Here is a 54,905-nt window from a genome sequence, read left to right on the forward strand (position 1 = left end):
CCGGTCCCTGGGTGGATCACCTGCGCAAGATGGAGGACCCCGATGCGGCACCGTCGATCCGGCTGTCGAAGGGCGCGCATCTGGTCCTGAAGCGGACCGCCCCCTGGAAGGCCGCGCTCGCGACCCCCATCGACAAGTACCGCATCACCTTCGCCCTCCCGTGGGAGGACATGCTCCTGCTCGGCACGACCGACGAGGCGTACGAGGGCGATCCGGCGGACGTCGCGGTCGCCGAGAAGGACATCACCCAGATACTCGACGAGGCCGCGTTCTCCATCCGCGACCAGCAGCTCGACCGTGACCTCATCACCTACGCCTTCGCGGGTCTGCGCGTGCTGCCGGGCGGCCCCGGTGACACGGCGAAGGCCAAGCGCGAGACCGTGGTGACCGAGGGCAGGGGCGGCATGCTGTCCGTCGCGGGCGGCAAGTGGACGACTTTCCGGCACATCGGCCGTACGGTCATGAAGAAGCTGGAGGCGCTGCCGGGCCACCCGCTCGGCGACGACTTCGAGCCGATCGCCTCGCTGCCGAAGAAGCTGCCGCTGCCCGGTGTCGCCAATCCCCGTGCCGTGGCGCACCGGTTGCTGGTGGACCGGCCGGCGCCGGGTCCGCGCATGGCCGCCGACACCGCCAAGCACCTGGCCACGCACTACGGTTCGCTGGCCTTCGACATCGCCCGGCTGGCGAACGACGACGCGCAGCTGGCAGCGCGCATCCACCCGGACGCGCCGGAGATCTGGGCGCAGGTCGTCTGGGCCCGGGACAACGAGTGGGCCGAGACGACGGACGACGTGCTGCGCCGCCGTACGACGCTGACGGTCCGGGGCCTGGCGACGGACGAGGTCCGCGCCGGGGTCCAGGACGTGCTCGACCAGAAGAAGTAGGCCCGAGACCCCAGACGGAAAGGGGCGGCTCCACACCGGTGGAGCCGCCCCTTTCGGCTGCCGGGCGTCGCTGGCCAAGAGTTAACGATCCATTAGGACACGTGCGGCATGGAAGGCAAGTTCGAGCTGACACCTTCATTGTCATGAACCTGCGATCCGATGGGCGGATCGCAGTTTTTCATGGAGGTGTGGGATGCACCGTCGTCGATTCGTCACCGGCCTTGCCGCCTCGGCCCTTGCCCTGCTCACCGTCACCGCCACAGCCACCGCCGCCACCGCTGCGCCCGCCGACAAGCCCCAGGTGCTGGCCAGTTGGACCCAGACCAGCGCGTCCAGCTACAACTCCTGGGCCGCCGCCCGCGCGAACCAGTCGGCGTGGTCCGCCTACGGCTTCGACTGGTCCACCGACTACTGCTCCTCCTCGCCGGACAACCCGTTCGGCTTCCCCTTCGCCATGTCCTGCGCCCGCCACGACTTCGGCTACCGCAACTACAAGGCCGCCGGCACGTTCAGCGCCAACAAGTCCCGCCTCGACAGCGCCCTGTACGAGGACCTCAAGCGCGTGTGCAACAACTACAGCGGTGCCACGAAGACCGCCTGCGACGGCACCGCCTGGACCTACTACCAGGCCGTGAAGGCGTTCGGCTGACGCATCGTCATATTAGCCCGGGCCGGGTGCGGTTCACCGCCGCACCCGGCCTCGCCGACGAGGAGTGGCTACGCCCGGCGAATACCGTGTGTTCAGAGGGAGTTGGAAGAGCCGGCCGGTCGGCAGGCGGCGCTGGTCCGAACAGGCCCTGGTGAGTACCCCCATACCTCCATAATGTGCAAAGACATCGGATGTCTGAGCCGAATGTCCGAGCGCACTGGGAGGCCCGCCATGGCAGTCACCGACGAGGCGATCGAGAAGATCAAGGACATGATCGTCTCCGGTGCACTGCACCCCGGCGACCGCCTCCCCAAGGAGAGCGAACTCGCCGCCGAACTGGGCCTGTCCCGCAACTCCCTGCGGGAGGCCGTGCGTGCCCTGTCGCTGATCCGGATCCTGGACGTACGACAGGGCGACGGCACGTATGTCACCAGTCTGGACCCGCAACTGCTGCTGGAGGCGGTGAGTTTCGTCGTCGACTTCCACCGCGACGACACCGTCCTGGAGTTCCTCGCCGTGCGCCGGATCCTGGAGCCGGCCGCGACGGCGATGGCGGCCTCCCGGATCAGCGAGCAGCAACTGGAGGCGCTGACGGCCCAGTTGGACGCGCTCGGCACCGCGCCCTCGGTGGAGGAGCTGGTGGCCTGCGATCTGGAGTTCCACCGGGGCATCGTGCACAGCTCCGGCAACTCGGTGCTGTGCTCGCTGCTCGACGGTCTGTCCGGGCCGACCACCCGGGCCCGGATCTGGCGCGGGCTGACCCAGGAGGACGCGGTCGGCCGCACCCTGCGCGAGCACCGGGCGATCCTGGCCGCGCTGCAGGACCGGGACGCGGAGGCGGCGGGGTCCTGGGCGACGGTGCACATCGCGAGCGTGGAGCAGTGGTTGCGCAGCACTCTGTGACGTGCCGCCGGGGCGGGGCGGCTGGGCTGCGGCGAAGGGTGTTCGAGGGCGGCGAACGGGGCAGTGATCCGTTCACTCCCCCGTGCAAGGGGGCTGCGGGCGCCCCCGCCGGACGCCGTAAGGTTGGGACGTACGCGAGGGCACGTCGGAAGGAGGCGCTGGGTGATCGAGCTCGAGGGGGTTCCCGAGCTGATCGACCCGGTCATGGTGGCCGCGTTCGAGGGCTGGAACGATGCCGGCGACGCCGCCTCCACCGCGGTCGCGCATCTGGAGAGGGAGTGGAAGGGCGAGGTGTTCGCGGCGCTGGACGCCGAGGACTACTACGACTTCCAGGTGAACCGCCCCACGGTGTTCATGGACGGCGGCGCGCGCAAGATCACATGGCCGACGACAAGGTTGTCGGTGGTGCGTGTCAGCGGCGAGAAGCCGCGTGACCTGGTGCTCGTGCGCGGCATCGAACCGTCCATGCGCTGGCGCTCGTTCTGCAACGAGCTGCTGGGCTTCGCGCACGAGCTGGGCGTGGAGCTGGTGGTCGTCCTGGGTGCCCTGCTCGGCGACACCCCGCACACGCGCCCGGTCCCGGTCAGCGGGGTCACGTCCGATCCGGACCTGGCCCAGCGCATGGACCTGGAGGAGACCAAGTACGAGGGGCCGACGGGCATCGTCGGCGTCCTCCAGGAGGCGTGCACGCACGCGGGCGTCCCGGCGGTGTCGCTGTGGGCCGCCGTACCGCACTATGTGTCGCAGCCACCCAACCCGAAGGCCACGCTGGCGCTGCTCAACCGTCTGGAGGACCTGCTCGACCTGCGCATTCCGCTGGGCGAGCTGCCCGAGGACGCGCGCGCCTGGCAGGTGGGCGTGGACCAGCTGGCCGCCGAGGACAGCGAGGTCGCCGAGTACGTTCAGACGCTGGAGGAGGCCCGGGACACCGCTGAGCTGCCGGAGGCGTCGGGCGAGGCGATCGCCCGCGAGTTCGAGCGCTATCTGCGACGCCGGGACGTGAACCCGCCGGGCGGACACGCCACGGCGGACGGCGGGGAGGGTCCGGGCTCGTCCCCGTCCTCCTATCTGCGGGACAACCCGAGCGGCCGCACCCGCCCCCCGAAGCCGCCCAGGCCGGGCGCTTCCGGGACGTCCGGCGACGCCGACACATCGGGGTCCGGGGACACGTCGGGGTCCGGCGACGACGAGGACACCTCCGAGGACTGAGTCAAAGGACTGAAAGGGGCGGTACGCGGGTCGCGTACCGCCCCTTCGCCGTCATGCCGGGACGGCGGTCACGGAACAGGTGGTGTCCGGCGTCGGTGTCGTCTCAACCATCCCCGCAGGTTGTACACGGCGAAGGGCCGCTCCTGCCGGGGGAGGAACGGCCCCTGCGCTGCCCGGGTGTGCTACACCGCCACGCCCAACAGAGCGTCAACCGCGCGCGATACGACGCCCGGTGCGCCGGTGTCCGTGCCGCCCTGTTCGTTCTGCAGTGCCACCCAGCGGTCCACGGCGGTCAGCGCGGCAGGTGCGTCCAAGTCGTTCGCGAGGGACTCGCGGATCTGCTCGACCAGCGCGTCGGCGGCCGGTCCGTCGGGACGGGAGACGGCGGCGCGCCAGCGGCCGAGTCGTGCGACCGCGTCCGTGAGCACCTGGTCGGTCCACTCCCAGTCGGAGCGGTAGTGGTGGGCGAGGAGGGCGAGGCGGATGGCGGCGGGGTCGATGCCGTCGCGGCGCAGCTGCGAGACGAAGACGAGGTTGCCCTTGGACTTGGACATCTTCTCGCCGTGCAGGGCGACCATGCCGGCGTGGACGTACGCCTTGGCCATGGGGAACTCGCCGGTCAGCACCTGGGCGTGCGAGGCGCCCATCTCGTGGTGCGGGAACGCCAGGTCTGAGCCGCCGCCCTGGATGTCGAAGCCCATGCCGAGGTGGTCCAGGGCGATGGCGACGCACTCGATGTGCCAGCCGGGGCGGCCGGGGCCGAGCGAGTCGCCGTCCCAGCTGGGCTCGCCCTCACGGGCGGCCAGCCACAGCATCGGGTCGAGCGGGTTCTTCTTGCCCGGACGGTCCGGGTCGCCGCCGCGCTCGGCGGACAGCAGCCGCATCGCGGCGGCGTCGAGGTGGGAGACCGAGCCGAATTGCGCGTCGGACTCGACGGAGAAGTAGACGTCGCCCTCCAGCTCGTAGGCGGCGCCCATCTCGCGCAGCCGCTCGATGAGCGGGACGATCCCGGGTATCGCCTCGACGGCGCCTATGTAGTGCTGGGGCGGGAGCATCCGGAGCGCGGTCATGTCCTCGCGGAACAGGGCCGTCTCCTTCTCGGCGAGGGCGACCCAGTCGACGCCGTCCCGCTCCGCGCGCTCGAGCAGCGGGTCGTCGACGTCGGTGACGTTCTGGACGTAGTGAACCTGCCGCTTGGTGTCGAGCCACACGCGCTGAACCAGGTCGAACGCGTTGTAGGTCGCCGCGTGACCCATGTGGGTCGCGTCGTACGGCGTGATGCCGCAGACGTAGATACGGGCGACGGGACCGGGCTGGAGGGTTACCAGACCGCCGGTCGCGGTGTCGTGGATCCTCAGGTCGCGGCCCTGACCAGGCAGGGCGGGGACCTCGGAAGCGGGCCAGGCATGCATGTACATGAGCCTAACCGGCAACAAGATGCGTATACGAACCGGACCTGGCCAGATGGCCGGATGGGCGATCTGGCCAGGTCCGGCGGCCGACGTGCTCCCCCGAAGGTCCGCTACACCGGCGGCCAGGGGATCGCCGGCCACTCCCCGCTCGGCTCCGGGTGCTTCCCGGAGATGAGCAACGCCTCGACACGCGCGCGTGTGGCCGCGAGTTCGGCGCCGGTGATGAGCCCGGCCAGCCGCGTATGCAGCGCGCCGCCGTCGCCCAGGGCGTCCTTCAGGCCCTCCAGGACGTCGAGCGCGTCGGGGGTGAGGGGCTCGCCCGCCCAGCCCCACAGCAGCGTCCTCAGCTTGTTCTCGACGTTGAAGGTGACCCCGTGATCGATGCCGTACAGGCGGCCCTCCGCGTTGGGCAGCAGATGGCCGCCCTTGCGGTCCGCGTTGTTGATCACAGCGTCGAGGACGGCGAGCCGGCGCAGCCGCTCGTCGTCGGCGTGCACCAGCAGCGCGGTCTTGCCCTCACCGACCTCGGCGAAGCCGATCGCCTTCCAGCCCGGGCCGGGCTCCTCGCCGTCGACCAGGGCGAGGAGTTCGGCGTCGGGGGCCGCGTCGATCCACAGCTGGCACATGCCCTCGCCGTACGGCCCCTCGCGCAGGACGGTGGTGGGCACCAGCCCCCAACCGGTGGCCTCGGAGACCTCGTACGTGGCGACCTCGCGCTCGGCGAGGGTGCCGTCGGGGAAGTCCCACAGCGGGCGCTCTCCGGCGATGGGCTTGTAGATGCAGGACGCCTCGAGCCCGTCCAGTGAGACCGTGCAGAACAGCGCCGCGTTGGACGCCTCACGAATGCGACCGCGTACCTTCAGCTCGCCCTTGGTGAGCAGTTCGGCAGGGCCGGTGTCGGACGTCACGCTCCCCGGCGGTATCCGTTCTGGCGCGGACATACGTGTCCTTCCGGATCGAGCGGGAGGCTGCACAGCGGGCACGGCGGCCTTCCCGCGTTGACGACGTCGAGGGCGCGCTTGGCGAAGGCCCTGGCCTGCGCGCCGGTGAGCCGGACCCGCAGCATCGGGGGGCCGTTCTCCTCGTCCTGGAGCAGCCGTTCCTCGGCCTCCGCGAGGTCCTCCTCGGAGTCGGCGTCCAGTTCCACGAGCGCCTGGGCCTCGACGATCATGCGCTGCTCCTCGCCGTCCCAGGCGAGGGCCATGGTGCCGACACGGAACTCCTCCTCGATGGGGGTGTCGAGGGGGGCGCTGTCGGAGACCTCGGTGGGGGCGACGGCGGGCACCGGCGCGCTGCCGCCGCTACGGCGTACGACCTCGTCGAGCAACTCGTCCATGCGCTCCGCGAGTGCGGCGACCTGAGTCTTCTCCAGGGCCACGCTGGTCACCCGGGGGCCGGCGGTGGCCTGGAGGAAGAACGTACGGCGTCCGGGCAGCCCGACCGTGCCGGCCACGAAGCGGTCCGGTGGGTCATAGAGGAACACCTGACGGGACACGTCCTGTCTCCATTGGAATCGAGAGTGCGTGAACTTCCATGCGTGAACGCGATGACGTGAATCGCTTCACCCTACTGCGGGCGACGATCACGGTGCGCCCGCACCGCCCCCGACCGGTGCGTCTTCCCCGGGCGGTTCCTCGCGCGGGGCAAGGGAGGCGAAATCCCCGGTGTCACCGAGACGAACGAGGAACGGCCTGAGACGTGTGTAGCGGATCGCGGTGATCGAGCACGGTTCGACGGAGATCCGCTGGAACAGGTCGAGATGAAGGCCCAGCGCGTCCGCGACCAGGGACTTGATGATGTCGCCGTGCGAGCACATGAGGTAGACGGCGTCGGCGCCGTGGTCGCGCTCCACGCGCGCGTTCCACTCGCGCACGGCCTCGGCGGCCCGCGTCTGCATCGCCCGCATGGACTCCCCGCCGGGGAAGGCGGCGGCCGACGGATGCGCCTGGACGACCTGCATCAGCGGCTCGTCCTTGAGCTCGGCGAGCTTGCGGCCGGACCAGTCGCCGTAGTGGCACTCGCCGATCCGCTCGTCGGTGTGCGCGCGCAGGCCGGGGCGGGCGTCGAGCAGCGGCTGGAGGGTCTCCTGGCAGCGTTGCAGGGGGCTGGTGACCACCTCGGAGATCGGCAGCGCGGCGAGCCGTGCGGGCAGCGCGGCGGCCTGCGCGGTGCCGCGTTCGTCCAGAGCGACGCCCGGGGTCCAGCCGGCGAGCAGTCCCGCGGTGTTGGCGGTGGAGCGTCCGTGCCTTACGAGGATCAGCGTGGGCATGCCGCCCAGCGTAAGCGCACCTCATGGTGCGGTGCGGGGCGGGCGACGGGAGAATGCGCAGCGTGATCGTCGACTGCGCCCTTTACCGCGACGGGGAACGTGAGGAGGCTCCGCAGGACTTCTCCGACGCCCTCGCGGAGGCGCGCGCCCGGGGCGACAGTTTCCTGTGGATCGGCCTGTACGAGCCGACGGAGCGGGAGTTCGATCTGGTCACCGAGGAGTTCGGACTGCATCCGCTGGCCGTCGAGGACGCCTTGAAGGCGCATCAGCGGCCCAAGCTGGAGGTGTACGACGATTCGCTGTTCTTGGTGCTCAAGCCGGTGATCTACGAGCCGGACAGCGACACCGTGACGGCCGGTGAGCTGATGGTCTTCCTCGGCGACTCCTTCGTGGTGACCGTGCGGCACGGCGAGGGCGCGCCGCTCAGCACCGTCCGGCGCCGGATGGAGGAGCAGCACGAGATGCTGCGGCACGGTCCGACCGGGGTGCTGTACTCGATCACCGACGCGGTCGTCGACCACTACCTGGAGGTGGCCACGGAGCTGGGCACCGATCTGGAGGAGTTGGAGACGGAGGTGTTCTCGCCGACCGCAGGCGGCTCGCGGAACACGGCGTCGCGGATCTACACCTTCAAGCGGCAGGTGCTGGAGTTCCGCCGGGCGACCGTCCCGTTGGGCGTCCCGATGGCCAGGCTCGCGGGGCTGGGCCCGAACGTCGCGTCGGTGCCGTTCGTGCACGACAAGGCGCGCCCGTTCTTCCGGGACGTCACCGACCACCTCTTGCGCGTGAACGAGTCCGTGGAGGGCCTTGACCGGCTGGTGTCGGACGTCCTCGCGGCGCATCTGGCGCAGATGAGCGTGCGGCAGAACGACGACATGCGGAAGATCTCGGCGTGGGCGGCCATGGCCGCGGTCCCCACGCTGATCGCAGGGATCTACGGCATGAACTTCGACCACATGCCGGAGCTGCACTGGCTGTTCGGATATCCGGCGGTGATCGCGCTGATGGCGACGCTGGAGGTGCTGCTGTACCGCACGTTCAAACGGCGCGGCTGGCTGTAGGCGCCTGCGGGGGTCAGGCGAACTCGGGAGCCGTGGTGGCCGGCGGGCCGCCCAGGGCGTTGCGGCGCTCCGGCATCCGCAGACCGACCATCCGGTGCCAGCCCGCGAGGCGCTCGTACGCGTACAGGGCGTGGATGCCGGCCGCGAGGAGTGCGGACCTGCCCCTGGACCAGCCGAGGATGCGGCCCATGCGGGCCGTGACGGCCAGGCTGACGTTCCGGTGGATCCGGATCTCGGCCAGGGCGCACTCGCGCAGGGTCCGCTGGATGGCGCGGCCGTGGCCGGCGTGCGCGAAGCGGAGCAGTTCCTCGTGACAGTAGGCGAGGTGGTTGTCCTCGTCGTGGGAGATCATCCGCACCGCGCGACCGATGCCCGGGTCGTCGCCGAAGTACCGGCGCAGCAGCTCCATCTGCTCGGAGGCCCGCTGTTCGGTGACCCGGCTGTGGGCGAGGTAGATGACGATGTCCTGGACGGTGAGCGGCTCGTCGGCCTTGAGTTTCTCGTGGGCCAGGCCGATGCCTTGCCGCTCCAGGAGCATCGTGTAGTCGGTGTCGGGCGGTACGGGGACGGGCTGGAGGCCGCGTTTCCTCAGCAGCGCGTGGAAGATCCGCCCGTGTTTGTCCTCGTCGGCGCCGTGCCGGGCGATCTTGGGGGCGAGTGGGCGTTCGCTCTCGGGGACCAGTGCGGCGATCCGCCTGTTCTCCCAGCCGCCCTGGGACTCCCCGCTGGCGGCGATGGAGCAGAAGAGGCGGAAGGACTCGTCGTTGTCGAGGATCTCCTGGAACAGACTCTTGGGCGACAGCATCGTGGGCACCTCTCTGCGGGACTCGCGGGTTCCGCGGGGCGTGTCTCCGCCGCTTCCGTGGGGTTCCACAAAGAACGAGTCAAATGCCGCGCGAGGGGTGTCGCAACAGGGGTGTCGGACAACTGCGCCGAAAGAAGGAGCACGGGGGTCGTGCCGGGGGCGTAACCGCGCGGGCGCGGGCGCGTTGTTCCCCGTGACGGCCGTGGCGGGGAAGACCCCCGAGCCCCCACCACGGCCGCAGAAAATCCCCTTCCGTGTGTGTGCGCCGTGTTACGCGAGCCCGGAGCGCTCCAGGGCCTCGGTGCCGGCCCGCAGAGAGGCGAGCCGCTCGTCGAGCGTGAAGCCAGCGGGAGCGAGGGTGAGGGTGGTGACTCCGGCCGCGGCGTAGGCCGTCATCCGGTCGGCGATGCGCTCCACGGAGCCGAGCAGGGTGGTCTTGTCGATCAGGTCCTGCGGTACGGCGGCCGCGGCGCCCTGCTTGTCGCCGGACAGGTACTTGTCCTGGATCTCGGCGGCTTCCTTCTCGTAACCCATGCGCTGGGCGAGCTGGTTGTAGAAGTTCTGCTTGCGGCTGCCCATGCCGCCGACGTACAGGGCGGTGTAGGGGCGGAAGGTGTCGGCGAGCCGGGCGACGTCCTGGTCCTCGCCGACGGCGAGCGGCAGTGTCGGGCAGATGTCGAACCCGTCGAGGGTCTTGCCCGCCTTCTCCCGCCCGGCGCGCAGGTATTTGATGGTGGTGTCCTCGAGGTGCTCGGCGGACGGGAAGATCAGCAGCGCGCCGTCGGCGATCTCGCCGGTCTGCTCGAGGTTCTTCGGGCCGATGGCGGCGATGTAGAGCGGGATGTGCTCGCGCTCCGGGTGCACGGTCAGTTTGATCGGCTTGCCCGGGCCGCCGGGCAGCGGCAGCGTCCAGTGCTCGCCCTCGTACGACAGGCGCTCGCGCGTCATGGCCTTGCGTACGATCTCGACGTACTCGCGGGTGCGGGCGAGTGGCTTGTCGAACTTGACGCCGTACCAGCCCTCCGAAACCTGCGGCCCGGAGACGCCGAGGCCGAGCCGGAAGCGGCCCTTGGACAGCGAGTCCAGTGTCGCCGCGGTCATCGCGGTCATGGCCGGCTGGCGGGCCGGGATCTGGAAGATGGCCGAGCCGACGTCGATGCGCTCGGTCTGCGCGGCGACCCAGGTGAGCACGGTGGCCGCGTCGGAGCCGTACGCCTCGGCGGCCCAGCACACGGCATAGCCCAACCGCTCGGCCTCCTGCGCCACGGCCAGATTGTCCGCGTCCATCCCGGCACCCCAGTATCCGAGGTTGATCCCGAGCTGCATGGCCGAATCTCCTTACCGATCAGTAACGTCGTTGTCGGGCAGACACTAGCGCGGGAGAAGGCGGAACGGGCAGCGTCTGTCGCGACAGTGTGGCGAACGCGCCATGCCCCAGGTCCGCGGCGCCGCGCGACGCGTTGCGGGGCAGGTGCCGGAAACTGTCCCCAACTCCACGGGCCACAGCGGAGATCGGTTATCCACAGGCAACCCACCGCACCAGTTCTGGCCAGTAATCTCGGCGGACATGGAGCAGAGGCATCTCGGCCGTACCGGCCTGCGCGTGTCCCGGATCGGACTCGGCACCCTCACCTGGGGCCGGGACACCGACGAGCACGACGCCGCGGACATGCTGAAGGCGTTCTGGGAGGCGGGCGGGACCCTCGTCGACACCGCGGACGTGTACGGCGACGGGGAGGCCGAGTATCTGCTCGGGCAGCTGATAGAAGGGCTGGTGCCGCGCCGGGACCTGGTCATCTCGACGAAGGCTGGCAGCGTCCCCGACCCCGACCGCCGCTTCAACGGCTCGCGCGGCCATCTGCTCGCCGCGCTTGACGCGTCCCTCGCCCGCCTCGGCACGGACTACGTCGACATCTGGCACATCCACGCGTTCGACCCGGGCACCCCGCTGGAGGAGACCCTCCAGGCCCTAGACCTCGCCGTCAGCAGCGGCCGCGCCCGCTACGCCGGCGTCTCCAACTTCTGCGGCTGGCAGCTCGCCAAGGCGGCGACCTGGCAGCTCGCGGCCCCGGGCACGCGCACCCGGCTGGCCAGCACGCAGATGGAGTACTCGCTGCTCCAGCGCGGTGTCGAACGCGAGGTGCTGCCGGCCGCCCTGGACCTGGGCGTCGGCCTGCTCCCCTCCTCGCCGCTCGGCCGGGGCGTCCTGACCGCCAAGTACCGGAGCGGTACGCCCGTGGACTCGCGCGGTGCCTCGGAACATCTCGCGCCGTTCGTCGCGCCGTACCTCGACGACACGGCGAGTCACATCGTGGACGCGGTGCGGACGGCCGCCGACGGGCTGGCGGTGACGCCGCTCCAGGTGGCCCTCGCCTGGGTCCGCGACCGGCCCGGCGTGGCCGCCCCGATCGTGGGTGCGCGCAACGCGCAGCAGCTCACGGGGGCATTGTCAGTGGAGGCCCTTAGTCTTCCTGACGAGATCTGCAGAGCCCTCGACGATGTGTCGGCGCCCCTGCACCGCTATCCCGATCACGACTGGAGCACGCTGTGAGCACGGACCCGGAGACCACGGAGGAAGCCGAGCCGGGGACCCCGGACACCCGGCCGCAGGACGCGACACCCGAGGCTGCGGCCGAGGGCGGGAGCGGCGGCGGGGCCGGTGAGGACGGTGCGGCTTCGGCCCAGCCGACCGAAGCGGAGGCCGAGCTCGCGGCCCAGCGCGTCGAGCGGGAGCGGATCGAGCGGCGCAAGGCGGAGAAACAGGGGCCCCTCGAGAGCGGCGCCAAGCTCAGCGGTACGGCGGCCGATCTGCTCGCGGCCGTGCGGGCGGTGGAGAGCGGCGAGAAGCCCGTCGCGGCCGTCTTCGGCGAGCCCGCTCCCGCCCCGCGCCGGCCGGCCGCTCCCGAGCCCGCCCGCCGGCCGCAGGCCGCCCCGGTCACGGCGCCCGCCGCCCCGGCGACGGAGACCGTCGACGCCGTACGACGCGTACTGACCGAGGGCGGTGCGCCGGACACCCTCGCCGCCCAGGTCGCGGCGGTCCTCGGCGAGGGCGCGGACACCGTGCTGCGGGAGGACCCCTGGCAGCTGCTGCGGATCGGCGGCGTACGGCCGGACCAGGCCGACGGCTTCGCGCGGGCGCTGCTCGGCGCCGCGTGCGCTCCGGACGACGAGCGCCGGGGCCGTGCCGTGACCGTGTGGCTGCTGGAGCAGGCGGCGCTGGCCGGGCACACCGCGTTGGAGATGGCCGCGCTGGAGACCGCGCTGACCCAGCGGAGTGTGCCGGATCCTGAGGCGGCCGTGCAGGGCACGATCGCGGAGGGCGAGGCCTTGGTGTTCCAGGACGCCCTGGACGAGCCGGGCGCCCCGGCCCGGCCGCGCGAGTCCGCGTCGGAGACGGAGGACGGGGAAGAAGAGGACGAGGAGGAGCGTCCGGTACGTGTCCTCGTCGGCCTGGAGCGGTACGCGCTGGCCGAGGAGAGCCTGGCCGACGGTCTGGCCCGGCTGGTCAACTCCCTGTCCAAGGAAGGCTCTCAGGCGTGGGAGGCGGCCGCCGCCACGGCGTCCGGCGGCGCGGCCGAGCTGATGCGTGCCGTCGCCGGTCACGGCCTCGTGCTGCACACCGGCGGCGAGGCGGCCCGTGCCGAACCGGCCGCCCTGCTCACTGCCGCCCGCGCGGCGGGACTGCGCGCCTACGCCGCCTGCCACACACCCGACGGACGGCGGCGCCTCGCCGCGCTGCTCGGGGCGGCCGAGCCCGAGGGCACCGATTCCGTCGTCACGGTCCCGGGCCTGCTCTCCGGCACCGAGGGTCCCGGACGGGACGCCGAGGGTGCGCTGAACCTCGATCTCCTGATCGTCCTCGACGCACCGCTGCTCGACGTGGAGAGCGCGGCAATGATCGCGGAGTCGCTGCCCGACGGGGCCCGGCTGGTGCTGAGCGGGGACCCGGCGGTGCTGTGGTCGACCGGGGCGGGGCGGGTCTTCGCCGACTTGCTCGCGGTCCGCGCGTGCCCGCAGATCGCCTCCCGCGTCCCCGACCCGGGTCCGCTCGGTGAGCTGGTGTCCGGGATCGGCATCGGTGAGCTGGGTCAGGTGGAGGTGCCCGGCAAGGAGATCGTCATCGTGCCGGTGCGGGACGCGGGTGAGGCCGTGCACCGGACCGTGCAGCTGGTCTCGGACTCCGTGCCGCGGGCCATCGGGGTCCCGGCCGAGCAGACCGTGGTGATCACTCCGGGCCACGGCGGAGCGGCGGGCACCCGCGCACTGAACGCGGCGCTCAAGGAACGTCTCAATCCCGGCCCCGGCCGCTTCGGCGGCTTCGACCCCGGCGACCGGATCGCCTACTCCCCCACGCCGGGCCGTACGCTGCCCGGCCAGGTGGTGAAGGCCGACGCCGAGGGGCTGCACCTGTCGTGCTCGGACGCGCCCGTGGTCGTACCGAAGGAGCGGGTGGAGCAGTCCGTGCGGCACGGATGGGCGCTGACCGCACACCAGGCGGCGGGCAGCCGGTGGCCCGCGGTGGTCGCGGTCCTGCCCGGTGACGCCGCGCAGGCGCTCAGCCGACCGTGGGTGTACACGGCGTTCAGCCGGGCCGAGCGCCATCTCTCCGTGGTCCACGGCGTCGAACAGGCCCTGCCGAAGGCGGTCGCAGAGACCCCGCACAAACCCCGCACCACACGCCTGTCAACGCTCCTGAGAGCCCAGATCCCGCCCACGGGCTGACCACGACGGCGGCGGTGCCGAACCGGGCCTGACCCCTCGGCACCGCCGCGCAGCCGGTGTCAGCGATGCGTGTCAGCGATCCGCGTCCAGCGGCTCCAGGTCCTCGTCGCCGTCCATGTCCAGTTCGTCCTCGAGGTCCTCTTCATCCGTCTCGTCGACGTCGTCGTCGGCCTCGTCGTCGAACACCGCGCTGACGTCGAAGCGGCACACCACCCGCTGCGGATCGACCTGCTCGAACGGTGCCTCCAGCCACTCCCCGGGTTCGGCCGGTTCGTCCGCGGCGGTCACCCAGAGCGTGGAGTCGCCCTCCTCGAGACCGAACTCCTTGTGCCGGGAGGCGATCTCGTCCGGCTCGAACTCGCCGAACAGGATCCCCAGCGCCCCGTGCACCGTGCCGGAGGTGTCCATGCCCGCGCCGTTCTCGTACTCCGCCGCCTCGACCCGCTGGGCCTGTGCCAGCAGCCGCTGGGGCTCCGCCACGGCGTAGTCGCGGCGGATCAGCACGCTGAGGGCGTTCGGTTCCTCGGGCCCCGCGTACGGCGGCAGCGAGTCTTCCGTACCGGGGATCTCGAAGGGGGTGACCTCGTCGTAGCGGTCGTAGAGCAGCTCGTCGTACACCTCGGCGGCCGCCGCGAGCTGATTGAACGCTTCGTAGACGGCCGGGTCGTCCTCCCCCGACCTGCGTTCGACCGCGGCCAGGTGGCGGTCGAGCGCGGTCTTGACCGCCTCGGCGGCGGCACGTACCTCGGCAGCGGTGGGCTGCGCAGCATCAGACATAGTGCAGACGCTATCCGTACCCGGCCCCAGCCCGCACAATAGATGCGATGCCGGAATACGAATTTGTCGACGTGTACGTGCCTCGCGGGGTCTCCCGCAAGGACGCCACGCGTCTGCTGACGGACCATGCCGAGTACGGACACTGGGAGTTGGACCGACTGAGCCTGATGCGCGACGGCAGCCGCAGGGTGCGGCTGCGCCGGCGGATCATCCGCCAGGTGCGTGCCACCTGGTGAGACAGGTCACATGAATCGGAGCGGGCCCCGCGGCTGGGCCGCGAGGCCGCTCCGTTCCTGTCACGCGCGCGTCACGCCGAGGCGCGTGCCTTGCGGTACAGCACCGCGCCCGCGAGGAGCGCCCCCGCGCCCACCGGGAGCACGAGGCCGATCGGCAGGTCGGCGCCGGTGTGCGCGAGTTGCGCGGTGGCCCGGGGCTGGGTGACGTAACTGCCGCCCTGTTGGCCTGTGCCCGAGGAGCCGCCGGTGTGCTCGCCCGTACCGGGCGGAGTGCCCGGCGTGCCGGGGTGAGTGGGCGTCCCCGGCTGCTGCGGGCTGCCTGGTTGGCCCGGGTGTCCAGGGTTGCACGGGTGTCCTGGGTTACCCGGGTGTCCTGGGTTACCTGGGTTACCTGGCTGTCCGGGGTTGCCCGGAGTCCCCGGCGGCGGGGTGTGGTGCCCGCCGCCCCCGTGGTCGCCGCCGTTGGCGCAGTCGCCGCCCAGCGCGACGTTGCCGATCCCGATGACGTCGACGCTGTTGCCGCACACGTTGACCGGTACGTCGACCGGCACCTGGACGGTGTTGCCGGAGCCGAGGCCCGGCGAGCCTCCGGTGTGCCCGCCGGCTTGCGAGCCGCCGTGACCGCCCGAGCCCGTGTGGTCGCCGGACGAGCTGCCGCCGCCCTGGTTGGCGCACGTGTTGCCCGCCGACGGGTTCAGGAGCCCGATCACGCTCACGGTGTTGCCGCAGACGTTCACCGGCACGTGAATGGGCGCCTGCACCGTGTTGCCGGACAGTACGCCGGGCGAGCCGGCGGCGGAGCCGCTCGCGCCCGAGTCGGCGTGGGCGTAGCCGCTCGCGGCCGCGATCACTCCGGTGGCGGCCGCCACGGTCATCAAGCCCTTGCGGGTGCCTTGTCGCATTGGTGATTCCCCCTGCCTTCGGTCCTGCTCTGCTGTCGGAGTTCTTCCGACTCGATGTCGGAGTTCTCCGGTTTCGACGTGGTCCCCCGTACAAAAACCGGTCGGCCCCGGAGCACATGGCGCGCGCTCCGGGGCCGACGGAAAGACGCCCCTCAGGGAGTCGACGTCACTTGTTCACGCAGGAGTTGCCGAAGGCGGGGTTCAGCAGCCCGATCACCGAGATCGTGTTGCCGCAGACGTTCACCGGGACGTGCACCGGAACCTGGATGACGTTGCCGGAAGCGACGCCCGGGGAGTGCACGGCGGCACCCTGAGCACCGGAGTCGGCGACGGCGAGGCCCGCGCCCGCGAGAACCAGGCCACCAGTGGCAGCCGCGGCGGCGACGACCTTCTTGATCATTGTTCCTCCTTGTTGGCAAAGCGATCCAGCGTGCGATCGCATCACTTGCAACGAGGAGGAATGAATGAAGCTACGAGCTTATGGTCGCATTCACCCTTCTCAGTCACGCCCGTACGCGCTGCCGATTACGGACGTCAAGACGCGTCGATGAACCGGTCGAGCACGCGCACACCGAACTTGAGCCCGTCCACCGGCACGCGCTCGTCGACACCGTGGAACATGCCCGCGAAGTCCAGCTCCGGAGGCAGCTTCAGCGGTGCGAAGCCGAAGCCCCGGATGCCCAGGTCGTCGAAGGACTTGGCGTCGGTGCCGCCGGAGAGCATGTAGGGGATCGCCTTCGCGGCCGGGTCCTCGGCGAGGAGTGCGGACTGCATGGCGTCGACGAGCGCCCCGTCGAAGGTGGTCTCGACGGCCTTGTCGGAGTGCACGTCCTCGCGCTTCACGTTGGGCCCGAGGAGCTTGTCGAGGTCGGTGAGGAACTCCTCCTCGAACCCGGGCAGGAACCGTCCGTCGACGTGCGCGATGGCCTCGCCCGGGATGACGTTGACCTTGTATCCGGCGTTCAGCTGCGTCGGGTTGGCCGTGTTGCTGAGGGTCGCGCCGATGAGCTTGGCGATGCCGCCGAGCCTGACGAGCGTGGACTCCATGTCCTCCGGGTCCAGCTCGGTGCCGAGCGCGTCGCCGAGTTCGTCGAGGAAGGCCCGGGTGGTCTTGGTGACCCGTACCGGGAACCTGTGCCGGCCGACCCGCGCGACGGCCTCCGACAACTCCGTGATCGCGTTGTCCCGGTGGATCATCGAGCCGTGCCCCGCCGTGCCGGCCACCGTCAGCTTCATCCAGTGCATGCCCTTCTCGGCCGTCTGGATCAGATAGAGCCGCCGCTGCTCGCTCACCGTGAACGAGAACCCGCCCACCTCGCTGATCGCCTCGGTGACGCCCTCGAAGAGGTCGGGGTGGTGGTCGACCAGATACCGGGCGCCGTACGTGCCGCCGGCTTCCTCGTCGGCGAGGAAGGCGAGCACGATGTCCCTGGGCGGCCGCCGTCCGCTACGCAGCCGGTCGCGCACGACAGCGAGCGTCATGGCGTCCATGTCCTTCATGTCGACGGCGCCGCGCCCCCATACGCACCCGTCCGTGACCTCGCCGGAGAACGGGTGGTGGGTCCAGTCGTCGGCGTTGGCCGGTACGACGTCGAGGTGGCCGTGGATCAGCAGCGCGGGCCGGGACGGGTCCTCGCCCTCGATGCGGGCCACGGTGGAGGCGCGCCCCGGGTGCGACTCGAAGATCTTCGGCTCGAGTCCCACCTCGGCGAGCTTCCCGGCGACGTACTCGGCGGCCGTGCGCTCGCCGGGGCCCGAGTGGTCGCCGTAGTTGCTGGTGTCGATCCGGATGAGCTCGCGGCAGAGGTCCACGACCTCGTCCTCGCCGGTGACGCCCCTGGTCGTGTCCGTCTCGCTCACGCTGCTTCCTCCCACTGTCACTGCTGGTGGTCCCCCTCATCCTCCCTCCCCGCCCGCTCCGCTCCCAAGCCCCCTCCCGGCCCGTCACACGCAGTTCGCGCACGGGCGGAGCCGGGGACGGGGTGTGATCGGCCACCCCGGAAAGCCTGGTAATGTTTCCTTCGTCGCCGCGGGGGAAACCCCGCACGACAGACACCTTGTCCGGGTGGCGGAATGGCAGACGCGCTAGCTTGAGGTGCTAGTGCCCTTTAACGGGCGTGGGGGTTCAAGTCCCCCCTCGGACACCAGCAAGGCCCCCTGCAGAGCAGGGGGCCTTTTGCCATACCGATTCAGGCCACTGTCGATACCTGCACGACGGCCCCGCCAGGCCGCGCGGGATGCATCAACTGGCGGAAAATAAACGGGGATTCAATGTGCACTGTGCCCGAAACCTAACAACTTCCGCACGCTCCGGTCGTGTTCGGGCACGACCGTGGGCTCGAACCGGTTCGGAGTACCTGGCGGCCGGAACACCGGGCCGGTGTGGCGCCCCGGGCCCCTTCCACCGGGCGCCGGCCCATCTCCCGGTGCCTTTCACGCCGTTCGAGGATGCCGCGTCGGTCGTACCGGGCTCGCAGGCGCCGTGATCCCCGGGCCCGGTTTCCACAAACCGCGCGGAAACCGGGCCCGCTCTGCGTGTCTCTGTGTGCCATCTCTCGTCCGCACGTAGATCACCAGGTCACCGCCCCTCGGCGGCCTCACCCAGACCCCCGAACGGCGCGCCGGAGTGGCCGACAGAACGGGCGGAGCCTAGCGTCGTACTAAAATTTCCAGTTTGTTACCGAGCTGGAGCCGGACAACCCCAGGCAGACCTGCGGGCCCGCCAGCGCCCCGGAGGCTTCCGGGCACGAGACGCGAGGACCGGATGGCAGCCATACACGAGGGCAGTGCTCTCGGCCTGCTCGACGATGAGATCCGCGAGCAGTTCGGTGACACGGCACGTTTCTCCGCGGGGCCTGCGGCCTCGCCGCGCACTCTGGTCGACGTGTTCGAGGCGTCCGTACGGTCGTATCCCGACGAACTCGCCCTGGACGACGGCACCGGCCGGCTCACCTACCGGGCGCTCGCCGTCGAGGTGGAGCGGCTGCGGCGGCGGCTGGCCGAGGCCGGGGTCGAGGTCGGCGACCGCGTGGGCGTGCGGGTTCCGTCGGGGACCAACGAACTGTACGTCGCGATCCTCGCCGTGCTCGCGGCCGGTGCCGCCTACGTTCCCGTCGACGCCGAGGACCCGGACGAGCGGGCCGAGTTGGTGTTCGGCGAGGCGGACGTACGCGCCGTGATCGGTGCCGGGCACCACCTCACCGTGGACGGCACCCCGGACGCCGCCCCCGTCGGCCGGAGCAGCCCCTCCGCCACCCGTCCCAGGCCCGAGGACGACGCGTGGATCATCTTCACCTCCGGTTCCACCGGGAAGCCCAAGGGCGTCGCCGTCACGCACCGCAGCGCCGCCGCCTTCGTGGACGCCGAGGCCGCGTTGTTCCTGGCCGAGGACCCGGTCGGGCCCGGTGACCGGGTCATGGCGGGGCTGTCCGTCGCCTTCGACGCGTCCTGCGAGGAGATGTGGCTGGCCTGGCGGTACGGGGCCTGTCTGGTGCCGGTGCCGCGTTCGCAGGTCAGGAGCGGTGCCGATCTCGGGTCCTGGCTGGTCGAGCAGGAGATCTCCGTCGTCTCGACCGTGCCGACGCTGGCCGCGTTGTGGGAGCCCGAGGCCCTGAGCGACGTACGGCTGTTGATCTTCGGCGGTGAGGCCTGTCCGCCCGAGCTGGCGCAGCGGCTGGTCATGGAGGGCCGCGAGGTGTGGAACACGTACGGGCCCACCGAGGCGACCGTCGTGGCCTGCGCGGCGCTGCTGAGCGGCGCGGAGCCGGTGCGGATCGGTCTGCCGCTGAACGGCTGGGAGCTGGCCGTGGTCGACGAGGCCGGGCAGCCCGTGTCCCTGGGCGGCAGCGGGCAGCTGGTGATCGGCGGGGTCGGGCTAGCGCGGTATCTCGACGCCGAGAAGGACTCGGAGAAGTACGCGCCGCTGGAGTCTCTGGGCTGGGAGCGGGCGTACCGCAGCGGTGACCTCGTGCGCGCCGATCCGGAGGGGCTGGTCTTCCTCGGGCGGGCGGACGAGCAGATCAAGCTGGGCGGGCGGCGCATCGAGCTGGGTGAGGTGGACGCGGCCCTGCAGGCGCTGCCGGGGGTCGCGGGCGCCGCCGCCGCGGTGCGCACCGCCCGCAGCGGCAATCAGCTGCTCGTCGGCTATGTCGTCACGCAGGAGGGCTGGGACCACGCGGCCGCGGTCGAGAAGCTGCGCGCCGCCCTGCCCGCCGCGCTCGTGCCGCTGCTCGCGCCGGTGGCCGAGCTGCCGACCCGCACGTCCGGCAAGGTCGACCGGAACGCGCTGCCGTGGCCGCTGGAGGGTGTGGAGCAGCCCGCCGCGCAGTTGTACGGCACGGAGGCCTGGCTCGCCGAGCAGTGGGCGGACGTCCTCGGCATCCCGGTGAGCAGTGCCTCCGACGACTTCTTCGCGATCGGCGGCGGCAGCCTGGCCGCCGCTCAGCTCACCACACGGCTGCGCACCCGCTATCCAAGTGCGGCCGTGCTCGACATCTATCAGCAGCCGGTGCTGCGCAAGCTGGCCCGGCGGCTGGAGGCCTCGACGCAGGACGACGGGGCGCGGCGCACGGTGGCGCCGGTCCCGGTCCGCGCGCAGGTGGTGCAGTCGCTGCTGCTCGTGCCGCTGTTCACGCTGCTCGGGCTGCGCTGGACGGTGGCGCTGGCCGCGGCCGGCAATCTGCTGCCCGGCTACGGCTGGCTGCCGACCGCGCCCTGGTGGCTGCTCGCGGCCGGCGCGCTGTTGTTCTTCAGCCCGCCGGGGCGGATCGCGCTGGCGGCGGGCGGGGCGCGGCTGCTGCTGCGCGGCCTGAAGCCCGGGCGCTATCCGCGTGGCGGAAGCGTCCATCTGCGGCTGTGGACCGCCGAGCGGCTGGCCGAGTTCACCGGGGCGACCTCGCTGACGGGGTCCTGGCTGGAGCGGTACGCGCGGGCGCTGGGCGCCAAGATCGGCCCGGAGGTCGATCTGCACTCGCTGCCCCCTGTCACGGGCATGCTCAAGCTGGGGCGTGGCGCCGCGGTGGAGTCCGAGGTGGACCTCAGCGGGTACTGGCTGGACGGGGACCGGCTGAGGGTCGGCCCGGTGAAGGTCGGCGCGCACGCCGTCGTCGGGACGCGCAGCATGCTGTTCCCCGGGGCCCGGGTGGGCAAGCGGGCCGAGGTGGCGCCCGGTTCGGCGGTCACCGGGCAGGTGCCGACCGGGCAGCGGTGGGCGGGCGCGCCCGCGGTCAAGCTCGGTAAGGCCAAGCGGAACTGGCCGAAGCAGCGGCCGCAGCGGGGCACGTACTGGCGAGTGATGTACGGCGTCACGGGCGTCGCGCTCAGTGCCCTGCCGGTGGTCGCGGGTGTCGCCGCGCTGCTGGTGGGCGCGGAGTTCGTGCGTCCCGGGGACGGGCTCGGCGAGGCGCTGCGCGGGGCCGCGTACGGTCTTGTCCCGGCGACGCTCTCGTTCGGGCTGGCGTACGCGCTGCTGATCCTCGTCGCCGTACGGCTGCTGAGTCTCGGGCTGCGCGAGGGGACGTATCCGACGCACAGCCGGGTCGGCTGGCAGGTCTGGACGGTCACGCAGCTGATGGACCGGTCGCGGGAGACGCTGTTCCCGTTGTACGCCGGGCTGGTCACGCCGGTGTGGTTGCGGTTGCTCGGGATGCGGATCGGCAAGGGCGCCGAGGTGTCGACCGTGCTCGCTCTGCCGAGCCTGACCACGGTCGGGGACGGTGCGTTCCTGGCCGACGACACCCTGACCGCACCGTACGAACTGGGTGGCGGCTGGGTGCGGATCGGGCGCGCGGAGATCGGGCGGCGGGCGTTCCTCGGGAACTCGGGGATGACCGCGCCGGGGCGGAGCGTGCCGGACGGCGGTCTGGTCGGGGTGCTGTCGGCGACGCCGAAGAAGGCGAAGAAGGGCACGTCGTATCTGGGGCTGCCGCCGGTGAAGCTGCCGCGCAGCGCGAACGACGGGGACCAGGGCCGGACGTACGACCCGCCGGCCCGGCTGCTGTGGGCGCGCGGGCTGGTGGAGCTGTGCCGGATCGTGCCGGTGTTCTGCTCGGCGGCGCTGGCCGTGCTGACGGTGGCGGCGCTGTGCGCGCTGGGCGTGTGGGCGCCGGTGCTGTCGGGGCTGGTGTTGCTCGGGGCGGGTTTCTTGGCCGCGCTCGTGTCGATCGTCGCGAAGTGGGTGCTCGTGGGGCGGCACCGGGGCGCGGAACATCCGCTGTGGAGCGGGTTCGTGTGGCGCAACGAGCTGGCGGACACGTTCGTCGAGGTGCTCGCGGTGCCGTGGCTGGCCGGGTCGGTGCCGGGGACGCCGGTGCTGACGGCGTGGCTGCGCGGGCTCGGGGCGCGGATCGGGCGGGGTGTCTGGCTGGAGAGCTACTGGCTGCCGGAGACGGACCTGGTGACGCTGGAGGACGCGACGACGGTCAACCGGGGCTGCGTCCTGCAGACGCACCTCTTCCATGACCGGATCTTGCGGACGGATACTGTGGTCCTCCGTGAGGGCGCCACGCTGGGCCCTGGCGGGATCGTGCTGCCCGGCAGCACGATCGGGGCCCGTACGACCCTGGGTCCCGCGTCGCTCGTCATGGCCGCGGAGTCCGTCCCGGACGACACCCGCTGGCTCGGCAACCCCATCGAGGCATGGCGCCCCTGAACGCGGGCCGTCCGGGCCCGGTGGGTGGTGCGGCGCCGGCACGGAGGACGAGCACAGCGCAGGGAGCAGACGCGGCAGTGGCAGTTCAGCAGGCAATGGGTCAGGACCCGTACTTCCCGGCCAACGGTGATCCCCGGTACCGGGTGCACCGCTACGAGCTCACGCTGGACTACCGCCCAGGACCCAACCGGCTGTCGGGCACAGCCCGGATCAACGCCATCGCGGGGCGTGCGCCGCTGACGGAGTTCCAGCTGAACCTGGCCGACTTCAAGATCGGCCGGGTGCGGGTGGACGGCCGCCAGCCGCACTACACGCACCGGGGCGGCCGGCTGCGCATCAGGCCCGCGAAGCCGGTGCGGGCGGGGGCCGCGTTCACGGTCGAGGTGCACTGGTCGGGCAACCCGAAGCCGGTGGCCAGCCCCTGGGGCGGCCTCGGCTGGGAGGAACTGGACGACGGGGCGCTGGTGGCGAGCCAGCCGATCGGGGCGCCGTCCTGGTACCCGTGCAACGACCGGCCCGCCGACAAGGCGTCGTATCTGATCTCGGTGACGACGCCGTCCGCGTACGCGGCGGTGGCGGGCGGGCGGCTGCTGACCCGTACGACGAAGGCGTCGACGACGACGTGGGTGTACGAGCAGTCCGCGCCGACGTCCAGCTATCTCGTCGGACTGGCGATCGGCAAGTACCAGACGGTGCTGCTCGGCGACCCGGGCCCTGGCGGTATCCCGCAGCACGGACACATCCCGGCGCATCTACTCCCGGAATTCTCCCGGGACTTCGCGCGCCAGCCCGCGATGATGGAGCTGTTCCAGGAGCTGTTCGGCCCGTACCCCTTCGAGGAGTACGCGGTCGTCGTCACGGACGAGGAACTCGATGTTCCGGTCGAGGCACAGGGGTTGTCGCTGTTCGGCGCCAATCATGTGGACGGGGCGCGGGGTTCGGAGCGGCTGGTGGCGCACGAGCTGGCGCACCAGTGGTTCGGCAACAGCGTGTCCATCGCCGACTGGCGGCAGATCTGGCTGAACGAGGGCTTCGCCAAGTACGCGGAGTGGCTGTGGTCGGAGCGCTCGGGTGGCCGCACCGCCCATCAACTGGCAGCCGCCGCCCACCGGTTGCTCTCGACGCAGCCCCAGGACCTGCGCCTGTCCAATCCCGGCCGCAAGGAGATGTTCGACGACCGGCTCTACGAGCGCGGCGGCCTGACCCTGCACGCGATCCGCTGCGCGCTGGGCGACGAGGCGTTCTTTCTGATGCTGCGCAGCTGGGTCCGGCTGCACCGCAACAGCTCGGTGACGACCGCGGCCCTCATGTCCCACGTGGCCCGCTTCGCGGACGAACCCGTGGACGGCCTGTTCGAGGCCTGGGTGTACGGCGCGCCACTGCCGCCGCTGCCCATGCCGGGCTCACGTGCGGCCGTCTAGCAGAATGGCGGTATGACCACGCGTCCCTGTCCCTGCGGCCTTCCCGAGTCGTACGACAAGTGCTGCGGCCGATATCACACCGGTGACGCCGCCGCGCCGACCGCCGAGGCGCTGATGCGGTCGCGGTACTCCGCCTTCGTCGTGGGAGACGCCGGGTATCTGTTGCGGACCTGGCATCCGCGGACGCGGCCCGCGCGGCTGGAGCTGGATCCGGGCATGCGGTGGACGGGGCTCAAGGTCGAGGACGCCCGTGACGGGTCCGCGTTTCACTCCGCCGGGAGCGTGACCTTCCGGGCGTCCTACCGGGGTGGCTCCCTGCATGAGCGGAGCCGGTTCGAGCGGGTCGGTGGGGCGTGGGTGTATGTCGACGGGGAGTTCCTCGACGACTGAGGAGGCTGGGCCTCAGGACTTCGGGGCCAGGATCTCCAGTTCCTGGAGGGCGCCGACCGTGATCTGTCTGGTCAGCTCCTCGGCGCGGACCGCGTCACCCTCGCGTACCGCCTCCGCGACCTGGACGTGCAGGGTGACGGCGGCGGGGTCGGGGTCCTCGAACATGACCTCGTGGTGGGTGCGGCCGGCCAGGACTTCGGCGACGACGTCGCCCAGGCGGGCGAACATCTCGTTGCCGGAGGCCGTGAGGATCACCCGGTGGAAGGCGATGTCGTGGATCAGGTACTCCTCCAGCTTGTGGCCGCGGGAGTTGGCCACCAGGCCGAGCGCACACTCGGTGAGCTCGGCGCACTGGTCCGCCGTGGCGTTCTTCGCGGTCAGGCCCGCCGCCACCGGTTCGATCGCCGAGCGCAGCACGGTGAGTGAGCGCAGCTGGTGGGGACGGTCGGCGCCCGCCAGGCGCCAGCGGATGACCTGCGGGTCGTAGACGTTCCACTCGCACTTGGGCAGCACCGTCACGCCCACCCGGCGGCGGGAGGCGACCAGGTGCATGGACTCGAGGACGCGCACCGCCTCACGCATCACGGACCGTGACACCTCGAAGTGCTGGGCGAGTTCGTCCGTGCGCAGGACACTGCCGGCCGGATACTCGCCCGCGGTGATCGCGGGGCCAAGGGTGCCCAGTACGTGGCCGTGCAGCCCTCGACCCGGTGTGCTCATGCACACAGCGTACGGGGCAGATCACGGGAAGAAAAAGTCAGACTTATTCGTCACAGACTCTTGAATTCGTCGTACCTAATGGGTTTCATCTACGCGACGTCAGCAGTCAGACGTCATGCGTCGAAGAAGACAGCGAGGCAGTAATGAACACCCCCCACGTCGTCGTGGTGATGGGCGTCGCCGGCACGGGCAAGACCACCATCGGTCCCCTGCTCGCCGCCCGGCTCGGCGTCCCCTACGCCGAGGGCGACGACTTCCACCCCCAGGCCAACATCGCCAAGATGACGGCCGGGATCCCGCTCGACGACGAGGACCGGTGGCCGTGGCTCGACGCCATCGGCACCTGGGCTCACGGGCGGGCCGGGCTCGGCGGGGTAGTCAGCAGCTCGGCACTGAAGCGGTCGTACCGCGACCGTCTTCGCGCGGAGGCCCCCGGTGTGGTGTTCGTGCATCTCACCGGCGATCGCAAGCTCATCGAGGACCGCATGGGCCACCGCCACGGTCACTTCATGCCGACCTCGCTGCTCGACTCCCAGTTCGCCACGCTCCAGCCGCTGGAGCCGGACGAGGTGGGGGTCGCCGTGGACGTCTCCGGCAGCCCCGAGGAGATCACCGAGCGGGCCGTCAAGGCACTCGCGACGCTTCCCGACGCGGCGCAGTAACACCCCCCACCGCAGCAACACCTTCTCCCCAGTCCCCATCTCTGCAAGGGAACCCCCGTGACCAGACTCAGCGTCGAGGTGCTGGCAGCGGACGCGGTCCAGCCGATCACCTCGGCAGGCCGCGCCCAGCTGGGCATCGCCGTGCTGGCGGCCTTCGCCGTCATCATCCTGCTCATCACCCAGTTCAAGCTTCACGCCTTCCTGGCCCTGACCATCGGCTCGCTCGCCCTGGGCGCGTTCGCCGGGGCGCCACTCGACAAGGCGATCGTCAGCTTCACCACCGGCCTCGGCTCCACGGTCGCCGGTGTGGGTGTGCTCATCGCGCTCGGCGCGATCCTGGGCAAGCTGCTCGCCGACTCCGGCGGTGCGGACCAGATCGTCGACACGATCCTCGCCAAGGCCGGTGGCCGGGCGATGCCGTGGGCGATGGTGCTGATCGCCTCCGTGGTCGGTCTGCCGCTGTTCTTCGAGGTCGGCATCGTGCTGCTGATCCCGGTCGTCCTGATGGTCGCCAAGCGCGGCAACTACTCCCTGATGCGGATCGGCATCCCGGCGCTCGCGGGCCTGTCCGTGATGCACGGCCTGGTGCCGCCGCACCCCGGCCCGCTGGTCGCGATCGACGCGGTCGGGGCCAACCTGGGTGTCACGCTGGCGTTCGGCGTGCTCGTCGCCATCCCGACGGTGATCGTCGCCGGTCCGCTCTTCTCCAAGGTCGCGGCCCGCTGGGTGGACGCTCCGGTCCCGGACCGGATGCTCCCGCCGCGCGCGTCCGAGGAGCTGAAGAACCGCCCCGGCTTCCTCCCCACGCTGGCCACGGTGCTGCTCCCGGTCGTGCTGATGCTGTCCAAGGCGCTGGTCGACCTCGTCATCGACGACCCGGCCAACACCACGCAGCGCGTCTTCGACGTCATCGGCTCCCCGCTGATCGCCCTGCTCGCCGCCGTGATCGTCGCCATGTTCACGCTGGGCCGGCCGGCCGGGTTCACCAAGGCGCGGCTCTCGCAGACGGTCGAGAAGGGCCTCATGCCCATCGCGGGCATCCTGCTGATCGTCGGCGCGGGCGGTGGCTTCAAGCAGACGCTGATCGACTCCGGTGTGGGCCAGATGATCCTGGACGTCTCCAAGGACTGGTCGATCCCGGCCCTGCTGCTGGCCTGGCTGATCGCGGTGGCGATCCGGCTGGCGACCGGTTCGGCGACGGTCGCGACCGTCTCCGCCGCCGGTCTCGTGGCCCCGCTGGCCGCCGACATGTCGACGACCCACGCGGCCCTGCTGGTCCTGGCCATCGGCGCCGGCTCGCTCTTCTTCAGCCACGTCAACGACGCGGGATTCTGGCTGGTGAAGGAGTACTTCGGGCTGAGCGTCGGGCAGACGATCAAGACCTGGTCGATCATGGAGACGATCATCTCCGTGGTCGCGGGCGCTCTGGTCCTCCTGTTGTCCCTCGTGGTCTAGGAACGGTACGGCGATGACGGCTCACCCACTCTTCGACATCAGCGGCCGCAGGGCCCTGGTCACCGGCTCCAGCCGCGGCATCGGGCTCGCCCTGGCCCGCGGGCTGGCCGAGGCCGGCTGCACGGTGGTCCTCAACGGACGCGACACCGGCCGGCTCACCGAGGCCGCCGCCTCACTGCCCGGCGACGTCCGCACGGCCGCGTTCGACGTGACCGATGGCCCCTCGGTGGCCGCGGGCATAGCCGAGGTCGAGGAGCGGGTGGGCCCGCTGGACATCCTGGTCAACAACGCGGGGATGCAACTGCGCGCCCCGCTCCTGAAGTTCACGGACCAGGACTGGCACCGGATCCTGGACACCAACCTCACGAGCGCGTTCCTGGTCGGCCGTGAGGCCGCCCGGGGCATGACGGAACGCGGCCACGGCAAGATCATCAACATCTGCTCGCTGCAGAGCGAGGTGGTCCGCCCCGGCATCGCGCCGTACGCGGCGACCAAGGGCGCGCTGAAGATGCTCACCAAGGGCATGTGCGCGGACTGGGGGCCGTACGGCGTGCAGGTCAACGGCCTCGGTCCCGGCTACATCGAGACCGAGCTGACCCAACCCCTCGTCGAGGACGAGGAGTTCAGCGCCTGGGTGCGCCGCCGCACCCCGGCCGGCCGCTGGGGCCGTACCGAGGACCTGGTCGGCGCGCTGCTCTATCTCGCCTCCCCCGCCGCCGACTTCGTCGGCGGGCAGGTGCTGTACGTCGACGGCGGTATGACGAGCGTGCTCTGAAAGGGGCCCCGGGAATGCTGGGTTGTGTGATCCACGGGCAGGGCGACCTGCGCGTCGAGGAACTGCCGGCCGTCGAGCCCGGCCCCGGGCAGGCCCTGGTCGCCGTCCGCTACGGCGGGGTGTGCGGGTCCGACCTGCACTACTGGCGGCACGGCGGCGTCGGTGACTTCCGGCTCCGGGAGCCGATGGTGCTGGGGCACGAGGTGGTGGGGACGGTCGTCGCGTACGGCTCCCCGGACACCCCGGGTCCCGCGGTGGGTACGGCCGTCGCCGTGCACCCGGCGACCCCGTGCGGGGTGTGCCCGGAGTGCGTGGACGGCCGCGCGAACGTGTGCCGGGACACCCGTTATCTCGGCAGCGCGGCCCGGTTCCCGCATGTACAGGGCGGGTTCGCGGGTCAAATGGTCGTACCGGCGGGGCAGTTGAGGCCGCTGCCGGAAGGGCTGGAACTGCGCCGGGCGGCTCTCGCCGAGCCGCTGTCGGTGGCGCTGCACGCGGTGCGGCGGGCCGGGGACGTGGCCGGACGGCATGTGCTGGTGACCGGGGCCGGTCCGATCGGATGCCTGGTCGTGGCGGCGGCGAAGGCCGCGGGCGCGGCGCGGGTGACCGTGACCGACCTGCTGCCCGAGGCGCTGCGGTACGCCGAAGTCGCGGGCGCCGACACGGCCGTACGGGCCGACGATCCGGACGACTCCGGGTGGCCGGCGGAGGTCGACGTGGCCGTCGAGGCGTCGGGCGTGGCCGCCGGTCTCGACACCTGTCTACGGCTCGTGCGGCGCGGCGGGGTCGTCGTGCAGCTGGGGATGCTGCCGCCGGGACAGAGCCCGTTCGCCGGGAACCTGGTGGTGAGCCGGGAGATCGAGGTGCGCGGGGCGTTCCGCTTCGACGCCGAGTTCGACGAGGCGCTCCCACTCCTCGCGGCCGAGCCGGTGTTCGACGCTCTGGTCAGCGCGGTGGTACCGGTCACCGACGCGGAGTCCGCGTTCGCACTGGCGGCGGACCGCAGCCGGTCGTGCAAGGTGCTGCTGGACTTCGGGGCCTGAGCGGACGCTGCCACAGCTCAGGGCCGCCACAGCGGATGTTCCCGCTTTGCCCACTCCCGGCTCACCGTCCCCGTGCGCAGGCCGCGACGCGACTCCGGGTCGCCCAGGGCCATGCCGATGTGGCCCGCGAGGACGATGCCGATCGTCAGGGCGAGCCAGTCGTGGACGAAGGTCGCGGAGGTGCGCCACATCAGCGGGGTGAGGTGGGTGAACCACATGATCAGGCCCGTGCCCAGCATCACCAGCGTGGCCCCGGCCAGCCACGAGGCGTAGACCTTCTGCCCGGCGTTGAACTTGCCCGCCGGACGCGAGGAGTGCCGTTTGTCGCGGTGCAGTGCGGCGCGCAGCCAGACCCGGTCGTGCGGGCCGAAGCGGTTGAGGAAGCCGAGGTCGGTGCGGAAGGCACGGGAGGCGAGGCCGAGCAGGACGGGGGCGGGGAGGGCGAGGCCGGCCCACTCGTGGACGCGGACGACCAGTTCGCGGCGCCCGACCAGGATCGCCAGCTGCGGGATGTAGAGGAAGGCCGCGGTCAGCACGCAGATCCCCATGAGCAGGGCCGTCGTACGGTGCACCCAGCGCTCGGCGGGGGTGAAGCGGTGCAGTCGCCCGGTGGTGGCGGGGGCCTCAGCTCGTAGGCTCATCGGACCGTCCGTTCGAGTGGCCGACCCAGGCGTCGACGTCGTATCCCAGGTGCTCCCAGTAGCCGGGCTCGACCTTGTCGGTGACCGTGATCCCGGAGAGCCACTTCGCGGACTTGTAGAAGTACATGGGGGCGACGTAGAGGCGGACGGGGCCGCCGTGGTCGTGACCGATGTCCTTGTCCTGCATGCGCAGGGCGACCAGGACGTCCGCGCGGCGCGCCTGGTCGAGGGTGAGGCTCTCGGTGTAGGTGCCGTCGAAGCAGGTGAAGCGGATCGCCCGGGCCGTGTCGCGCACACCCGCCGCGTCCAGCAGCCGGGAGAGCCGTACGCCCTCGAAGGGGGTGCCCGGCACCCGCCAGCCGGTGACGCACTGGACGTCCTTGACGAGCCGGGTCTGCGGCTGGGCGCGCAGGTCGGCGAGGGTGTAACTGCCGGGGTGGTCCACGAGTCCGTCGACGGTGAGCCGGTAGTCCGCGGGGCCCTTGTGGGGCACGGACGCGGCGACCGAGTAGTAGCGGAAGCCGCCACCGTTCGGGAGCAGTCCGGTCAGGCCCGTGGGGTCCTTGCCGGACATGGTGCCGAGGAACGCCTCCATGCCGCGCTGCAGCGCGGGCGCGGCGACCACGCCGAGGGCGCCCAGGCCGAGAGTGCCGAGGAAGACTCGGCGGCCGACGGGCCTGCCCTCCTCGGGCGGACGCCCTACCCCTGATTGTTCAGAGTTCACGCATTCATTCGAGCACTCCGGACCCCCTCGGGGCCAGGGATGGCGGACAGCGGTCAGCGTTCCGTAATGACTTCTTACGTACTTCTCAGAAAGCGCCCGGGGAGGCGGTCTCCGGGGTGCCGAGCGCACGCGCGCGTGCAGTGCGGAAGGCGGCGCACGGGTCGTGGTCCGGGTAGCGCCAGGGCGCCGGGGTGAGGTGTGGGCCGATGCGCGGGAACAGGGCGGCGGCCTCGGCGTGCCGGCCCGCGCAGGACATGGCGTGGGCGAGGTGGTTCAGGTCGACGTGGCGGCGTGGATGGTCCTCGGGCTCCCACTCCAGCCACCAGTCGAACGCGGCCCGCAGCAGCGGCCCGGCCGTGGCCTGCGACCAGTGCCCGGAGGCGGGCGGGTCGGCGGGGGTCAGGCCCGCGTCGGCCAGTACGCGATAGCGCTCGGCGTGCGCGACGACCGGCAGCAGGGCGAGCGGGGAGTCGGCCGGGGCGCTGGCCGCGGAGCGGTCGGCGAACGCGTACACCTCGTGGTCCCGGTCCGCGCCCCGCTCCGGCCGGTGTTCGGCGAGGCCGGCGGTCATCACGTGGTGGGCGTGGTGGTGGTCGGGGTGACGGGCGCGTATCTCGGCGAAGATCCGCTGCATCCCGTCCCCCGTGCCTAACGCGCGCTCCAGCAGGAGCAGGCCGAGCCACGGGGTCGGGTCGGCGGGCGCGAGGGCGGCCACGTCCTCGCAGGCCGCGCGCGCCGTCCCAGGGTCCTCCTTGGCACGCAGGGCCCGGCGGACCAGGGCCAGGGCGAGCAGCGCGGCGGCGCCGTCCGATCCGGGCTCGGCGAGCAGCCAGTCCCGGGCCCAGGCGGCGGCGTACGGCTCCCGCGCGAGGACGGTGATCCGGTGACCGCGGCGGTCCCAGTCGTCTCCGGTGCGCAGCAGCAGGGCGCGGGCGGCCTGGCGGCGGCCCTGGGTCAACGCGGTGCGCGCGGTGATCAGTTCGGCGTCGTCCAGAGCGTGATCCGGGGCACGGTGCACGGTGCGGGCGGGGCGCTCGCGGCGCTGGTGGAGCAGGGGCGGGGGTGAGGGCACCGCGGGACTTCCTGATTTTCGGGCTGCCATCGGCCGATCACTCACAGCCAACCCTCAGCCAATAGTTCGCGTCAAGTTGCCCGGCAGTGTTACCGGCTTCAACTACCTTTTGCCAAGAGGTAGTTGCGGCGCGGGCGTGGCGACGGCGCAGTAGGGTGGAGCGCACGCCGCGGGTCACCCTGTGGCGTAGGCCATGGCGCCGCCCTCCCGGGCGTCGGACCATGGCCGTTCAGGTTGCGCCGCCGCCCTCCACCGCCGCCGGGCCGACGGACCACCGTGACCGAGTCCACTGCCCGGTTCCGGGCGCTCACGGACGCACACCGGGGCCTGGGACGCTACAGTCGGCCCATCGCACCCCGTGGCCCCGCCGGATGATCGAGGTACGCAGCGTGTCGGTTCTGGTTCTGATTCTCGCCGTGAGCGCGGCCTGTTGCCTGGGCTTCGGGTTCGTGCTCCAGCAGAACGCCGCCCAGAAGGCACCCCTCAGCGACTTCCTCAGGCCGCGCCTGCTGCTCGACCTGATGAAGGTGCCGCGCTGGCTCGGCGGCATCGGGCTGATGGTGGCCGGCATGGTCCTGGGCGCGGTCGCCCTGGGCCGGGGCGAGATCTCCCTGGTCGAGCCGCTGCTCGCCACGAACCTGCTGTTCGCCCTCGCGCTCTCCCGCCATCAGACGAAGCAGCCGCTCGGCCGCCAGGGCTGGGCCGGTCTCGCGCTGCTCGCGGGCGGCGTGTCGGCATTCATCCTGGCGGGCCAGCCGCGCGGCGGCACCGCCATCTCGGACCCGCTGCGGCACTGGCTGATCATCGGCGTGACGGTCGGCCTGGCCCTGCTGCTGACCACCTACGCCAAACGCTCCCGGCTGAGCTCGGGCCCGGTGCTGCTGGCCGTCGCCGCCGGTCTGCTGTACGGCGTACAGGACGCGCTCACCCGGGTGAGCGGGCAGCGCTTCTCCGAGGGCGGCCTGATGGAGGTCCTCACGGGCTGGCAGCCGTACGGCGTACTGGTGATCGGCATAACGGGGCTGGTCCTGGTGCAGAGCGCGTTCGAGACCGCACCGCTGCGCATGTCGCTGCCCGCGCTCACCGCGGCCCAGCCGCTCGCCGGGATCCTGTGCGGGGTGGGCTTCCTCGGCGACCGGCTGCGCACCGACACAGGGGCGCTGGCCTGGGAGGCGGCGGGGCTGGCCGCGGTGGTCGTGGGCATCGTGCTGCTGGGTCTGCACCCGGCGATGCCGTGCGGCACGGGGCAGCCGGAGCCGGAGCGGGACCTCCAGCCGTACTGACCCACGCCGATTCACTCGCTCGGCCCTGCTCGGCCGGAGTCGCAGTCGGCCCTGCTTGGATGGGTCCATGAGCGCTGCTGACGAGATCCTCGACATCGTCGACGAGAACGACCAGGTCATCGGCCAATCCCCGAGGGGCGAGGCCTACGCGCGCGGGCTGCGCCATCGCGCGGTGTTCGTCCAGGCCCGCGACGCCGACGGCCGCGTCTTCGTCCACCGCCGCACCGCGACCAAGCTGGTCTTCCCCTCCCTGTACGACATGTTCGTCGGCGGTGTGGTCGGCGCGGGCGAGTCGTACGACGACGCGGCTCTGCGCGAGGCCGAGGAGGAGCTGGGGGTTTCGGGGCTGCCCCGTCCGGCGTTCCTGTTCAAGTTCCTGTACGACGACGGGGCCGGGGGGACCTGGTGGTCGGCGGTGTACGAGGTGCGCTGCGAGCTGCCGGTGCGGCCCCAGGTGGAGGAGGTGGCCTGGCACGACTTCGTCACCGAGGGCGAGCTGGCGGCGCGGCTCGGGGAGTGGGAGTGGGTGCCGGACGGCCTGGCGGCGTACGAGCGGCTGCGCGCGCACCGCGCGGCCCGGCCTCGATAGGGTCCGGCACGTGATCGAGTTCGTACGGAACATCCGCCTGTGGTTCGCGCCCGAGCAGATCCGGGCGGAGGGCTCCACCCCGGACTACCGGTTCTCGCTGGCGAACGAGCGCACCTTCCTGGCCTGGCTGCGCACCGCGCTGGCGCTGATCGCCGGGGGCTTCGCGGTGGACCAGTTCCTGCCGCACCTGCGCTGGGCCTGGCGGGTGGGGCTGGCGATGGCGCTGCTCGGGGCGGGCGTGCTGTGCTCGCTGCGTGCGGTCAACCACTGGGTGCGCTGCGAGCGGGCCATGCGCCGGGGCGAGGACCTGCCGATGTCCCGGTTCCCGGCGCTGCTCGGGGTCGTGATCGGCGTGGTGGCCGTCGCGATGGTGGTCGTGGTCGTCGTCGGCTGGGACGGATGACGGGCGGGCGGGACCCGGGCGCGCGGGCGACGGGCGGGCATGAGCCCGGCCCGCAGAAGCCGGTCGTGCGGGATCCGGGCCTGCAGCCGGAGCGGACCCGGCTCGCGTGGCGCCGTACGACACTGACGTACGCCGTGGTCGCCGTGCTCGCGCTGCGCGTGGCCCTGCACGCCGGTGCCACCGCCGTCGGCGTCGTGGTGTGCGCGGTGTGCGCCGTGCTCTGGTCGGCCTTCCTGTGGGTGGCCCACCGCCGTATCCGGACGCTCGCGGCGACCGCCCGCCCGTCGGCCCTCGCGCCCCCGCAGGCCGCGGCGGCGGCGCTGTGCGCCGTGGCGACGGCCGTGTGCGCGGTGGCGCTGGTCGTGCGCTGACTCACCGGGGCCCGTAGACATGCCAGGCGTCCGGATGGCCCTGGTCGTGCTTCCGGTCGACGGGGCCCGAGGGCGCCACGCAACCGGAATGCCGCCATATGGGCATTTCACATGACAGCCTGTCCGTCGTCATCACCCGCACACCCCGAAGGTGAGCACCATGAGCACCACCCTCCATCAGGAACACGGCGCCCACACCCACACCCACGGCCCGGGCTGCGGGCACACCGAGGTGCCGCACGGCGACCACACGGACTACGCGCACGACGGACACCTGCACCGCGAGCACGGCGGCCACTGGGACGAGTGCGAGGCCATCGGGCACACCACGCACGAGGGCCACGACCATCGGCACGGCGAGGGCTGCGGACACGCGCGCGTGCAGCACGGCGACCACGTCGACTACCTGCACGACGGTCACCGGCACGCCGAGCACGCCGGTCACTGGGACGACCACTGAGCACGACCCACTGGGCGCGGCCGGAAAACACCCGTCGACGGCTCTCCGCGGACCCCGCGGGGAGCCGTCGGCCTATCGTGGCTCCGATCACGTTTCGCCCACCCACTGGACGGCATACCGACCGGTCGGCATCATGAGTCGCGTCCTGTTCACCTGTTCGTAGGAGCGATGCATGAACCCCGACCACCCGCCCGGACTCGACCTGGACCGGCTGCGCGGCCTGCTCGACCGCGAGCGGCCGGGTCTGGTCGACGGCCCCCTGACCGGCAGGCTGATCGAGGGCGGACGGTCGAACCTCACCTACGCGGTGTCGGACGGCGCATCGACGTGGGTCGTACGGCGGCCCCCGCTCGGCCACGTCCTGGCCACCGCGCACGACATGAAGCGCGAGCACCGGGTGATCAGCGCCCTGCACCCGACGGCGGTGCCGGTGCCGCGTCCGGTGCTGCTGTGCGAGGACGAGGAGGTGCTGGGGGCGCCCTTCTACGTCATGGAGTTCGTCGAGGGAACGCCGTACCGGACCGCCGACCAGCTCGCCCCGCTCGGCGCGGAGCGCACACGTGCCGCGGTGCTGGCCCTGGTCGACACCCTGGTCGAGCTGCACGCCGTGGACCCCGCCGAGGTGGGCCTGGCGGACTTCGGCCGACCCGAGGGCTTCCTGGACCGGCAGCTGCGCCGCTGGGGCAAGCAGCTGGACGCCTCCCGCAACCGCGACCTGGCCGGCATCGACGAGCTGCACGCGTCCCTCGGTCGGGCACTGCCCACTTCCCCGGCCCCGAGCGTCGTACACGGCGACTACCGGCTCGACAACGTCCTGATCGGTGACGACGACAAGATCAAGGCGATTCTCGACTGGGAGATGTCGACCCTCGGCGACCCACTCACCGACCTGGGTCTGCTGGTCATGTACAGCACGCCGCTGGAGTTGCCCGACTCCCCCATCTCCACGACTGCTTCGGCCGCCGGGCACCCCGCCCCCGCCGAGCTGATCGAGCGCTACTCCGCCCGCTCCGGGCGCGATGTCTCGGCCGTTTCCTGGTACACGGCGTTCGCCTGGTTCAAGCTCGCCGTGATCCTCGAGGGCATCCACTACCGGTACACGCTGGGCCAGACGGTCGGGCGCGGCTTCGACCGCATCGGCGATCTCGTACCGGTCTTCATCGACCACGGACTGACCACGCTTCAGGAAGGCTGACCGGACATGGACTTCGCGTTCGACGCGCGCACCGAGGAACTGCGCGCCAAGCTGCTCGCCTTCATGGACGAGTACGTCTATCCGGCCGAGCCGGTGGCGGAGGAGCAGCGGGCCGCGCTGGCTTCTCCCTGGGACACCCCGGCCGTGGTCGAGGAGCTCAAGGCCGAGGCGCGCAGGCAGGGCCTGTGGAACCTCTTCCTGCCGGACGCCGAGTACGGTGCCGGGCTGACGAACCTGCAGTACGCACCGCTCGCCGAGATCACCGGCCGCTCCCCGCAGCTCGCGCCCACCGCGTTGAACTGCGCCGCTCCCGACACCGGGAACATGGAGGTGCTCGCACAGTTCGGCGACGAGCGGCAGAAGAAGCAGTGGCTGGAGCCGCTGCTGGCCGGTGAGATCCGCTCGGCGTTCGCGATGACCGAGCCGGAGGTGGCCTCCTCGGACGCCACGAACATCACCACTCTGATAGAGCGCGACGGCGCCGACTACGTCATCACCGGCCGCAAGTGGTACATCTCCGGGGCGATGGACCCGAACTGCGGCATCTTCATCGTGATGGGCAAGACGGACCCCGACGGCGCCGACATCCGCCGTCAGCAGTCCATGGTGCTCGTCCCCCGCGACACCCCCGGCGTCACAGTCAAGCGCGCGATGCGGGTCTTCGGCTACGAGGACCACTACCACGGCGGCCACGCCGAGGTGATCTTCGACCACGCGCGTGTGCCGGTGTCGAACCTGGTCGGCGCGGAGGGCGGCGGCTTCGCCATCGCGCAGGCGCGGCTCGGTCCCGGCCGGATCCACCACTGCATGCGGCTGATCGGCATGGCCGAGCGGGCGATCGAGCTGATGTGCCGCCGGGCCGTCTCCCGCACGGCGTTCGGCAAGGCCCTGGCCCAGCAGGGTGTGGTCCACAACTGGATCGCGGACGCGCGCGTGCAGGTCGAACAGCTGCGGCTGCTCGTCCTGAAGACGGCCTGGCTGATGGACACGGTCGGCAACCGGGGCGCCCACACGGAGATCCAGGCCATCAAGATCGCCACGCCGCGTGCGGTCGTCGACATCATCGACCGGGCGATCCAGCTGCACGGCGCGGGAGGCGTGAGCCAGGACTTCCCGCTGGCCGAGCTGTACGCGGGCGCGCGGACCCTGATGATCGCCGACGGCCCGGACGAGGTCCACCAGCGGTCGCTGGCGCGGCGGGAGCTGAAGAAATACCTGTGAGCAGGCGCGTGTAAGGGGCGGCCGCCAGCGACGGCCGCCCCTTACACATCGGACTTCAGGGCCGCAGCGACCGCAGCAGCAGGTCGGCCAGGTGGTCGGCGACCTCTTGTGGGGTGAGCGGGCCGTCGGGGCGGTACCAGGTGGACAGGTGGTGGACGGAGCCGAAGTGGTAGTCCACGACCAGGTCGGCCGGGGTCTCCTTGGAGAAGACGCCCTCGCGCTGGCCTTCCTCGATGAGCGCGCGGAAGCGTTCGTGATAACGGCGCCGCTCGGCACGCACCAGTTTGTTCTTCTCGGGGCTGAGCTGGTGCATGGAGCGGAAGAAGATCATCGCGTCGTCGAGGTTCTCGATCGTCGTGACGACGACGTCGGCCGCCGCGGCCCGCAGGCGCTTCTCGATCGGCTCGTCGGCGTCCGCGAACGCGTCCAGCCGCTCCTGCTGGACACGCAGCACGCGCGCGTACACCTCGTGCAGGAGGTCGTCCTTGGAGCCGAAGTAGTGGTAGAGCGCTCCCTTGGTGACGCCGGCCGCCTCGACGATCTCCTGCACCGAGGTGCGGTCGTAGCCCTGTTCGGCGAAGAGCCGGGTGGCGGCGGCGAGGAGCCGCTGCGGGACGGGCGTACCGTCTCCGTCCGTCGTCCTGGCCACTGCCGCCACCTGCCTTTCCTTGATGCCTACTGGCTGTCGTCACTGCGGTCGTGTACGCGGGAACGCAGTTCCCGACGGAGGATCTTCCCACTCGCCGTCTTGGGCAGTTCGGGCAGGATCTCCACCTGACGCGGGTATTTGTAGGCCGCCAGTCTCTCCTTGCAGTAGGCGGCCAGCGCACCGGGGTCGGTCTCGGCACCCGGACGGAGGCTGATGTACGCCTTGACGGTCTCGCCCCGGTAGCCGTCGGGCACCCCGACGACGGCCGCCTCGCGCACCGCCGGGTGTGTGTAGAGCACGTCCTCGACCTCGCGGGGCCACACCTTGAAGCCGGACGCGTTGATCATGTCCTTCTTGCGGTCGACGACGTACAGCCAGCCCTGTGGGTCCATGAAGCCGATGTCGCCGGTGCGCAGCTCGCCGTCCGGGAAGGTCTCGGCGGTGGCCTCGGGGCGGCGCCAGTAGCCGGGCACGACCTGCGGCCCGCGCACGACGATCTCGCCCTGTTCGCCGAACGGGACCTCCTCGCCCGCGTCGTCGACGATGCGCACGACCGTGTCGGCGCCGGGCAGGCCCACGGCCAGCGTCCCGGAGGCCGGATCGACGGGCGCCTCCAGCTGGGGCGGCACGGAGGCGCAGGGCGCGGTGCACTCGGTGAGCCCGTAGCCGTTGCGTATGTACGGCCCGAAGCCCGCCCGGAACTTCTCCACCAGGGCGGGCGGCACGGGTGCGCCGCCCGAGGAGATGTTCACGAAGGAGGAGAAGTGATCCGGGGTGACGTCCGGGTGGGCGGCCAGCGCCATGAACGCGGTGGACGGGCCCACGGTGTAGTGCGGGCGATGCTCGGCGAACGCCTCCAGGACCACGCCGGGTTCGAAGCGGTACGTGAGCACCAGGGTGCCCGCGCTGTTCAGACAGGCACCGAACTGGCAGACCATTCCGGTGATGTGGAACAGCGGGGCGAGGGCGTGGTAGACCGGCGCCTCGGGCAGGGCGAGCCCGGTCCGCTGGCGCTCGGCGTTGTACATGATGTTGGCGTGTGTGTTCGTGGCGCCCTTGGGGGTGCCGCTGGTGCCCGAGGTGTAGCTGATCAGCGCGGTGTCGGCGGGGAGCGGGTCGCGGCCCCCGGGGGCCTTGCCGCCCTGCCGGGCGACGGTCACGAGGTCGTCGGCGTCGGGGGCCTGGGGCAGCCGCTCGAAGGTCAGCACGCGCGCGTCGTTGCGAGTCTGGAAGTCCGACTCGCAACCGGTGAGCACGATCCGCACCGGCGAGTCCGCGGCCGTCTCGCGCAGATACGACTCCCAGGCCCGGTCGGAGCAGATCAGCGCGGCCACCTCGCCGTCCCGTAGGACATGGCCGACCTCCCCCGACTTGTACATGGGGTTGACCGGCACGACGGTCGCGCCCGCCTTCCACGCCCCGAGGACGGCGAGCACGAAGTGCGGGGAGTTCTGCAGCAGGACGGCGACCCGGTCGCCGCGCTCCAGTCCACGCGCGGCGAGATGCGCGGCGACGGAGTCGCTGAGCGCGTCGACCTCGCGGTAGGTGAGGCGGGCGTCGAAGTAGGCGAGGAACGTCCGGTCCGGGGCCTCGGCAACGGAGCGGCGCAGGGCGTGCACGAGCGAGTCGGCGGGTTCGATCGGGCCTCGCTGGACGTCGTTGAGCAGGGTCAGCCAGGGCCGGTCGGCGTACCCGGTCACAGGGACGCCTCCCACTTCTGCTGGAGGTGGTTCATGTTGGTCAGCCAGCGGTCGGGGTCGGCGGCCCTCGCCTGATAGAACCCGGAGACCTCCGGGTGCGGCAGGATCAGGAAGCGGTCCTCCTCGATGCCCTTGAACAGCGCGTCCGCGACGGCCTCCGGCTCGATGGCGGTCGGCTGGAGGACCAGGTCGCCCGCGCTGCCGGTGGCGGCCAGCATGTCGGTGCGAACGCCCTGCGGGCAGATGGCGTGAACCTTGAGGCCCCGGTGGCGGTACGTCAGCGACAGCCACTCGGCGAAGGCATAGGCACCGTGCTTGGTGACGCTGTAGGGGGCGGCGCCGATCATGGTGAGCAGACCGGCGGCGGAGACGGTGGAGACGAAACGGCCACTGCCGCGCTCGAGCCAGGCCGGCAGCAGTTCCCGGGCGGCCCGCACATGGGCCATGACGTTGACGTCCCAGGCCTGCGCCCAGACGTCCTCCCCCGCCGCCTCCGAGCCGCCCGAGCCGAGTCCCGCGTTGGAGCAGTACACGTCGACGGTGCCGCCGAGCGCCTCACGGGCCTCGCCGACGATGCCGGACGCGTCACCCGGAACCGCGATGCCACCGATCTCCTCGGCGACGGACCGGGCCCGGTCACCGTCCAGATCGTTCACGACAACCCGAGCCCCTTCGGCGGCGAACCGACGGGCCAACGCGGCCCCGATCCCCCCACCGGCCCCGGTGACGACGACACCCGCATCCCGCACGGCTCCCACTATCGGTCTCCTTCGACAGGCAGCGATTCGGCTCAGCGCGCCCACACTAACCGGTCGGTATGTTTGAAGAAAGGTCTCACCGCAACACCCATAGGGGCGCGGGGCTGCATCGATATGCAGCTCCGCCGCGCGGGCGCGATCAACCACGGTGGACCAGCACCTTCCGCACGACCCGCGGAGACGCATAGCGTGCGCATGCCAACGTCCACAGACTGCGGAGGTCCCCATGCTCCTGTCCAGACGAGGTCTTCTGACAGCAGCGGCAGCAACAGCGGCCGTAACCCCCACGGCAACGCCGACAGCCTCCGAACGCCGCAGCCAGGTGCACACGGGATTCGACCGCTTGGCCCAGGACGGCTACGCCCAGCTCAGCGGCCGGCGAATCGGCATCGTCACCAACCCCACCGGCATCACCCGCGACGTACGCCACATCGTCGACGTCATGCACGCCGACTCCCGCGTGAACCTCACCGCCGTCTTCGGTCCCGAGCACGGCTTCCGCGGCACCGCGCAGGCCGGCGGTTCGGAGGGCCGCTACGACGACCCGGCGACCGGGCTGCCCGTCTACGACACCTACCAGAAGAGCGGTCAGCCGCTGGCCGACGTCTTCACCACCTCCGGCGTCGACACGATCGTCTTCGACATCCAGGACGCCGGCGCGCGCTTCTACACGTACATCTGGACGCTGTACGACTGCATGGAGGCGGCGGCGCTCGCGGGCAAGCGGTTCGTCGTGCTCGACCGGCCGAACCCGGTGACCGGGCGCGAGGCCACGGGGCCGGTGCTGCACAAGGAGTTTGCGACGTTCGTCGGGCGGCAGCCCATCGCGCAGGCGCACGGGATGACGGTCGCCGAGCTGGCACGGCTGTTCAACGGGGAGTTCCTGAGCACACCGGTGCCCCTGGAGACCGTACTGACAACGGGCTGGAAGCGGTCGGACTTCTTCGACGCGACCGCGCTGCCGTGGGTGCCGCCGAGCCCGAACATGCCGACGCCGGACACCGCGCTGGTGTACTCGGGGACCTGTCTGTTCGAGGGGACGAACCTGTCGGAGGGGCGCGGCACGACACGGCCGTTCGAACTGCTGGGTGCCCTCGGGATCGACGGGCGGTGGGCGGCAGCGGCGAACAAACTGGGGCTGCCGGGCGTGCGTTTCCGGGAGGCGTACTTCGCGCCCACCTTCTCCAAGTTCCAGGGGCAGACCGTCGGGGGTCTGCAGCTCCATGTGCACGACCGGGCGGCGTACGACCCCGTGCGGACCGGGATCGCGCTCCTGGTGACCGCCAAGCGGGTGTGGAGCGGGTTCGCCTGGCGGTCCGACAACTGGATCGACAAGCTCACGGGGTCCACCAGCGTACGCACGATGATCGACGCCGGCGCCGGGACGGACGAGGTGGTCGCCGCCTGGCAGGACGAGCTGGCCGCGTTCCGGCGGATTCGAAAGGAATATCTCCTCTACAAGTGAGCCGCTTCGTATGGCCAACCCCGTCAACCGGCGGGACGATGCGCGCACATCGCACATCGCACCGCTTCGGGGGACGAGGGGGGCCGGCATGGCGGATCCTGGAACGATCGTGACTCCCTACTGGGAGCTGACGTTCGACGCGGACGGGGATCCGGACGGCCGGGAGCGGGACCGGCTGCTCGACGAGGTCACGGACCGCGGTGTCCGTGACCTGATCGTCTTCGCGCACGGCTGGAACAACGACCGCTCGGGCGCGACCGCGCTCTACCGCCGCTTCTTCGCGCCTGTCCCGAAGCTCGCGCCGAAGGCCCGGATCGGCTACGTGGGCGTGATCTGGCCCTCGATGCGGTTCAGCGACGAGCCTATCCCCGACTTCCCCAGGTCCGTGACGGCGTCCGTGGCCGCGGGGCAGGGACTCGACCAGGACACCCGGCACGCCCTGCTGGAGACTTTCCCCGGGCAGGCCACCGTGATCGACCAGATCGCCCGGCTCCTGGACCAGCGGCCGCCCGAGGAGGCCGAGTTGGTGGAGTTCGGGCGGCTGGTACGGGAGTTGGTGGAGCTCGTGCCGGGCGGGCCGCAGCCGCTGTTCGCGGCGGACACGCTCGCCGAGGGGGTGCCGCAGAGCGAGCCCGTCCTGTTCACCGGGGACACGGTGGCGCTGTGCGACGAGTTCGCGCAGGCCCTGGCCGGTCTCCAGGCCCCGGGCGAGGTGGCCGGGTTCTCGTTGCCCAACCCCTGGGACGGGGCGCGCGAGTTGCTGCGGCAGGCGACGTACTACGCGATGAAGCGGCGTGCGGGCACGGTCGGCGAGCGCGGACTCGGGCGTGTGGTCGGGCAGTTGGCCGGGCGCGCGCCGGGGGTGCGGGTGCATCTGGTCGGGCACAGCTTCGGCGGGCGGCTCGTGTCGTTCGCGTTGCGCGGGCTGCCCGAGGGGGTGCGCACGGTGAAGTCCGTGACGTTGCTCCAAGGCGCCTTCTCCCACTACGCGTTCGCGACCCGGTTGCCGCAAGATCCCCGCGCGGGAGGGGTGCTGCAGGGGCAGCACAACCGCGTCGACGGGCCGCTGGTGTGCTGCTACTCGCACTTCGACCAGGCGCTCGGCACGATGTATCCGCTGGCGTCACGGATGGCGGACGACGACGCGTCCGTCCTGGGCCTCGACCTCGGGGACGTGCTGGGCGCCAAATGGGGAGCGATGGGGCACGACGGGGTGCAGGCCGTGCCGAGTACGCAGGCGCTGACGCTCGCCGGGGCGCTGAACGGACAGCTGCCGACGTCGGGTTGTGTGAACGTCGACGCGGCGGCGGTCGTCAGGCGCGGGGGGCCGCCGGCCGGCGCGCACAGTGACATCGTGCACGCCGAGCTGGCGCGGGTGGTGCTGGCGGCGGGCCGCATCGCGTGACCCGCCGCCGTCGGAATGTCATCGGTGCGAGGTGTACTCCACAACCTGCTGGTACGTCGGCCGGTTCTGCCAGCTGATCTTGCCGTGCTTGATGCCGCCCAGGGTGCGCTGGACGATCGAGTCGGCGCACCACTGGTCGCCCGCCGAGCACTGGTCGTCGCCGGGGTAGACCTGGGCCGCGGTCAGGCCGGCGGCCTGCTTGAGCGTGCTGATCAGGGCGTCCCGGCAGGAGCCGAGGCTGCCCCCGCCGCAGTACTTCTGCTGGAGGCCACCTTGCACGGGCTCACCGAGCACCGCCCGGATGTCCTTGTCGACATAGCTCCACCAGCCGTACTGGAAGGAGCTTCCGGCGTGCGAGCCGGTCGGGCCGTGTCCGGCGGACGGGGCCTCGTCGACCGGAAGGTTGTTGCTGAAGGCGGTGTACAGGTCGCTGCCCAAGCCGGGTTCGAACTCGGCCTTCACCAGCAGCGGCCACCAGGCGTCCAGGATCCGGATCGCGTCGGCGTTGGCGTAGGTCTTCGAACCGGCCGACGTCTCCGCGCGTTTGGCGCCGGCCGTGACCCAGGTCTGGAGCTTGCCGACCGCCGCCGCGGCCGTGGTGTCCGTGACCGGGGAGCTGTTGATCACCTGCAGCAGGTCCGGCAGGACGTCCTCGGCGCGCAGGTCGGCGAGCGCCGCGTCCGCCATCGCCTTGACCAGCGACGTCCGGGTGACCCCGCCGGCCTGGACCAGCTTCTTCACCCGGTCCTCGAGCAGATTGCCGCGGTGCACCGAGCCCTCGCCCCAGGGCGCGGCCGTGTAGTCCTTGGCCTGCTTGTTGTTCCAGGAGATGTAGTAGTCCTGGTCGATCGAGTTGGGGTGCGCGGAAGGCGGGGTGTAGTCGGCCGTGTTGGTGGCCCCGTTCCAGTTCTGCCACTCGTAGGCGGACTGCGCCCACACCGGGAACTCCGCGTCCACCCCGCTCGCCCGCACCGGGTTGTCACCGCTGTTGTAGTACGCGGTGTGCTGCGAGTCGGCGTAGAACCAGTTGAAGGTGTAGTTGATGTGCTGCACCGCGCCCTGGAAGGTCTGCGGGCTCTTGAGGTAGTCGGGGTCGTTCAGCATCTGGAAGCCGATGATCGAGTCGACCTCGTGCAGATAGGAGGAGCGCAGGCTGGTGTAGGCGACCTTCTTGCCGCCGACGGTCGCCCGGTACTCGACCGGCCCGTACTTGGTGCGCCAGACCCGCATCGTGTACGAGCCCGCAGCGGTGCCGTCGGCCACGGTCGGCTTCCAGGCGTTCTTCTGCTCGACCTTGTCCATGGCGGTACAGGTGCCGTGGTAGAGGTAGTGGTAGTCGTCCTGGCACAGTTCGACGGCGTACGTGTCGATGATGTCCTGACCGGAGGTCGTCGCGCTCCACGAGTAGTCCTGGCCGCGACCGAGTTCGACGTACATGCTCAGGCCCGCGAAGGACGCGCCGCGGGCGCTGATGCCCGGGCCCTGGATCTCCTGGAGCAGCAGCAGCTGCGGGGCGAAGTAGCCGGTCTGCGGGCCGAAGACGGCGATCGGGTGGCCGCTCGCGGTGTGTGCGCCGCTCACCACGAGGGCGTTGGACATGCCGCGCCGTGCCGAGCTCAGCGCCGTCTTGGCGGCGCCGGCCGAGGCGCTGGTGGCGCTTGCGGTGGCCGCGCTGCCCGTACGGTCGTAGAGCAGCGGCTCCTGGGTGACGGAACCGGCGTCGGGCAGGGCCTCGCCGCGCGGGCTGTCCGGCTTGGTGGCGTAGGGGAAGCTCTCGCCGTTGTGGACGGTGAGGACGGCCTCGGGGTCGTTGCGCTCACGGAAGGACTCCCAGATCCGGGTGCCCTCCTCGACGCCGTACTTGGACTGGGCGGCGATCAGCGAGAGGGCGTTGTTGACCTCGCCGCCACCTCCGGCGCCGAACAGGGAGCCCACGACGGAGGCGAGCGCCACCAGGTCGGTGATCTTGAAGTGGTCGATGGTGCCGGCGTTGGTGATGGAGTCCTTGTGGCCGGTCAGCACGTACTCGCCTGGGAAGTAACGGCCGCTGTCGGAGGCGTCGATGTAGGCGTTGATGCCGTCGAGATAGGCGGTGGCGTCGGCGAGGGCCTGCTGGCCGCGGGCGCCGTTCTGGGCCACGGCGTTGTCGATCTGGGCCTGCAGGTCCGTCTCGGTGTAGGGGGCGTTGCGGTAGAACTCCTGCTCGAGGCCCTGGTTGGCGGGGGCGCCGCCCGCGAAGGTGGTCAACTGGCCGCGGCCGACGTGCCGGAAGACGTCCATCAGCCACAGCCGGTCCTCGGCGGCCGCGAAGCCCGCGCCGAACTCGGTGCCGTACCGGGTGGTGCCGGTGATGTGCGGCACACCGGTCTTCTTGTCGCGGACGATGGTCACGTCACCGCGGCCGGCCGGCTTCTCGGTGGACGCGACCTGGTCGGAGGGGACGCCGAACGACGCATCGTTGAAGAAGGTGTTGATCTTCGCGTCGGTCAGCCCCGAGTAGCCCGTGGCGAGGTTGGCATAGGGGCCGAGCTGGTCCTCGGCGTGCGAGGGCTGGGTGCCGAAGGCCTGGTTGAGGAGGATCTGGGCGAGGGTCGCGTTGCCGTTCTCACCGGGCGGCAGGATGTCCGAGCACTGGCCGCCGCAGTAGTCGTTCGCGGCCGTGACCTGCGGTGCCGCCGCGGCGGTCTGGGCCAGCGGGGACAGCAGTCCCGCGATCAGGACGCAGACGGACGCGGTCTTCAGGAACCCCGGGAATCTGCCGGGAGTTCTCAGTTTGTCAAAGAACCAGTTGTGTGGGGTACGCCGTGGCATGGCAGCTCCTCCCGACGGGGGTGGGCCGGACGTTACCGCCGGTATCCCCGAGAGTGAAGATGAACATGCGTCAAGTTTTCGGAGTGGCCGGGGAGTCGATGACGGGGCATCGGAAATCGGAGGGAGCCGATTCGCGTGTCGACACGTCTATTCGGCATCGGGGGGCGCGAAGTCCGTACGACGACGCCGAAGTGACCGCAGTACAGGTGCAGGTGTGACGGAGGTGCAGGGCGATGGCCGGTTTCCGGAGTCTGGCGAGACAGGTGCGAGATCCCCGCTGCGATCTGGCGCTGCGGCGCTACTCGCTGCGCAAGTGCCTCGAGCGGTTCGCTCCGTACGGGCACCGGGCGACCTGGGACCATCTGTGCTCCCGGGCCGGGTTCGGACCCGAGGACCGCTCCCCCGACCCGGCGCGGCTCGTGGCCGCGCTGGGGGAGTTGGAGGAGGCCCGCGCGGTCTGGCTCGCCTATGAGGCCGAGTTCGCCGAGCGGCGCCGGAAGGAGAAGCACGACGGGCTGCGCCGGCCGGGCAGTGTCGACGACTGGCACCGGCTGACCTGGGGCGGCTTCGGGGTCGCCTGCTGCGACGACCCCCAGCGCCACCCCCGTGAACCACTCGACGAGGTGCTGCGGCGGCTGATCGCCGCCCTGGAGCGTGCCCCGGGCTCGACCTGCCCGGTGTGCGACGGAGAGCACCTCGTCTGGAAGTACGACCTGGACCACGAGCCGTCGTCGGGTCCGGTCTGCGCGGACTGCGGGATTCTCGTACCGCGGCCCGTACTCACGCCCGAGGCACTGGCCTACGCCAGGCACGGACGGCTGCTCATGTCGGCCTGACCATCCGGGGGTGCACGCACCGGGGATGCCGCATCCCCCTGTTCTGCCCGACTGTTCTGACCGACGGGCAGCGCCCACCTGAGCCGCCTGGGGTCCCCGGGCCTACCCGCCCCCCGGCAACAGACGTGACCCTGTCTGTCGTTGGCCGAAAACGTCGTTCGGGTTGGACAGGACGCAGCTGTCCAGGGACAGGCAGCCGCAGCCGATGCAGTCGGTCAAGTGGTCGCGGAGGCGGTTGAGTTGCCTGATGCGTTCGTCCAGTTCGGTGCGCCAGGCTTCCGAGAGGCGCGCCCAGTCCTCGCGGGTCGGGGTGCGCTCCTCGGGGAGTTCGGCGAGGGCCTCGCGGATCATGGCGAGGGGGATGCCGACCCTCTGGGCGGCGCGTACGAAGGCGACGCGGCGCAGGGCGTCGCGGCTGTAGCGGCGCTGGTTGCCCGAGGTGCGGCTGCTGCTGATGAGGCCCTTGGACTCGTAGAAGTGCAGGGCGGAGACGGCGGCGCCGCTGCGCGCCGACAGTTGGCCGACGGTCAGCTCGTGGATCTTCTCGGGGATCTGGGGCACCCCGCAGAGCCTACCGAGCCCTACCTCCGGGCCGTCCGTTGACATCGTCCCCGCCCCCGACCATGCTAAGCAGTTGCTTAGAGGCGTGAGATGTGAGCGAAAGGGCCGGGAACATGGCAGAGCCGAGGATCTTCTCCTCCCCCGACGAGCTGAAGGCGGCCGTGGGCGAGCAGCTGGGGTACACCGACTGGGTGGAGGTCGGCCAGAAGCGGATCGACCTGTTCGCGGACGCCACCGGCGACCACCAGTGGATCCACGTCGACCCGGAGAAGGCCGCCCGGGGACCGTTCGGGACGACCATCGCGCACGGCTATCTGACCCTGTCGCTGCTCCCGCTCTTCGGCCCGCAGCTCATGGGCGTCGAGGGCGTGAAGATGGGCGTCAACTACGGGACGAACAAGGTCCGTTTCCCCTCCCCCGTCCCGGTCGGCTCCCGGCTGCGCGCCACCGCGAGGATCAGCGGCGTCGAGGACGTCACCGGCGGCGTCCAGGTGACCGTCGCCTTCACCGTGGAACGCGAGGGCGGCGACAAGCCGGTCTGTGTCGCGGAGTCGGTCTCGCGCTACTACCTCTGAGGCGCCGCGGTTACTTCGCCGCGCCCACCATCCGCAGCACGAGGTCGGCGTACAGCGCGCCGACCTCGTCGGGCGTCCGGGGTCCGTCGATGTTGAACCAGCGGGCGACGTCGATGCACAGGGAGAGCACTGCGAGGGTCGTCCCGTGCAGGTCCTCGACGTCGAACTCGCGGGAGTCCATGCCGTCCTGGATGATCCCGCGCACCTCGGCGTCGACCTGGCGGCGCAGCGCGAGGATCTCGGCGCGGGCGTCCGGCCCGAGCGCGTCCAGCTCGTACTGCACGACCCTGGCCGTGGTGCGCCGTCCGGCGTGCCAGCGGACGAAGGAGCTGACGGCGTCGGCGAGCCGCTCCGTCGCGGTGCCCTCGCGCCGCGCGGCGGTCCGCAGGATGTCCAGGGCCTTGTCGTGGCCGATCCTGCTGATCCGGTGGAGCAGCTCCTCCTTGGTCTTGTAGTGGATGTAGAGCGCGGCCGGGCTCATACCGGCGCGGCCCGCGATGTCGCGGGTCGTCGTCGCGTGGTAGCCGCGCTCGGCGAAGGCTTCCACGGCGGCGACCAGCAGTCGCCGGGCCGCGTCAGGGGTGACCTCGTCCCACGGCTCGACCTCGCCGCCGGTCGTCTCCTCCGCCGTACTCATCGCTCGCCAGCCCCTCTCCGTCACAGGAGCTCCACCATACCGCCGAAGGTGAGCGAGCGCTTAGCCTGCCCGCTCAGAGCTTTTCGAAGGGGTGGTAGTCCCTCGCCGCCGTCTCCTGTCTGTCGCGGATCACCTTGGCCAGGGTGAAGGCGGAGGTGACGAGGTAGAGGACGGCGATACCGAGGAAGGCCCGCACCCAGGCGTCGACGTTCAGCTTGAAGATGCCGATGGCCGTCGCGGCCATCGCGACGGAGAAGGAGGCGACCGCCTGGCCGTAGAAGGCGGCGGTGTTCTGCTTGGACGATGTGTCACTCATGGGGACCAGCGTCGGCGGATGTGGCCCACGCCACATCCGCCAAGGTACTCAGTCAGGTACTCAGAACGCCGAAACCCCCGTAAGCGCACGCCCGATGAGCAGCTTCTGGATCTGGCTGGTCCCCTCGTAGAGAGTCATCACGCGGGCGTCGCGCAGGAGTTTGCCCGCCGGATACTCGTCGATGTAGCCGTAGCCGCCGAAGACCTGGAGGGCGTTGTTCGCGGCGCGGACGGCGGCCTCGGAGGCGAAGAGCTTGGCCTTGGAGGACTCGGTGGCGAAGGGCTGGCCGCGGTCGATGAGGTCGGCGACCCGCCAGGTCAGCAGTCGGGCGGCGTCCACATCGACCGCGATGTCGCTGATCAGCTCCTGCACGAGCTGGTGGTGGGCGATGGACCTGCCGAACTGCTCGCGCTCACCGGCGTACTTCACAGCCGCGTCCAGCGCGGCCTGGGCTATGCCGACGCAGCCCGCCGCGACCGACATCCGGCCCTTGGCGAGTGCGGACATGGCGACGGAGAAGCCCTTGCCCTCCTCGCCCAGCATCGCCGACGCCGGGACCCGTACGTCCTCCAGGACCAGTTCGGCCGTCGTCTGACCGCGCAGGCCGAGCTTGCCGTGGACGGCTCGGCGGGTCAGGCCCGGGGTGTCGGTCGGCACCAGGAAGGCGGAGACTCCCTTGTGGCCGGGGGCGTCGGTGGAGCGGGCGAAGAGGAGGACTACGTCGGCCCAGGTGCCGTTGGTGATGAACATCTTGGCGCCGTTGACCACGTAGTCGTCGCCGTCGCGTACGGCCCGGGTGGTGAGGTTGCCCGCGTCGGATCCCGTGCCCGGTTCGGTCAGGCCGAAGCAGCCGACGTACTCGCCGGAGGTCAGTCCGGGCAGCCAGCGGCGCTTCTGCTCCTCGTTCCCCCAGGCCGCGACGGTCTTCGCGACGAGGCCGAGGGAGACGGACACGATGCCGCGGACCGACGAGTCGCCCCGGCCCAGTTCCTCGGTGACCAGGCAGTAGGAGAGGTGGTCGCCGCCCGAGCCGCCGTATTCCTCGTCGATCGTGAGCCCCAGGAAGCCGACCTCACCGAGCTTCTTCACGATGCCGCGGTCCACCTCCTCGGCGCGGTCCCAGGCGATGACATGGGGGGCGATCTCGCGCTCCACGAAGTCCCGGGCGAGCTGCCGGACGGCGTCCTGCTCCTCGCTGAGCCCCAGGTTCACCACGAGATCACCCCTCAGATGACAGATCTTGAGCGCCGTATCTTGAAAGCCGTACATTTAAATTAGCACTGCTAGTTTCCATATGCAGCCCTACTATGTGCGCCATGGCCCGACCGCGCAAGCCCCTCCTCAGCACCGACCGGATCGTCGGGACGGCACGCGAACTCGTGGACACGGAGGGCCTCGCGGCCGTCTCCACGCGCCGGCTCGCCGCCGAACTGGGAGTGAGCGGGCCCTCCCTCTACAACCACTTCCGCACGAAGGACGAGATCCTCGAAGCGGTCGCCGACTCGGTGAGCGGACTTGTCGACCTGTCGATGTTCGAGGACGGCCGGGACTGGCGCACGGCGCTGCACGACTGGGCCGTCTCCTACCGGGCCGCCCTGCGCGACCACCCGAACATCGTCCCGGTCCTCGCCCGCGGCCCCGGCCGCCGCCCCGCCGCGCTGCGTCTCGCGGACGCGGTGTACGGCGCGATGGTCGACGCGGGCTGGCCGCCGGCGCAGGCCACGTCGATCGGCGCGCTCATGCGGTACTTCATCATGGGCTCGGCACTCGGCTCGTTCGCCGGGGGCTTCGTGGACGACGCGAGCGCGTACGACCCCGCCGACTATCCGCACCTCGGCCAGGCGCACCTTCTCGCCGAGCAGCAGGAGAAGATCGACGAGCGGGCCTTCGAGACGGGGCTCACTGCGCTGCTCGACGGGCTGGCCCAGCAGTTTGCGCAGGTCGGGCGTAGTGCGTAGACACAGTTCGGCGGACGCCGAAGTGTGCATGTCCCATGCTGGAGTGCATGGCCATCAAGGACCCTCAGGCCCCCGGGCTCGCGGCGCTCGCCGGGCTGATCGCCGACGAGACGCGGGCCGCGTGTCTGCTGGCGCTCCTCGACGGGCGTGCCTGGACGGCGGGCGAGCTGGCGCGGCACGCCGGGGTCGCGGCGTCGACGCTGAGTGAGCATCTGAGCAAGCTGGTCGCGGGTGGGCTGCTCAGCGAGGAGCGGCAGGGGCGACACCGGTATGTACGGCTGGCCGACGCGCAGGTTGCGCAACTTGTGGAGGAACTGGCCTCGCGGGTGTCTCCGACGGCTTCGCGGGGGCCTGTGGGCAGTTTGCGGCGGTCCAGTGTCGAGTCGGCAATGGCTCGTGGGCGTACCTGTTACGACCATTTCGCGGGGCGGCTCGGGATCGCGGTCACGGATGGGATGACCCTCCGGGGGTTGTTGCGGCAGGACACGGGGTTTGCGCTGACCGATGCGGGGGTTGAGTGGTTCGCCTCGGCGGGGATCGAGCTTGATCGGTCGTCCCGGCGGCCTCTGGCCCGGGGCTGCCTGGACTGGACCGAGCGGCGGCCCCACCTGGCGGGCCTCGCCGGGGCAGCGTTGTGTCGGCATGCGCTGGACGCGGGGTGGTGTGTGCGGATCGGCTCCGCTCGGGCCGTGAAGGTGACTCTGTCGGGGGAGCGGGTGCTGTTCGACCTGTTGGGGATCGAGGCGGAGGTGTTGTGAGTGGCTAGTGGATCGGGGGGTTCCGTGTGCGCCGTCTGTTTTCCGCCAGCCCCTGTCCCGTGCCGCCATCTAGCCTCAGGAGCATGATGAAGATCTCCCCGTCCCGGCCCGACCTCCGTGCCACCGGTGCTGCCCTCGTCACCGTTGTGTTGTGGGCCTCCGCCTTTGTGTCCATCCGTAGTGCGGGCGGTGCCTATTCGCCCGGGGCGTTGGCGCTCGGGCGGTTGCTCGCCGGGGTCGTCGCGCTCGGGGTGATCTGGGGCGTGCGGCGAGAAGGGTGGCCACCCAGGGGCGCCTGGCGTGGGATCGCGATATCCGGGGTGTTGTGGTTCGGGTTCTACATGGTCACCCTCAACTGGGGTGAGCAGCAGGTCGATGCGGGGACTGCCGCGCTCGTCGTGAACGTCGGGCCCTTGCTGATCGCTCTGCTCGGCGCGCGGCTGCTCGGTGATCCGATGCCGCCGCGGCTGCTCGCGGGGATGGCGGTGTCGTTCGCCGGGGCGGTGACCGTGGGGCTGTCGATGTCCGGTGGGGGCGGGTCCTCGCTGCTCGGTGTTGTGCTCTGCCTGCTCGCGGCCGTCGCTTACGCGGCCGGGGTCGTCGCGCAGAAGCCCGCCCTCGCGCAGGGGAGCGCACTCCAGGTGACGTTCTTCGGGTGTCTCATCGGGGCCGTGGCCTGTCTGCCGTTCACTGGGCAGCTGGTGCACGAGGCCGCCGGCGCCCCTGTCTCCGCGACGCTGAACATGGTGTACCTGGGCATTTTTCCGACGGCGATCGCCTTCACGACCTGGGCGTACGCCCTCGCCCGGACGACCGCGAGCCGTATGGGCGCGACGACGTACGCCGTGCCCGCCCTGGTCGTGCTGATGTCCTGGCTGGCGCTCGGCGAGGTGCCGGGGCCGCTCACGCTGGCCGGCGGGGTGCTGTGCCTGGCCGGTGTGGCGGTGTCCCGGTCCCGGACGCGTGCCGCGGTCCGGGCCGCCGCTCCCGAGCCGCGGCCCGAACAGGTCTCCTGAGCCTCAGAACACCACCAGCGCCCGGCCGCCCTTGCCCGCCAGCATGTTCTCGAAGGCGGCCGGGATGCCCTCCAGGGCGATCCGTTCCGTGACCAGTGCGGACAGGTCGAGCCGACCCGCCCGTACGTGTTCGGCGAGCACCGGTACGTCGCGGGCCGGGTCGGAGTTGCCGTACACGCAGCCCGACAGCGTCCTGCCCCAGTGGAAGATCTCCAGCGCGTTGAAGGTGACCTGCTGGTCCTTGCCGCCGATGCCGACGACCGTCGTACGGCCGCCTCGGCGGGTGGACTCCCAGGCGGCGCGGATGCTGACCGCGCGGCCCACGCACTCGATCGAGACGTCGGCGCCCTGTTTGCCGGTGAGGGCGCGGATCTCGCGCGGGGTGTTCTCGGAGGCGACGACGTAGTCGGTGGCGCCCGCGCCGCGTGCCAGGTCTTCCTTCTCCGGGGACACGTCGACCGCGATGATCCGTGACGCTCCCGCGATGCGGGCCGCCTGGAGGGTGGAGAGGCCGACTCCGCCGACGCCGAACACCGCGACCGTCTCGCCCTGTCGGACCCGCGCCGAGTGGTGGACGGCGCCGTAGCCGGTGAGGACGGCGCAACCCAGGAGGGCTGCGTCCGTCAGCGGCACTCCCTCCGGGAGGGGCAGCACGCAGGACCCCGAGACCACGGTCTCCTCGGCGAACGCCGCGACGTTCAGGCCGGGATGGAGGTCGGTGCCGTCCACGGTGCGAGCGTAGACGTCGGCCGCGCCGGTCAGCGCGTTGGCGCACAGCCAGACCTCGCCGAGCGTGCAGGCGTGGCAACTGCCGCAGGACGGGGCCCAGTTGAGGACGACCGGGGTGCCGGGCGCGACGTGGGTGACGCCCTCGCCGACGGCGACGACCGTGCCCGCGCCCTCGTGGCCGAGGACGGCCGGCACCGGCACCCGCATGGTGCCGTCGGACAGGGACAGGTCGGAGTGGCAGACTCCGGCGGCGGCGAGGCGGACGCGGACCTGTCCGGGGCCCGGGTCCGGCAGGTCGACCTCGGTGATCTCCAGGGGAGCCCCGATGGCGGGCAGGACGGCGGCACGTACGGCCATGGCTCACAACTCCCTTAGAACTGGAGGGACTTGGTCTGAAGGTATTCGGCGAGTCCGTGCGCGCCGAGTTCGCGGCCGACTCCGGACTGCTTGTACCCCCCGAAGGGGGCGAGCGGGTTGAAGCGGCCGCCGTTGATGTCGACCTGGCCGGTGTCCATGCGCCGGGCGAAGGCCACCGCCTCGGCCTGGTCGCCGGCCCAGACGGCGCCCGCGAGGCCGTAGACCGTGCCGTTGGCGATGCGCAGGGCGTCCTCCTCGTCCTCGTAGCGGAGGATGGTGAGGACCGGGCCGAAGATCTCCTCCTGCGCGATCGTCATGTCGGGGGTGACGTCGGCGAAGACCGTGGGGCTGACGAAGTAGCCCTTCTCGCACGGGGATTCGGGGCCGCCCGCGACCAGCCGGGCGCCCTCGGCCACGCCCTTCTCGATGTAACCCCGGACCCTGTCCTGCTGCTTGGCGCTGACGACGGGGCCGATGCGGTCGCCGTACTTCGCGGCGGCCGCCACCGCCAGATCCACGGCCTCGTCGTACTGGTCGGTGTGTACGAGCATGCGTGTCCAGGCGCTGCACGTCTGACCGGAGTTGGACATCACGTTGGCGACGCCCACGTTCACCGCCTTGGCGAGGTCGGCGCTCGGCAGGATGACGTTGGCGGACTTGCCGCCGAGTTCGAGGGCGACCTTCTTGACGGCCGCGCCCGCGGCGGCGCCGATGCGCCTGCCGACGGCGGTGGAGCCGGTGAAGGAGACGAGGTCGACGCCGGGGTGTTCGGCGAGGGCCTGTCCGGCGACCGGGCCGAGCCCGGTGACCAGGTTGAACACGCCCGCGGGGACGCCCGCTTCATGGACGGCCTCGGCGAACAGCTGGGCGGTGAGCGGGGTGTTCTCGGCGGGCTTGAGGACGACCGTGCAGCCCGCGGCCAGCGCCGGGGCGCCCTTGGCGACGATCTGGTGGAGCGGGTAGTTCCAGGGGGTGATCGCCCCGACCACGCCGACGGGTTCGTGGTGGACGGTCGAGTTGCCGACCCGCTCCTCGAAGACGTGGGTCGCGGCCAGTTCGGCGTACGAGCCCGCCACCGCGATCGGCACACCCGCGTGGACGGTCTGCGAGAACGCCAGGGGCGCGCCCAGTTCGGCGGTGACCGTTTCGGCGATCTCGTCCTTGCGGGTCACGAGCACGTCCCGCAGGGCGGCCAGCCGGGCCCCGCGCTCGGCGGGCGGGGTCGCGGCCCAGGCCGGGAGGGCGGCACGGGCGGCCCGTACGGCCGTGTCGACGTCCAGCGCGCCGCCCGCCGGGACCTGGCCGATGACCTGCTCGTCGGCCGGGTTCACGATCTCGATCACGTCACGGCCCTCGGCCGGGCGCCAGGCGCCGTCGATGTAGAGGCCGTCGTGTGCCTTCATGCTGCTTCCTCCCGGCGGGCCGCGTCGTCGTCCGGCTCACAAACTAGCGGCGATAGTTTTTCGGCGCC

General features: G+C 71.3%; 53 protein-coding genes and 1 tRNA gene (1 of these 54 running past the window's edge). 30 read left to right on the forward strand and 24 right to left on the reverse strand.

Annotated features, from left to right (window positions below):
* The 4 genes from ACFYXB_RS13525 to ACFYXB_RS13540 form a co-directional block, all read left to right on the forward strand.
* Positions 1 to 884 carry the 3' portion of an FAD-dependent oxidoreductase gene (locus tag ACFYXB_RS13525; protein ID WP_389581249.1) on the forward strand. Its footprint begins 736 nt before the window's first position, so the window shows 884 of its 1,620 coding nt (coding positions 737–1,620); its start codon lies beyond the left edge, outside the window; the stop codon is at positions 882 to 884.
* Positions 885 to 1,077: 193 nt separating this feature from the next.
* A complete protein-coding gene (locus ACFYXB_RS13530) occupies positions 1,078 to 1,533 on the forward strand; it encodes a phospholipase (RefSeq protein ID WP_351347626.1) in 456 nt (151 codons plus the stop codon).
* 231 nt (positions 1,534 to 1,764) lie between these two features.
* On the forward strand, positions 1,765 to 2,436 hold the full coding sequence (locus ACFYXB_RS13535) for a FadR/GntR family transcriptional regulator (protein ID WP_351347624.1): 672 nt from the start codon (positions 1,765 to 1,767) through the stop codon (positions 2,434 to 2,436).
* A gap of 162 nt (positions 2,437 to 2,598) precedes the next feature.
* Positions 2,599 to 3,645 carry a PAC2 family protein gene (locus tag ACFYXB_RS13540; RefSeq protein ID WP_351347622.1) on the forward strand — a complete coding sequence of 349 codons (1,047 nt, stop codon included), beginning with the start codon at positions 2,599 to 2,601 and terminating at the stop codon, positions 3,643 to 3,645.
* 182 nt (positions 3,646 to 3,827) lie between these two features.
* On the opposite strand, the gene mshC is transcribed toward ACFYXB_RS13540, so the two are convergent.
* From mshC to ACFYXB_RS13560, 4 genes are all read right to left on the reverse strand, one after another.
* Positions 3,828 to 5,057 carry a cysteine--1-D-myo-inosityl 2-amino-2-deoxy-alpha-D-glucopyranoside ligase gene (gene mshC, locus ACFYXB_RS13545; RefSeq protein WP_389581254.1) on the reverse strand — a complete coding sequence of 410 codons (1,230 nt, stop codon included), beginning with the start codon at positions 5,055 to 5,057 and terminating at the stop codon, positions 3,828 to 3,830.
* Between the two features lie 110 nt (positions 5,058 to 5,167).
* Positions 5,168 to 5,998: an SCO1664 family protein gene (locus ACFYXB_RS13550; RefSeq protein ID WP_389581256.1), complete on the reverse strand. Its 831-nt coding sequence runs from the start codon at positions 5,996 to 5,998 to the stop codon at positions 5,168 to 5,170.
* Positions 5,962 to 6,552 (reverse strand): DUF3090 domain-containing protein, encoded by a 591-nt coding sequence (locus ACFYXB_RS13555; protein ID WP_351347616.1) that lies wholly within the window; start codon positions 6,550 to 6,552, stop codon positions 5,962 to 5,964. Before ACFYXB_RS13555 ends, ACFYXB_RS13550 begins: the two co-directional genes overlap by 37 nt.
* 87 nt (positions 6,553 to 6,639) lie before the next feature.
* Positions 6,640 to 7,326: a histidine phosphatase family protein gene (locus ACFYXB_RS13560; RefSeq protein ID WP_388499642.1), complete on the reverse strand. Its 687-nt coding sequence runs from the start codon at positions 7,324 to 7,326 to the stop codon at positions 6,640 to 6,642.
* Between the two features lie 62 nt (positions 7,327 to 7,388).
* Here ACFYXB_RS13560 and corA point away from each other — a divergent pair, with 62 nt between their 5' ends.
* A complete protein-coding gene (gene corA, locus ACFYXB_RS13565) occupies positions 7,389 to 8,387 on the forward strand; it encodes a magnesium/cobalt transporter CorA (RefSeq protein ID WP_351347613.1) in 999 nt (332 codons plus the stop codon).
* A 13-nt stretch (positions 8,388 to 8,400) separates the two neighbouring features.
* On the opposite strand, the gene ACFYXB_RS13570 is transcribed toward corA, so the two are convergent.
* On the reverse strand, positions 8,401 to 9,192 hold the full coding sequence (locus ACFYXB_RS13570) for a ferritin-like domain-containing protein (protein ID WP_389581261.1): 792 nt from the start codon (positions 9,190 to 9,192) through the stop codon (positions 8,401 to 8,403).
* A 270-nt stretch (positions 9,193 to 9,462) separates the two neighbouring features.
* On the reverse strand, positions 9,463 to 10,518 hold the full coding sequence (locus ACFYXB_RS13575; RefSeq protein WP_351347609.1) for an LLM class F420-dependent oxidoreductase: 1,056 nt from the start codon (positions 10,516 to 10,518) through the stop codon (positions 9,463 to 9,465).
* 241 nt (positions 10,519 to 10,759) lie between these two features.
* Here ACFYXB_RS13575 and ACFYXB_RS13580 point away from each other — a divergent pair, with 241 nt between their 5' ends.
* Both ACFYXB_RS13580 and ACFYXB_RS13585 read left to right on the forward strand, forming a co-directional pair.
* Positions 10,760 to 11,743: an aldo/keto reductase gene (locus ACFYXB_RS13580; RefSeq protein ID WP_351347607.1), complete on the forward strand. Its 984-nt coding sequence runs from the start codon at positions 10,760 to 10,762 to the stop codon at positions 11,741 to 11,743.
* On the forward strand, positions 11,740 to 13,914 hold the full coding sequence (locus ACFYXB_RS13585) for a helix-hairpin-helix domain-containing protein (RefSeq protein WP_389581264.1): 2,175 nt from the start codon (positions 11,740 to 11,742) through the stop codon (positions 13,912 to 13,914). The genes ACFYXB_RS13580 and ACFYXB_RS13585 overlap by 4 nt, the downstream gene beginning before the upstream one ends.
* A gap of 72 nt (positions 13,915 to 13,986) precedes the next feature.
* Here ACFYXB_RS13585 and ACFYXB_RS13590 read toward each other — a convergent pair whose 3' ends face one another.
* Complete coding sequence (locus tag ACFYXB_RS13590) at positions 13,987 to 14,691, reverse strand: hypothetical protein (protein WP_351347604.1); 705 nt, start codon at positions 14,689 to 14,691, stop codon at positions 13,987 to 13,989.
* A 47-nt stretch (positions 14,692 to 14,738) separates the two neighbouring features.
* On the opposite strand from ACFYXB_RS13590, the gene ACFYXB_RS13595 reads away from it, so the two are divergent.
* Positions 14,739 to 14,927, forward strand: coding sequence for a DUF5703 family protein (locus tag ACFYXB_RS13595; RefSeq protein WP_007380901.1), 189 nt, complete (start codon positions 14,739 to 14,741; stop codon positions 14,925 to 14,927).
* A 71-nt stretch (positions 14,928 to 14,998) separates the two neighbouring features.
* Here the strand turns inward: ACFYXB_RS13595 and ACFYXB_RS13600 are convergent, their stop codons facing one another.
* From ACFYXB_RS13600 to ACFYXB_RS13610, 3 genes are all read right to left on the reverse strand, one after another.
* Positions 14,999 to 15,829: a chaplin gene (locus tag ACFYXB_RS13600; protein WP_389581266.1), complete on the reverse strand. Its 831-nt coding sequence runs from the start codon at positions 15,827 to 15,829 to the stop codon at positions 14,999 to 15,001.
* Positions 15,830 to 15,995: 166 nt separating this feature from the next.
* Positions 15,996 to 16,229: a chaplin ChpH gene (chpH, locus tag ACFYXB_RS13605; protein WP_189309783.1), complete on the reverse strand. Its 234-nt coding sequence runs from the start codon at positions 16,227 to 16,229 to the stop codon at positions 15,996 to 15,998.
* Between the two features lie 134 nt (positions 16,230 to 16,363).
* The gene (locus ACFYXB_RS13610; protein ID WP_389581268.1) at positions 16,364 to 17,689 is read right to left on the reverse strand and encodes a M20/M25/M40 family metallo-hydrolase; all 1,326 of its coding nucleotides are present in this window, start codon (positions 17,687 to 17,689) and stop codon (positions 16,364 to 16,366) included.
* A 199-nt stretch (positions 17,690 to 17,888) separates the two neighbouring features.
* Here ACFYXB_RS13610 and ACFYXB_RS13615 point away from each other — a divergent pair.
* The 4 genes from ACFYXB_RS13615 to ACFYXB_RS13630 all read left to right on the forward strand — a co-directional run bounded on the left by ACFYXB_RS13615 (position 17,889) and on the right by ACFYXB_RS13630 (position 24,289).
* Positions 17,889 to 17,976: transfer RNA gene (locus ACFYXB_RS13615), tRNA-Leu, on the forward strand.
* A 617-nt stretch (positions 17,977 to 18,593) separates the two neighbouring features.
* A complete protein-coding gene (locus ACFYXB_RS13620; RefSeq protein WP_389581270.1) occupies positions 18,594 to 22,478 on the forward strand; it encodes a Pls/PosA family non-ribosomal peptide synthetase in 3,885 nt (1,294 codons plus the stop codon).
* A gap of 77 nt (positions 22,479 to 22,555) precedes the next feature.
* A complete protein-coding gene (locus ACFYXB_RS13625) occupies positions 22,556 to 23,899 on the forward strand; it encodes a M1 family metallopeptidase (protein WP_389581272.1) in 1,344 nt (447 codons plus the stop codon).
* A gap of 12 nt (positions 23,900 to 23,911) precedes the next feature.
* The gene (locus tag ACFYXB_RS13630; RefSeq protein WP_389581274.1) at positions 23,912 to 24,289 is read left to right on the forward strand and encodes a YchJ family protein; all 378 of its coding nucleotides are present in this window, start codon (positions 23,912 to 23,914) and stop codon (positions 24,287 to 24,289) included.
* A gap of 12 nt (positions 24,290 to 24,301) precedes the next feature.
* Here ACFYXB_RS13630 and ACFYXB_RS13635 read toward each other — a convergent pair whose 3' ends face one another.
* Positions 24,302 to 25,009: an FCD domain-containing protein gene (locus ACFYXB_RS13635; protein WP_351347591.1), complete on the reverse strand. Its 708-nt coding sequence runs from the start codon at positions 25,007 to 25,009 to the stop codon at positions 24,302 to 24,304.
* 143 nt (positions 25,010 to 25,152) lie between these two features.
* Between ACFYXB_RS13635 and ACFYXB_RS13640 the strand changes: the two genes are divergently transcribed.
* The 4 genes from ACFYXB_RS13640 to ACFYXB_RS13655 are packed head-to-tail and all read left to right on the forward strand — an operon-like array spanning position 25,153 to position 28,944.
* The gene (locus tag ACFYXB_RS13640) at positions 25,153 to 25,671 is read left to right on the forward strand and encodes a gluconokinase (RefSeq protein WP_389581277.1); all 519 of its coding nucleotides are present in this window, start codon (positions 25,153 to 25,155) and stop codon (positions 25,669 to 25,671) included.
* Positions 25,672 to 25,728: 57 nt separating this feature from the next.
* On the forward strand, positions 25,729 to 27,126 hold the full coding sequence (locus tag ACFYXB_RS13645) for a GntP family permease (RefSeq protein ID WP_389581280.1): 1,398 nt from the start codon (positions 25,729 to 25,731) through the stop codon (positions 27,124 to 27,126).
* A gap of 13 nt (positions 27,127 to 27,139) precedes the next feature.
* Positions 27,140 to 27,901: an SDR family oxidoreductase gene (locus ACFYXB_RS13650; RefSeq protein WP_351347583.1), complete on the forward strand. Its 762-nt coding sequence runs from the start codon at positions 27,140 to 27,142 to the stop codon at positions 27,899 to 27,901.
* 14 nt (positions 27,902 to 27,915) lie between these two features.
* Entirely contained in the window at positions 27,916 to 28,944 is a 1,029-nt protein-coding gene (locus tag ACFYXB_RS13655) for an L-idonate 5-dehydrogenase (protein WP_389581283.1), read from the forward strand.
* Between the two features lie 17 nt (positions 28,945 to 28,961).
* Here ACFYXB_RS13655 and ACFYXB_RS13660 read toward each other — a convergent pair whose 3' ends face one another.
* The 3 genes from ACFYXB_RS13660 to ACFYXB_RS13670 form a co-directional block, all read right to left on the reverse strand.
* Complete coding sequence (locus tag ACFYXB_RS13660) at positions 28,962 to 29,585, reverse strand: cytochrome b/b6 domain-containing protein (protein WP_389581285.1); 624 nt, start codon at positions 29,583 to 29,585, stop codon at positions 28,962 to 28,964.
* On the reverse strand, positions 29,569 to 30,309 hold the full coding sequence (locus ACFYXB_RS13665; protein ID WP_389581288.1) for a molybdopterin-dependent oxidoreductase: 741 nt from the start codon (positions 30,307 to 30,309) through the stop codon (positions 29,569 to 29,571). The genes ACFYXB_RS13660 and ACFYXB_RS13665 overlap by 17 nt, the downstream gene beginning before the upstream one ends.
* A gap of 85 nt (positions 30,310 to 30,394) precedes the next feature.
* A complete protein-coding gene (locus ACFYXB_RS13670; protein ID WP_389581290.1) occupies positions 30,395 to 31,381 on the reverse strand; it encodes a hypothetical protein in 987 nt (328 codons plus the stop codon).
* A gap of 371 nt (positions 31,382 to 31,752) precedes the next feature.
* Between ACFYXB_RS13670 and ACFYXB_RS13675 the strand changes: the two genes are divergently transcribed.
* The 7 genes from ACFYXB_RS13675 (at position 31,753) to ACFYXB_RS13705 (ending at position 36,903) form a co-directional block, all read left to right on the forward strand.
* The gene (locus ACFYXB_RS13675) at positions 31,753 to 32,664 is read left to right on the forward strand and encodes a DMT family transporter (RefSeq protein WP_389581293.1); all 912 of its coding nucleotides are present in this window, start codon (positions 31,753 to 31,755) and stop codon (positions 32,662 to 32,664) included.
* Positions 32,665 to 32,731: 67 nt separating this feature from the next.
* Positions 32,732 to 33,253: an NUDIX hydrolase gene (locus tag ACFYXB_RS13680; protein WP_389581296.1), complete on the forward strand. Its 522-nt coding sequence runs from the start codon at positions 32,732 to 32,734 to the stop codon at positions 33,251 to 33,253.
* A gap of 10 nt (positions 33,254 to 33,263) precedes the next feature.
* Complete coding sequence (locus tag ACFYXB_RS13685) at positions 33,264 to 33,656, forward strand: YidH family protein (RefSeq protein ID WP_389581298.1); 393 nt, start codon at positions 33,264 to 33,266, stop codon at positions 33,654 to 33,656.
* Entirely contained in the window at positions 33,653 to 34,027 is a 375-nt protein-coding gene (locus ACFYXB_RS13690) for a DUF202 domain-containing protein (RefSeq protein ID WP_389581301.1), read from the forward strand. The genes ACFYXB_RS13685 and ACFYXB_RS13690 overlap by 4 nt, the downstream gene beginning before the upstream one ends.
* Positions 34,028 to 34,187: 160 nt before the next feature.
* Positions 34,188 to 34,487 carry a hypothetical protein gene (locus ACFYXB_RS13695; protein ID WP_351347565.1) on the forward strand — a complete coding sequence of 100 codons (300 nt, stop codon included), beginning with the start codon at positions 34,188 to 34,190 and terminating at the stop codon, positions 34,485 to 34,487.
* A gap of 172 nt (positions 34,488 to 34,659) precedes the next feature.
* Positions 34,660 to 35,682 (forward strand): phosphotransferase family protein, encoded by a 1,023-nt coding sequence (locus tag ACFYXB_RS13700; RefSeq protein WP_389581302.1) that lies wholly within the window; start codon positions 34,660 to 34,662, stop codon positions 35,680 to 35,682.
* Positions 35,683 to 35,688: 6 nt separating this feature from the next.
* Entirely contained in the window at positions 35,689 to 36,903 is a 1,215-nt protein-coding gene (locus tag ACFYXB_RS13705; RefSeq protein ID WP_389581304.1) for an acyl-CoA dehydrogenase family protein, read from the forward strand.
* A 55-nt stretch (positions 36,904 to 36,958) separates the two neighbouring features.
* Here the strand turns inward: ACFYXB_RS13705 and ACFYXB_RS13710 are convergent, their stop codons facing one another.
* The 3 genes from ACFYXB_RS13710 to ACFYXB_RS13720 are packed head-to-tail and all read right to left on the reverse strand — an operon-like array spanning position 36,959 to position 40,013.
* Positions 36,959 to 37,552, reverse strand: a complete 594-nt coding sequence (locus tag ACFYXB_RS13710; protein ID WP_351347559.1) for a TetR/AcrR family transcriptional regulator — start codon at positions 37,550 to 37,552, stop codon at positions 36,959 to 36,961.
* Positions 37,553 to 37,578: 26 nt separating this feature from the next.
* Entirely contained in the window at positions 37,579 to 39,252 is a 1,674-nt protein-coding gene (locus tag ACFYXB_RS13715; RefSeq protein ID WP_389581307.1) for a class I adenylate-forming enzyme family protein, read from the reverse strand.
* A complete protein-coding gene (locus ACFYXB_RS13720; protein WP_389581527.1) occupies positions 39,249 to 40,013 on the reverse strand; it encodes an SDR family oxidoreductase in 765 nt (254 codons plus the stop codon). Before ACFYXB_RS13720 ends, ACFYXB_RS13715 begins: the two co-directional genes overlap by 4 nt.
* A gap of 223 nt (positions 40,014 to 40,236) precedes the next feature.
* Here ACFYXB_RS13720 and ACFYXB_RS13725 point away from each other — a divergent pair, with 223 nt between their 5' ends.
* Positions 40,237 to 41,475, forward strand: a complete 1,239-nt coding sequence (locus tag ACFYXB_RS13725) for an exo-beta-N-acetylmuramidase NamZ domain-containing protein (RefSeq protein ID WP_389581310.1) — start codon at positions 40,237 to 40,239, stop codon at positions 41,473 to 41,475.
* 88 nt (positions 41,476 to 41,563) lie between these two features.
* Positions 41,564 to 42,880 carry a serine-threonine protein kinase gene (locus ACFYXB_RS13730; protein WP_389581312.1) on the forward strand — a complete coding sequence of 439 codons (1,317 nt, stop codon included), beginning with the start codon at positions 41,564 to 41,566 and terminating at the stop codon, positions 42,878 to 42,880.
* Positions 42,881 to 42,898: 18 nt separating this feature from the next.
* Here the strand turns inward: ACFYXB_RS13730 and ACFYXB_RS13735 are convergent, their stop codons facing one another.
* Positions 42,899 to 45,691: a penicillin acylase family protein gene (locus tag ACFYXB_RS13735; protein ID WP_389581314.1), complete on the reverse strand. Its 2,793-nt coding sequence runs from the start codon at positions 45,689 to 45,691 to the stop codon at positions 42,899 to 42,901.
* Between the two features lie 233 nt (positions 45,692 to 45,924).
* On the opposite strand from ACFYXB_RS13735, the gene ACFYXB_RS13740 reads away from it, so the two are divergent.
* Positions 45,925 to 46,527 carry a hypothetical protein gene (locus ACFYXB_RS13740; RefSeq protein WP_389581317.1) on the forward strand — a complete coding sequence of 201 codons (603 nt, stop codon included), beginning with the start codon at positions 45,925 to 45,927 and terminating at the stop codon, positions 46,525 to 46,527.
* Between the two features lie 102 nt (positions 46,528 to 46,629).
* Here ACFYXB_RS13740 and soxR read toward each other — a convergent pair whose 3' ends face one another.
* Positions 46,630 to 47,088: a redox-sensitive transcriptional activator SoxR gene (soxR, locus tag ACFYXB_RS13745; RefSeq protein WP_351347548.1), complete on the reverse strand. Its 459-nt coding sequence runs from the start codon at positions 47,086 to 47,088 to the stop codon at positions 46,630 to 46,632.
* A gap of 113 nt (positions 47,089 to 47,201) precedes the next feature.
* Between soxR and ACFYXB_RS13750 the strand changes: the two genes are divergently transcribed.
* On the forward strand, positions 47,202 to 47,663 hold the full coding sequence (locus ACFYXB_RS13750) for a MaoC family dehydratase (protein ID WP_389581320.1): 462 nt from the start codon (positions 47,202 to 47,204) through the stop codon (positions 47,661 to 47,663).
* A gap of 10 nt (positions 47,664 to 47,673) precedes the next feature.
* Here ACFYXB_RS13750 and ACFYXB_RS13755 read toward each other — a convergent pair whose 3' ends face one another.
* The 3 genes from ACFYXB_RS13755 to ACFYXB_RS13765 all read right to left on the reverse strand — a co-directional run bounded on the left by ACFYXB_RS13755 (position 47,674) and on the right by ACFYXB_RS13765 (position 49,828).
* A complete protein-coding gene (locus ACFYXB_RS13755; protein ID WP_351347544.1) occupies positions 47,674 to 48,300 on the reverse strand; it encodes a TetR/AcrR family transcriptional regulator in 627 nt (208 codons plus the stop codon).
* A 73-nt stretch (positions 48,301 to 48,373) separates the two neighbouring features.
* On the reverse strand, positions 48,374 to 48,616 hold the full coding sequence (locus ACFYXB_RS13760) for a YiaA/YiaB family inner membrane protein (RefSeq protein WP_389581323.1): 243 nt from the start codon (positions 48,614 to 48,616) through the stop codon (positions 48,374 to 48,376).
* Positions 48,617 to 48,676: 60 nt separating this feature from the next.
* Entirely contained in the window at positions 48,677 to 49,828 is a 1,152-nt protein-coding gene (locus ACFYXB_RS13765; protein ID WP_389581529.1) for an acyl-CoA dehydrogenase family protein, read from the reverse strand.
* Between the two features lie 104 nt (positions 49,829 to 49,932).
* Between ACFYXB_RS13765 and ACFYXB_RS13770 the strand changes: the two genes are divergently transcribed.
* The 3 genes from ACFYXB_RS13770 (at position 49,933) to ACFYXB_RS13780 (ending at position 52,348) form a co-directional block, all read left to right on the forward strand.
* Positions 49,933 to 50,574: a TetR/AcrR family transcriptional regulator gene (locus ACFYXB_RS13770; protein ID WP_351347540.1), complete on the forward strand. Its 642-nt coding sequence runs from the start codon at positions 49,933 to 49,935 to the stop codon at positions 50,572 to 50,574.
* Positions 50,575 to 50,621: 47 nt separating this feature from the next.
* Positions 50,622 to 51,332 carry an ArsR/SmtB family transcription factor gene (locus tag ACFYXB_RS13775; protein ID WP_389581326.1) on the forward strand — a complete coding sequence of 237 codons (711 nt, stop codon included), beginning with the start codon at positions 50,622 to 50,624 and terminating at the stop codon, positions 51,330 to 51,332.
* Between the two features lie 86 nt (positions 51,333 to 51,418).
* Complete coding sequence (locus tag ACFYXB_RS13780; protein ID WP_389581531.1) at positions 51,419 to 52,348, forward strand: DMT family transporter; 930 nt, start codon at positions 51,419 to 51,421, stop codon at positions 52,346 to 52,348.
* 3 nt (positions 52,349 to 52,351) lie between these two features.
* Here the strand turns inward: ACFYXB_RS13780 and ACFYXB_RS13785 are convergent, their stop codons facing one another.
* Together ACFYXB_RS13785 and ACFYXB_RS13790 are read right to left on the reverse strand one after the other, a co-directional pair.
* The gene (locus tag ACFYXB_RS13785) at positions 52,352 to 53,434 is read right to left on the reverse strand and encodes a Zn-dependent alcohol dehydrogenase (protein WP_389581329.1); all 1,083 of its coding nucleotides are present in this window, start codon (positions 53,432 to 53,434) and stop codon (positions 52,352 to 52,354) included.
* A 14-nt stretch (positions 53,435 to 53,448) separates the two neighbouring features.
* Positions 53,449 to 54,837, reverse strand: coding sequence for an aldehyde dehydrogenase family protein (locus tag ACFYXB_RS13790; protein WP_389581332.1), 1,389 nt, complete (start codon positions 54,835 to 54,837; stop codon positions 53,449 to 53,451).
* Between the last annotated feature and the right edge of the window lie 68 nt (positions 54,838 to 54,905).

Origin of the sequence: Streptomyces sp. NPDC002619, from assembly GCF_042889305.1 — a bacterium.
Lineage (GTDB): Bacteria > Actinomycetota > Actinomycetes > Streptomycetales > Streptomycetaceae > Streptomyces.

Excerpts from the sequence above, each read along its gene's own strand:
- ACFYXB_RS13560 (WP_388499642.1), bottom strand. The coding sequence starts at position 7,326 with ATGCCCACGCTGATCCTCGTAAGGCACGGACGCTCCACCGCCAACACC.
- ACFYXB_RS13655 (WP_389581283.1), top strand. The coding sequence starts at position 27,916 with ATGCTGGGTTGTGTGATCCACGGGCAGGGCGACCTGCGCGTCGAGGAA.
- ACFYXB_RS13680 (WP_389581296.1), top strand. The coding sequence starts at position 32,732 with ATGAGCGCTGCTGACGAGATCCTCGACATCGTCGACGAGAACGACCAG.
- ACFYXB_RS13750 (WP_389581320.1), top strand. The coding sequence starts at position 47,202 with ATGGCAGAGCCGAGGATCTTCTCCTCCCCCGACGAGCTGAAGGCGGCC.
- ACFYXB_RS13725 (WP_389581310.1), top strand. The coding sequence starts at position 40,237 with ATGCTCCTGTCCAGACGAGGTCTTCTGACAGCAGCGGCAGCAACAGCG.
- ACFYXB_RS13570 (WP_389581261.1), bottom strand. The coding sequence starts at position 9,192 with ATGCTGTCGCCCAAGAGTCTGTTCCAGGAGATCCTCGACAACGACGAG.
- ACFYXB_RS13640 (WP_389581277.1), top strand. The coding sequence starts at position 25,153 with ATGAACACCCCCCACGTCGTCGTGGTGATGGGCGTCGCCGGCACGGGC.
- ACFYXB_RS13530 (WP_351347626.1), top strand. The coding sequence starts at position 1,078 with ATGCACCGTCGTCGATTCGTCACCGGCCTTGCCGCCTCGGCCCTTGCC.
- ACFYXB_RS13590 (WP_351347604.1), bottom strand. The coding sequence starts at position 14,691 with ATGTCTGATGCTGCGCAGCCCACCGCTGCCGAGGTACGTGCCGCCGCC.
- mshC (WP_389581254.1), bottom strand. The coding sequence starts at position 5,057 with ATGCATGCCTGGCCCGCTTCCGAGGTCCCCGCCCTGCCTGGTCAGGGC.
- ACFYXB_RS13575 (WP_351347609.1), bottom strand. The coding sequence starts at position 10,518 with ATGCAGCTCGGGATCAACCTCGGATACTGGGGTGCCGGGATGGACGCG.
- ACFYXB_RS13535 (WP_351347624.1), top strand. The coding sequence starts at position 1,765 with ATGGCAGTCACCGACGAGGCGATCGAGAAGATCAAGGACATGATCGTC.
- ACFYXB_RS13600 (WP_389581266.1), bottom strand. The coding sequence starts at position 15,829 with ATGCGACAAGGCACCCGCAAGGGCTTGATGACCGTGGCGGCCGCCACC.
- ACFYXB_RS13620 (WP_389581270.1), top strand. The coding sequence starts at position 18,594 with ATGGCAGCCATACACGAGGGCAGTGCTCTCGGCCTGCTCGACGATGAG.
- ACFYXB_RS13595 (WP_007380901.1), top strand. The coding sequence starts at position 14,739 with ATGCCGGAATACGAATTTGTCGACGTGTACGTGCCTCGCGGGGTCTCC.
- ACFYXB_RS13675 (WP_389581293.1), top strand. The coding sequence starts at position 31,753 with ATGATCGAGGTACGCAGCGTGTCGGTTCTGGTTCTGATTCTCGCCGTG.
- ACFYXB_RS13790 (WP_389581332.1), bottom strand. The coding sequence starts at position 54,837 with ATGAAGGCACACGACGGCCTCTACATCGACGGCGCCTGGCGCCCGGCC.
- ACFYXB_RS13580 (WP_351347607.1), top strand. The coding sequence starts at position 10,760 with ATGGAGCAGAGGCATCTCGGCCGTACCGGCCTGCGCGTGTCCCGGATC.
- ACFYXB_RS13730 (WP_389581312.1), top strand. The coding sequence starts at position 41,564 with ATGGCGGATCCTGGAACGATCGTGACTCCCTACTGGGAGCTGACGTTC.
- ACFYXB_RS13550 (WP_389581256.1), bottom strand. The coding sequence starts at position 5,998 with ATGTCCGCGCCAGAACGGATACCGCCGGGGAGCGTGACGTCCGACACC.
- ACFYXB_RS13695 (WP_351347565.1), top strand. The coding sequence starts at position 34,188 with ATGAGCACCACCCTCCATCAGGAACACGGCGCCCACACCCACACCCAC.
- chpH (WP_189309783.1), bottom strand. The coding sequence starts at position 16,229 with ATGATCAAGAAGGTCGTCGCCGCCGCGGCTGCCACTGGTGGCCTGGTT.
- ACFYXB_RS13705 (WP_389581304.1), top strand. The coding sequence starts at position 35,689 with ATGGACTTCGCGTTCGACGCGCGCACCGAGGAACTGCGCGCCAAGCTG.
- ACFYXB_RS13690 (WP_389581301.1), top strand. The coding sequence starts at position 33,653 with ATGACGGGCGGGCGGGACCCGGGCGCGCGGGCGACGGGCGGGCATGAG.
- ACFYXB_RS13660 (WP_389581285.1), bottom strand. The coding sequence starts at position 29,585 with ATGAGCCTACGAGCTGAGGCCCCCGCCACCACCGGGCGACTGCACCGC.
- ACFYXB_RS13755 (WP_351347544.1), bottom strand. The coding sequence starts at position 48,300 with ATGAGTACGGCGGAGGAGACGACCGGCGGCGAGGTCGAGCCGTGGGAC.
- ACFYXB_RS13760 (WP_389581323.1), bottom strand. The coding sequence starts at position 48,616 with ATGAGTGACACATCGTCCAAGCAGAACACCGCCGCCTTCTACGGCCAG.
- ACFYXB_RS13780 (WP_389581531.1), top strand. The coding sequence starts at position 51,419 with ATGAAGATCTCCCCGTCCCGGCCCGACCTCCGTGCCACCGGTGCTGCC.
- ACFYXB_RS13700 (WP_389581302.1), top strand. The coding sequence starts at position 34,660 with ATGAACCCCGACCACCCGCCCGGACTCGACCTGGACCGGCTGCGCGGC.
- ACFYXB_RS13735 (WP_389581314.1), bottom strand. The coding sequence starts at position 45,691 with ATGCCACGGCGTACCCCACACAACTGGTTCTTTGACAAACTGAGAACT.
- ACFYXB_RS13770 (WP_351347540.1), top strand. The coding sequence starts at position 49,933 with ATGGCCCGACCGCGCAAGCCCCTCCTCAGCACCGACCGGATCGTCGGG.
- ACFYXB_RS13635 (WP_351347591.1), bottom strand. The coding sequence starts at position 25,009 with ATGAGCACACCGGGTCGAGGGCTGCACGGCCACGTACTGGGCACCCTT.
- ACFYXB_RS13740 (WP_389581317.1), top strand. The coding sequence starts at position 45,925 with ATGGCCGGTTTCCGGAGTCTGGCGAGACAGGTGCGAGATCCCCGCTGC.
- ACFYXB_RS13785 (WP_389581329.1), bottom strand. The coding sequence starts at position 53,434 with ATGGCCGTACGTGCCGCCGTCCTGCCCGCCATCGGGGCTCCCCTGGAG.
- ACFYXB_RS13775 (WP_389581326.1), top strand. The coding sequence starts at position 50,622 with ATGGCCATCAAGGACCCTCAGGCCCCCGGGCTCGCGGCGCTCGCCGGG.
- ACFYXB_RS13650 (WP_351347583.1), top strand. The coding sequence starts at position 27,140 with ATGACGGCTCACCCACTCTTCGACATCAGCGGCCGCAGGGCCCTGGTC.
- ACFYXB_RS13630 (WP_389581274.1), top strand. The coding sequence starts at position 23,912 with ATGACCACGCGTCCCTGTCCCTGCGGCCTTCCCGAGTCGTACGACAAG.